Origin of the sequence: Qipengyuania sp. NPDC077563 (genome assembly GCF_044901345.1) — a bacterium.
GTDB classification, from domain to species: Bacteria; Pseudomonadota; Alphaproteobacteria; order Sphingomonadales; family Sphingomonadaceae; genus Qipengyuania; species Qipengyuania aestuarii.
The window spans coordinates 951,792-1,008,007 of the sequence record NZ_JBJDPC010000002.1; the positions used below are offsets into that span (position 1 = coordinate 951,792).

The following is a 56,216-nucleotide window of genomic DNA, read 5'->3' on the forward strand; positions in this document are numbered from 1 at the left end:
CGGGCAAGGAAGCGGTCGCCGCGCTTGAGCGCCGCGACCTTCTTGCTTTCCTTGACCACCAGCCGCGGGGGCTTGCCGGGCGCATCGGAGTCCCAGCTTTCCGGGACTGCGATCGGATCGCCATCTTCGATCTCGACCACCTTGAGCACGGTGACCTTGGGCAGACCGCCCATCTTGTGGAAGGCGGTTTTCTTGCCGTCGATCAGGCCTTCTTCGGCCATGTCCTTGAGGCGCTTCTTAAGCGCGATCTTTTCCTGCCCCTTGATGCCGAATGCCTTGGCGATTTCGCGCTTGCCGGCGGGCTTGTCGGAGGCCTGGATGAATTCGAGTATTTCCGTTTTGGACGGAAGCCCCTGCTTCCGTCCGGTTCTGTTCTGTCTTGTCATGCGCGCCATATGGGGACGCAGCTACTCGCTGTCATCCTCTTCGGCGGCGATAGGTTCGAATTGGCCTGCCGGGACCGCGCTGGACACCGGGCTCATCACACCATCGGCACCGGTGGCGCTGACGCCGAAAATCCAGTCATCGCCCCGCACGCCTTCGAGCCGCGCATTGTTGGCCACCACGTTTTCTATCACCGGCTCATCGCGCCAGTAGGGTTCATCGGTGCGGCGCTGCCAGACCGTGTAGCTCACCGCGCCGGGCACTTCTGCCCAGGTCACGTCGGTAAAGGTCTGGACTGCGGCCTTGGCGGCCGATGCCGGCGGCGCGGGAGACCGGGCAAGCTTGTCGAGCGCGCGGATATTGAACTGGGTGACCTTGGCGAGATAGGCAAAATCCATCTCGTCGACCGTATCACCGTAGGTCACACCGTCTTCGGTGCGCAGGTCCTGATGCTGGTGTTCGTAATCTTCCACGGCAACGGCGATCCGGATTGCCGGGAAACCCTTTTCCATGAAGGGAATCTGATCGCCGCCGCGGCCCATACGGTCGACCCGCCAGATCTGGCGCACATCGAGCCCGCCTGAGGTTTCATCCGCAACATCGTCGAGCCAGCGCGAAAGATTGCGGCTCGGGCTGTCGTTTTCCCCGCCTTCGCGGCGCTGCGAAGCGCGGATCGCATCGGTCAGGTCGGCCCGCGGTCCTTCGGAGAAGACCCGGACATGTTCGGCATCGCAGTACCCGTCGCTGCCGCAGCTGTTGCCGACGACATCGTTGTTGAGCACCGCCTTCACGTCCCAGCCCTGTTCTTCGGCATAGTCGGCCAGCAGACGCCCGCCATAGAGCCCCTGCTCTTCGCCCGAGAGCAGCGCGTAGACGATCGTCACGGGATAGCGATTGCGGCTGAGGTTGCGCGCGGCCTCCAGCACCAGGACGGTGCCCGAGCCATCGTCATTCGCGCCGGGAGCATCGCTTTGCCAGTCCATCACGTCGCTGCCGCGGCTGTCGATATGGCCTTGGACGATGACGACCTCGTTCGGCCGCTCCGTCCCGCGCTGGATGGCGACGGCATTGCGAATGCGCGTCGGGCGCGGCAGGCGGCCGCCCTCGGGCTCGATACGCTCAGGTGCAACGACAGTGAGGCAGCCGCCGCAAGTGCCTGATATGCGGCCGAATTCAGCCAACCCCCAATCGACCGCCGCGCCGATGCCGCGTTCGGGATTGTCCTGCTCCGACAGCGTGTGCCGCGTGCCGAACCCGACCAGCGTATCGATATCGGCGCGCAGCCGCTCCTGCGAGACATCGGCAGCGGGATCGGCAGGCGCGGTTTCCTGCGCTGCAAGCGGGGCGGAGACGAGGGCGACGAGCGGAAGGAGTGTTCTCATGCCGCGCAGGTTTGCCCGACTCGGTCTTAATTACAACCGTCTTGTCGATCCCTGCCCGGCCCGCACCGGAGCCAGGCAGGACTCAGTAGCCGCCCACCGTCCTATCAGTATGCCTTGGCCAGCAGAATACGCTCGACCGCCGGTTCGCCGGAGAAGATGCAGGCACCATCGACCGGCACGTTGTTCATCGGCACGTTGCGGATGGTGAGCTTGTGTTCCTTCAGCCGCTCGACGACCTTTTCCAGCGCCGGGCCGGTGGGCTTGGACCACTGGACTTCGACCCATCCGGGATAGCGCGAGGCGGAGAAATGCTCTTCGACCTCGGCAAAATCGGTGATGCCGCGCGTGAGATTGGCGTCGCGCCGTTCCTGCGCCTCGGTCAGCAGGGCGCCCTGCATGTCGGCCAGAATGTCGGGAATGGTCTGGCCGGCCACTTCGCGGGTCGGGGTCTGGAAGGCGGTCTTGCCGGTTTCCTGATCCCACAGACGATCGCGACGCAGCAGCGAAACGGCGCCGTTCTCCATGTCGCGCCCGCCGACTTCCACGATAATCGGAGCGCCCTTGCGGACATAATCCCAGCGCTTCTGGGCCGCCTTGCCGGGCCGGATGTCGAGCAGGACGCGCAGCGGCTCGCCCAGCACATGCTGGCCGGCGAGAGTGGCGCGCAGCGCCTCGCAATAGTCGATCAGCGCCTGGTCTTCGGGCTTGTCGCGCAGCATGGGCAGGATCACGACCTGCTGCGGCGCGATCTTGGGCGGCAGGCGCAGACCGTCGTCATCGCCATGCGTCATGATGACCCCGCCGACCATGCGCGTGGACACGCCCCAGCTGGTGGTATGGGCCAGGCTCTCCCCGCCGTCGCGGTTCTGATATTTGATGCCCGACGCCTGAGCGAAATTGGTACCGAGATAGTGGCTGGTGCCGGCTTGCAGCGCCTTGCCATCCTGCATCATCGCCTCGATCGACCAGGTCTCCACCGCGCCCGGGAAGCGCTCGTTCTCGGGCTTCTCGCCGGGGACGACGGCTAGCGCGAGGTCTTCATCGGCAAAAGCGCGATAGACTTCGAGCATGCGGAGGGTGTGCTCCTTGGCCTCGGCTTCCTCGGCGTGGGCGGTGTGGCCTTCCTGCCAGAGGAATTCACTGGTGCGCAGGAACATGCGGGTGCGCATTTCCCAGCGCACGACATTGGCCCACTGATTGAGCTTCAGCGGCAGATCGCGCCAGCTCTGCACCCACCGCGCCATGGCATCACCAATGATGGTTTCCGACGTCGGTCGCACCACCAGCGGCTCTTCCAGCTTGGCCTCGGGATCCGGCACCAGCCCGCCATCCTTGCCCGCGATCAGGCGGTGGTGCGTGACGACGGCCATTTCCTTGGCGAAACCTTCGACATGCTCGGCCTCGCGCTCGAAATTGGAGAGCGGGATGAAGAGCGGGAAATAGGCGTTTTCATGCCCCGTCGCCTTGATCCGGTCGTCGAGCAGGCGCTGCATGCGCTCCCAGATGCCGAATCCCCAGGGGCGGATGACCATGCAGCCCCGCACGCCCGATTCCTCGGCCATTTCGGCCGCCGAGATGACTTCCTGATACCAGGCGGCGAAATCGTCTTCGCGGCGGGAATTGAGGGCGTGACGGATCTTGGACATCGAATTTCGGACCTTATGCTCGGAGCGGCTGGCGCGCCCGAGATGCACTCGCGCCCGGCCTTGCGAAGCTCCGTCCTGACTGGTGGGGCCGCCCATAAAGAACTGGATGGCGGTTGGGCAATGCCCTGCTTTGCTTCCACCACGCCAAAGCCTGGCGAAAGAGAAACTTTTTAAACGCGAGCTTTACTTGCTCAGTTCGTCCAGCTTCTTCTGCATCGCGGCCATCTGCTCGCGCATCTGGGCGAGATCGTCGTCATCGGCCTTTTGCGGCGCATCTTCGGTCTTGCGAGTGGCGGGGATGAAGGCTTCGGCGGCGTTCTGCATCATCTTGATGTTCGCTTCGGCCATCTTGGCGAAGGGATTGGTTTCCAGCCCCTTGGCGAAGGCCGACTGCAGCTCTGCCCGGTTCTTGCGGAAATGGGCCATACTGGCTTCGAGATAGCTCGGCATCATCGACTGCATCGAATTGCCGTACATCGAGATGAGATCGCGCAGGAAGCTGACAGGCAGCATGTGCTGCGACCCGTGGCTTTCTTCCTCGACGATGATCTGCGTGAGGATCGTATGGGTGATGTCGTCACCCGTCTTGGCGTCGAGGACCTGGAAATCGACGTTTTCGCGCACCATCAGGGCCAGATCGTCAAGCGTGATATAGCTCGACGTGTCGGTATTGTAGAGACGCCGGTTGGCGTATTTCTTGATAATGATCGGTTCGCCCTCGGCGGTCCGCTTGGCCATGATCTGCTCTCTCCCCAGGCTGACAGGTCTTGTGCAGCGCAAAGAGCTTAGCACTTGCACAATGTGCAACGCAACACGCGTGTTAGCGCGCGAACCTGTTGCCGAGCACGGTCAGCAACTCATATTGCGACAATGAAGACTGCCGGTGCGCGTCGGGCAGGTGATAGGGCAGCTCGAGCAAGGCCCCTTCCTTGAGCTCCGGTGCCCCGGACAGATCGACCACGATCATGTCCATCGACACTTTGCCGAGGATCGGGATCGGTTTGTCGCCGCTCAGGAAGGCACCGCCGGCCCAGCTTCGCAAGATGCCGTCGGCATAGCCGAGAGAGACGACGCCCACCCGCATGTCGGTGCTCGCAGTGAAGGTGGCGTTATAGCCTACCTTGTCCCCGGCAGACAGGCTGCGCGTCTGCATGATCGCAGCCATGGGCCGGGCGACCTGGCGGATATGTTCGGCCAGCTCCTCGCGCGGCACACCGCCGTACAGAGCGAGCCCGGGCCGCGTCAGATCAAAGTGATAATCGCCGCCCAGAGCGATCCCGGCGCTGTTGGCGAGGCTGGCTTCCTTGTGCTCGATCCGCTGGATGGCATCGCGGAAAATTTCGAGCTGGCGCGCGTTCATCGGGCTGTCCTCGTCCGCGCAGGCCAGATGGCTGAGGAGAACCTGGATATCGAGACCCTCGACCAGCGGATCGGAGATTTCCTGCGGCGAAATTCCGAGCCGGTTGATGCCGCTGTCCACCATCAGGTGGCACGGCCCACCGCCGCCGTCGAGCCAGAGCCTTGCCTGCCGAAGGGAATCGATCACCGGGAGGGCGCCGGTTTCGCGGGCGAAGGCGACATCGCTTTCATCCAGCGGACCATGCAGGACGGCGATCTGCTCAGCGGGTACATGCTCCAGCACCGGCAGGACTTCGGTCCAGTGTGCTACGAAGAAATTGCGGCAGCCCGCGTCTCTCAACACCGGAACGCAAATGTCCACGCCCAGGCCATAGCAATCGGCCTTGACCGCCGCCCCGGCTCTCGCCTCGCCGGAAAGACGATCAAGGGCGCGCCAATTATGCGCCAGAGCCTCGCAATCGATGGCGAGGCGCAGAGTAGGAGAAGGAATTTTCATCAGGGTATGACAGGCGAAACCGGAGGTGCATTGTTGGCATCTTCGAAATCGCGCGGCGGCCCGTCTGGCAGGCCCCACCACGCGACAATCAGGCCGAAGCCGACAACTGCCATCGTATACCACAGGCCGGCGTAGACGTCACCGCTGCGCGCCACGATAATTCCTGCGATCAACGGCAGGAAGCCGCCCAGATAGCCGGCACCGATGTGGTAAGGAATGGACATGGAACTGTAGCGGATCCGGGCCGGGAACATCTCGCACAGCAGCGCGGCAACCGAACCATAGGTCAGCGCGGACAGCATGCCGCAAACAAGTAGCAGGGCGCCGATGCCGAGAAGGTTGAGCAATGGCGGTGTCTGGCGGGCGAAATCGAAGCCCCGCGCGCTCAGGGCATCCTGCAATCCGTCACGCCGTGCGGCGGCGTCTCCCGCCCAGTTCGCACCCAGTGCGATTTCTTCGTCTCCGACAGTGAGACTTAATTCGTCAGCGTCTTCGACATCGTAGGCGACGCCGCTTGCGGTGAGAGTTTCCAGTAGTTTGCCGCACCCGCTCTGGTCACGGTCGAACAGTTCGGCAAAGGGATCGGTGGTGCAATTCTGCCCGCTGACGACGACGGGATTGTCCCGTGCGGCCTGAGCTAGCCCAGGATTGGCGAGGCTGCCCATGCCCCAGAAGATCGGGAAGAGCAGTAGCAGTGCGGCAATGGCACCGATGATGATCGGCTTCTTGCGCCCTACCCGGTCGGACCATTTGCCGATCACGACGTAAAAGCTCATCGAGATCAGTCCCGCGATCAGCAGGATCCATTCTACCGTTGTTTCGTCCACCCGCATGTCGCGGCGCAGGAAACTCAGCGACGAGAAGAAGGCCGTATACCAGATGGTGGTGAGCACTCCGGTGATGCCGAACAGGGCCACGAATATGCGCTTGGGATTGCCGGGATAGGTCAGGCTCTCCTTGAAGGGATTGGCGCTGGTCTCCCCGGCCTCTTTCATCGCCTGGAAAACCGGACTTTCGGACAGCTTGAGGCGCATCCACAGCGATATGCCGAGCAGCACGATGGAGAGCAGGAACGGCACGCGCCAACCCCAGGCGGCAAAATCGTCGGCCGGGATCACGGCACGGCAGGCGAGCACCACGACGATGGAGAGCACGAACCCGCCGACCACGCTGGCCTGAATGAAGCTGGTATAGAAGCCCCTCTTTTCCGGCGGTGCATGCTCGGCCACGTAAATGGCCGCGCCACCATATTCACCGCCAAGCGCCAGACCCTGGAGGATACGCAGACAAATCACGATGATCGGCGCGGCGATACCGATACTGGCGGCGCCGGGAATGAGGCCGACGCCTGCAGTTGCAATTCCCATCAATGTGACGGTGACGAGGAACGTATATTTGCGCCCGAGGCGGTCACCAAGAAAACCGAACAGGATTGCGCCGAGCGGGCGAAACCCGAAACCGACGGCGAAGCCTGCCCAAACTAGCAGGATCTGCAACGTTTCGTTACCGCTGGGAAAGAAGGCCGCTCCGATCAGGCCAGCGAGCGTGCCGTAGATGAAGAAATCGTACCATTCGAAGATCGTACCCGCGCTGCTGGCGGCGATGACAAGGCGAATTTCCTTCTCGGTCGGTTCCCGCAATGCAGCAACGTCGCCTGCCATTCCTCAACCTCTCCGTAACACTATGAGATTCGATCTAGCGTTCGTCGCCCGAATTGGAAAGCGCGTCCAGCGCTGCCTGCCACGGCAGAAGGATCGCGCCATGGCGACCGGGAAAATTTCTGGCCATCTCGATTTTTTCGAGATCCGGCCAGTCCGGCAGAGTGCCTTCGCCGGCAAGCCATGTCTCCAAAGCGGCAAGTGTGTCCGCGATATCCTGCCGGGACCGCCCTTGTGCGTGACGGAGAAAAATCGCCGCCGCGCCCTGCCCCACAGCGCAGGCCTGTGCCTGCAATCCCAGCCCGGCCAAATCACGATGGCTCGAAATGCGGATAATGCTCCCGCAACTGCGCGAACGAGCTTCTCCAAGTAGCGGCGCTGCAGCGTCATAAGGGGAACCGGCAAGTTCTACCGCGAGTGATAGCAATTCCGGCGAATAGAGCGCTCCCTTGGGCGTATCGCTCACTATGCTTCCGCCTCGGACGCCGTGTCATCGCTCTCTTCCTCACGCAATTTGGCGCGGCGCTGGGCGAGCACTTCCACCATCGACCGGGATCCGGAATCGATGAGTTCATAGCTGCGAGCCGTGGTCATCCAGGTCGGGCGGCCGCGGTAATCCCAAACGGAATCGTAACCAAGGACCAGCACCGAGAAAGCGATGATCACGATGATCAGCCCCTTTAGCGCACCGAAGCCGAAGCCGAGAACACGGTCGATCGGCCCTAGAAACGATTGCCGGGATGCCTGCCCCACATTGTTGGCGATGACCTTCATGGCTGCGTAGGGGATTAGCAGGAGGAAAGTGAAGGCAAGGACCGAAGTCGTCACATTGGCCCCGATGTATTCCTGCATCTGCAGCGTGAGCGGAGTATGCAAATATCGAATGGCCACGGCTGCGAGTATCCACGCACCCAGCGACAGGACCTCCTGTAAAAAGCCGCGCAGGAACCCACCCACCGCAGCTACGCCGACAATCAAAAGAACAATGAGATCGAAACCCGTCATACGCGCCCTTTAGCCCCGAGAGCTGAGCGGTCTATTAATTGCTCATCACCCGGTCAACGAGGTTTGCCAATTGTGCCAGACCCTCATAGCGCAGCTTTGACGTATTGTTCTTCGGATCGGCCGGGCCATAACCACGCTCGAAACCGAGCTTGGCGGCTTCGCGCATGCGCACGTTTCCGTGAGCCACCGGCCGCACTTCGCCGGCAAGGCTGACTTCTCCCAGCCAGACGCTTCGATCCGGCAGCGGTTTGTCGGCCAGGGCACTGACGAGGGCCGCAGCCACTGCAAGATCGGCAGCCGGGTCGGACAGGCGGTAACCGCCAGCGACGTTGAGATAGACTTCCGCGGAACTGAACGACAGCCCGCAACGCGACTCCAGCACCGCCAGCAGCATCGCCAAGCGGCCACTATCCCACCCGACCACGGCCCGGCGCGGGGTCGCCCCGGATTGAAGTCTGACGATCAGCGCCTGTATCTCGATCAGGACAGGACGTGTTCCTTCCATGGCCGGGAAGACAGCGCTCCCGGCCATCGGCTGTTCGCGCCCGGAAAGGAAGAGCATCGAAGGGTTTTCGACCTCTTCCAGCCCTTCCCCTTCCATCGAAAATACGCCGATTTCGTCTACCGCGCCGAACCGGTTCTTGAGCGCCCGCAGGATGCGGTACTGATGGCTGCGCTCCCCTTCGAAGCTCATGACCACATCGACCATATGCTCCAGCACGCGCGGCCCGGCGATGTTGCCATCCTTGGTCACATGACCGACCAGCACCAGCGCGACACCGTTTTCCTTCGCGTAGCGGATCAGTTCGAACGCGCATCCGCGGACCTGGCTGACCGTCCCCGGCGCACCCTCGATCGTGTCGGAATGCATGGTCTGGATGGAATCGATGACGAGGAATTTGGGCGTTTCCATCTGGCCTAGGGTGGTCAGGATGTCCCGAACGCCAGTCGCCGCAGCGAGTTTTACAGGAGCGTCCGACAAACCGAGCCGTGCCGCGCGCATCCGGACCTGACCAGACGCTTCCTCGCCGCTGACGTATGCAACGCTGTGTCCGTCGCGCGCGACCTTCGCTGCCGCCTGGAGCAGCAGGGTCGATTTGCCGATGCCAGGATCACCGCCCATCAGGATCGCGCTACCCGGAACAAGCCCTCCGCCCAGGGCCCGGTCGAATTCGGCGAGGCCGGTCTTCTGGCGAATGGGCATTTCGCCCGGCTTGTCCAGATCGACGAATTCCACTGCCCTGCCCCCGCTCGACAGATCATGCTTGAGCGAGAACACCGTCGCGGGCGCATCTTCGACCAGCGTGTTCCATTCGGCGCAATCGGCACACTGGCCCTGCCACCGGTGGGAAACCGACCCGCAAGCCTGACAGATATAGCGTTTTTTGGGCTTGGCCATGGCGCTTCAACTAACAGAACATTACCGGAACGCAATTGCTTTCCGGCGTGGTCCTGTGCACAAGCGACTGCGATGCGGCAAAAGGAACTCAGGATCGCGCTCGTCTGTTATGGCGGCGTCAGTCTGGCAGTCTACATGCATGGCGTTACGCGTGAGCTGTGGCAGCTTGCCCGCGCCAGTCGGGATTTTCATGCCTCCACAGGTCAGCGCGGCGGAGTGCATGAGGTTTATCAGGATCTGCTGCGTCATATCGAGGCTGAAGACGCGCTGCGGCTGCGCATCATCCCCGATATCATGAGCGGCGCGAGTGCCGGCGGTATCAATGCTATCTTCCTCGCCCAAGCGATCTATTCCGGCCAAAGTCTCGAGCCGCTGACCGATCTCTGGCTGGAGATGGCCGATGTCGACCGCCTTACCGATCCGGATGCGAAACTGCGCTGGAGAGGCGGGAAATTCTGGGCGCAGCCGCTTGCGTCCTGGCTTCTGAACCGGCCGGGCAATGAAATTTCCACTGAGGTCGCACCCGAAACCCGCGATGAGGTGAGGCGTAAGGTTTCTCATCTGATCAGGGGCCGCTGGTTCGAGCCTCCCTTTTCGGGGATCGGGTTCTCCCGACTGCTGGAGCAGGCGTTTTCGGCCATGGCCAACTCGGAGATAGAGGCTCCGCTACTTCCGCCGAACCATCCGCTCGATCTCTTCGTCACTGCAACCGACTTTTATGGCTATCTCGAACTGCTGCGGCTCCATAGCCCCGAAGTGGTCGAGGACACAGAGCACAGGTTGCCGATCTCGATTCGGCGCAAGACGCCCTCTGCCGGCGGGCAGGATCTCGCCGATCCACTCGAACTCGTAATGTCGGCGCGCGCTACTGCCAGCTTTCCGGGTGCTTTTCCTCCGCTGCGTCTGGAAGAGATCGATCGCCTTGCCGATGAGACGGGCCGATCCTGGCCGGGACGGGACGCATTTCTCGAACGGATAATGCCTGTTCACGTGATGCACGGCGATACGGACAAGGTCTCGCTGATCGACGGATCGGTGCTGGTAAACAAGCCGTTCGGCGGAGCTATGGCGGCTCTTCGTGGCCGCCCTGCCCAGCACGAGGTGGATCGGCGCTTCGTCTATGTCGATCCGCGCCCCGACCGTTATTCGCATCGCAAGGATATGGAAGCGGGCGAGGTCGGGTTCTTCTCGGCAATTTTCGGCTCGCTCTCGACCATTCCGCGCGAACAGCCGATCCGGGACAATCTGGAGCAACTCGAAGAACAAAGCCGCGAGGCGGAGCGATTGTCCCGCATCGTAGCGGCCCTGCGGCCAGACGTCGAAGGCGCGGTAGACCGCTTGTTCGGCCGCACGCTGTTCCTCGACCGCCCAACGGTGAAGCGGTTGAAGAACTGGCGGCAGAAGGCGCAGGATGCGGCCGCCAATCAGGCCGGCTACGCCTTCCACGCCTATGCCCAGGCGAAACTCAGCGGGATCGTATCGCGCATTGCTCGGCTGGTGTGGGAAGCGGCCCCAGCGCTCCACCTGCCTGACGCTGCGCCCATCGAAGCTGCGATCCGCAGGGAATTGGCCCAGCGCGGTTTGTCGAGTCTTTCGGCGCCTTCCGGCGGCGCCACTGCCGAAGCTATCACATTCCTGCGAGAACACGATATCGGCTTTCGTATCCGGCGGCTGCGGCTACTGGCGCGGCGACTTGCTCGTGACTGGGAGGCCGATCCGGAGATATCCGACGAGGCTCTGGAGGTGGGCCGGGACGCCATCTTCAAGATCATGGCGCTCTATTTCGAAAAAGAAGGGGCAGCCTCCCTCGGCGCCGATTTTGGCGAGGTAGCGCAGGACGTGCTGACCGATCCCGGCGCCGTGCTGGACTTTATCGAACAGCGACGCCTTCTTATCGAAACTGACAGTCTGGCCGAAGGAATGCTGGCGGAAACACTCGAACCCATGCCCGCCAATCTCAAGCGCCGGATGTTGTTCGCCTATCTCGGCTTTCCCTTTTACGATGTCGCGACTCTACCCTTGTTGCGAAACGAGGGGCTGACGGAATTCGATCCGGTCAAGGTCGACCGGATCAGTCCCGACGATGCGAAAAGCATTCGCGATGGCGGAACACGCGCGACATTGCGCGGCGTCGAATTTTACAATTTCGGTGCCTTTTTCAGCCGTGCCTACCGCGAGAACGACTATCTGTGGGGCCGCCTGCACGGAGCGGAAAGGATGATCGATCTCGTCCTTTCGACTTCCGGAAAACACCAGGACGATGACCACGCCCGGACATTCAAACGCCGCGCCTTCCTAGCCATATTGGACGAAGAAGACGCGGCGAAGCGTTGCGGTGCCAGACTGCTCGATCAGATCAGGAACGAGGTCAAGGAGCGCTTGGCCGGCTGATCAGGCGCCGAAGGCAGTCTTGATCTTGTCGAAGAAGCCCTGGCTCTGCGGGCATTCATCGCCGGTTTCCAGCTCCTGGAATTGTTCAAGCAGAGAGCGTTGTTCCCGGGACAGCCTGGTTGGCGTTTCGACGGCAATCTCCACCACCATATCGCCGCGGCCCCGCCCTTGCAGGACCGGCATTCCTGCGCCTCGCTGGCGCAATTGCTTGCCCGACTGGATCCCTGCCGGGATTTCCAGTGTCAGTTCTTCACCGTCCAGACCGGGAATTTCGATCGATCCACCGAGCGCCGCCTTGGTAAAGCTGATCGGGACGCGGGTAGCGAGCGTCGTACCCTCGCGCTGGAAAATCTCGTGCGGTTTCACATGGACGAAAATATAGAGGTCACCAGCAGGAGCGCCTCGCGGTCCCGCTTCGCCCTTGCCGGACAAGCGAATACGCGTGCCGGTGTCCACCCCGGGCGGAATATCGACTTCGAGCTTTTGCGGAACGTCGATCCGTCCTTCGCCGCGACAGTCGCGGCATGGTGAAGTTATGACTTCACCGGCACCGTGGCAATTGGGGCATGGCCGCTCGACGACGAAAAAGCCCTGCTTTGCGCGGACATTGCCCTGCCCGCCGCAAAGATTGCAGGTCCTGGCATGGGTTCCGGGCTGCGCGCCCGACCCGTGGCAGGTGTCGCAGGACTTGCTCACCTCGATCTCGATCTCGGTAGATTTGCCGTGGAAGGCTTCTTCCAGCCCGATCTGCATGTCGTAACGCAAATCGGCTCCGCGCCGCGGACGCGCGCGGCCGCCAGCCCCGCCGCCGAATGCAGACCCGAAAATCGTTTCGAATATATCGCCAATATCGCCGAAATCGGCGTTCGCGTGACCCCCGCCGGGTCCGCCATTCTGGAACGCGGCATGGCCATACTGATCGTAGGCAGCGCGCTTTTGCGGATCTTTGAGGCAATCGTAGGCGACACTGATCGCCTTGAACTTGTTTTCGCTTTCGGTGCAGCCCGGATTCCGGTCCGGATGGTGCTTCATCGCGAGCTTGCGATAGGCGCTCTTGATGGTCGCGCCATCGGCATCACGGCTGACGCCGAGCACTTCGTAAAAATCGATTTCGGTAGCTGACATAACTTTCCCCGCCCTAAAACTTGCCCCCACCGGAGCTTGGCACCGGTGGGGGCATGGTTTTCATGAGGCGTCTCAGTTCTTCGCGTCTTCGTCGACTTCCGAGAATTCGGCATCGACGACTTCTTCTTCCGAGCCACCTTCGCTTCCGGCAGCTGCGCCATCGGTCGGAGCATCGGAAGCGGCACTTGCCTGTTCCTGCTCGTAGATCGACTGGCCCATCTTCATCGCACTCTGCGAAAGGTCCTGTGCCTTGGCGTTGATGTCATCGGCATCGTCGCCTTCCAGAGCGGTCTTCAAAGCCGCAACCTTTTCTTCGACTTCGCTTTTCAGCGAAGCGTCGATCTTGTCGCCATGCTCTTCCAGCTGCTTTTCGGTTGCATGGACGAGGCTGTCGGCCTGATTGCGGGCTTCGGCGCTTTCGCGGCGCTTCTTGTCCTCGTCGGCAAACTTCTCCGCGTCCTGCACCATCTGGTCGATATCGCTATCGGACAGACCGCCAGATGCCTGGATACGGATCTGCTGTTCCTTGCCCGTGCCCTTGTCCTTGGCCGACACATTCACGATGCCGTTGGCGTCGATGTCGAAGGTGACTTCGATCTGCGGCACACCGCGCGGTGCGGGCGGAATGCCAACCAGGTCGAACTGGCCGAGCATCTTGTTGTCCGCCGCCATTTCGCGTTCGCCCTGGAACACGCGGATGGTCACCGCCTGCTGATTATCCTCGGCAGTCGAATAGGTCTGGCTCTTCTTGGTTGGAATCGTCGTGTTGCGATCGATCATCTTGGTCATGATGCCGCCAAGTGTTTCAATACCCAGCGAAAGCGGAGTCACGTCGAGCAGCAGCACGTCCTTGACGTCGCCCTGAAGAACACCGGCCTGAATGGCGGCGCCCATGGCCACGACTTCATCGGGGTTCACGCCGGTGTGCGGCTTCTTGCCGAAGAATTCTTCCACGACTTCGCGCACCTTGGGCATGCGGGTCATACCGCCGACGAGGATGACCTCGTCGACACCGCCCTTGTCGATGCCAGCGTCTGCCAGAGCTTTCTTGCAGGGCTCCAACGTGCGCTTGATCAGGTCGCCGACCATCTTTTCGAGGTCCGAACGACTGATGGTTTCAACGAGGTGGAGAGGAGTGGACGAGCCACCTTCCATGCGGGCGGTGATGAAGGGCAGGTTCACCTCGGTGGTCTGCGCCGAGCTCAGCTCGATCTTCGCCTTTTCCGCGGCTTCCTTGAGGCGCTGCAGAGCGAGTTTATCGCTCTTCAGGTCCATGTTTTCCTTCTTCTTGAACTGCTCGGCGAGATATTCGACGATTGCGCTGTCGAAGTCTTCACCGCCCAGGAAGGTATCGCCGTTGGTCGACTTCACTTCGAACACGCCGTCACCGATCTCGAGGATCGAGACGTCGAAGGTGCCGCCGCCAAGGTCGTAGACGGCGATGGTCTTGCCGTCGTCCTTGTCGAGGCCGTATGCCAGCGCAGCAGCGGTCGGCTCGTTGATGATACGCTCGACCTCGAGGCCCGCGATCTTGCCGGCATCCTTGGTCGCCTGACGCTGAGCATCGTTGAAGTAGGCGGGGACGGTAATGACCGCCTTTTCGACCTTCTCGCCGAGATATTCCTCGGCGGTTTCCTTCATCTTCTGAAGGATGAAAGCGGAAATCTGTGACGGGCTGTAATTGTCGCCGCCAGCTTCGACCCAGGCATCGCCGTTCGAACCCTTGACGATGTCATAGGGGACCAGCTCCATGTCCTTCTTGGTCATGGGATCATCGAACCGCCGACCAATCAGGCGCTTGATCGCGAACAACGTATTGTCGGGATTGGTCACTGCCTGACGCTTGGCAGGCTGGCCGATCAGTCGTTCACCATCTTTGGTGAAAGCGACGATCGAAGGCGTCGTGCGTGCGCCTTCGGAATTCTCGATGACCTTGGGCTTGCCGCCGTCCATCACGGCGATGCAGCTGTTGGTGGTGCCAAGGTCGATACCGATAACTTTACTCATGGTTTCCCCATCTGTTTCAAATCGTTGGACGCCGCACAGCTGGATTCCCAATTCTGGCGAAACCGGTCGGCGGCTCGAATAAAGACGTGTATTACCGGGGCGATATAGGAGCGCTTTTCCTTGGCACAAGGGATGCGCTCAGCTAGTTTTTCAGCGCAAATCACCGAAGGATTATCCATGAAAACGAGCCGCCCCTTCCTCGCCTTCCTGCTTCTGGCAGCCGTGCCGCTGGCCGCTTGTTCGAGCGGTGAAGAGCTCGCGCAGGAAGCGGAGAGCGACGCCTTGCCGCTTGAAGTCACCAATGCCCGACTGGTGCTGCCCCCCGTGTCGGGCAACCCTGCTGCCGTGTATTTCGACGTCGCCAATCCGGGTGAAAGAAACATCGCAATCCGCGCCGTATCGGTGGAAGGGGCGCAAAATGCCGAGCTGCATGGCTCGATGGAAATGGATGGCAAGATGATGATGGACAGTGTGGGGCAGGTACTCGTTGAGGCCGGCTCCATGACCAGCCTGGAATCCGGTGGCTATCACGTAATGGCTTTCGATCTCGACCCCTCGCTCGCGGCCGGGGCCTCCACCATGATGACACTGACCATCGTCGGCGGAGACACTATGACCGTTCCGGTTGAGATCCACGCAGCCGGAGAAGATCGCTGAGCGAAAGGCGCGACAGCCTTGGCGTCCAAAGCCATGACAACCCCGTCTCGCCGCAATGTGTCGCCGGCGGGGAGCGCCCTCTCACAGCAGGAGAAATCGCGCTGGCGCGAAGTGTGTTCGGCAATGTTATCGATTATTCGAGAGTGACGATCAGGCGCCGTAAGTGGTTTCCCTTTCAGCCTCGCCGCGTCACGATGGCCCCCCGCGGACACCTGCATTTTCACCCAATGTCAGAGAATTACTGCGACGATTTTTCAACGGTCGGCATCATCCGGCAGGGATTGCTGATTCACGAATTGACCCATGTGTGGCAGACCCAGACGAAGGGTGAATGGTACCTGGTCACGCACCGTATGCCGTGGGCACGCTATGACTACTCGCTCAAGCCTGGCTGGTCGCTGGACCGCTATGGGATCGAGCAACAGGCGGAAATCGTGAAGCACGCCTTCTGGCTTCGGAACGGCGTCAGATTGGCTGGCGCCGGCCCGGTCGAGGCTTATGACCTTTTGGTCAATTTCACCGCCACCTGACCACAGCCGAGAAAAGGCCGCCGGATCAACGGCGGCCTTTTCGATCCAATCAGTTCCAGTAACGCGCGTACCGATCATCATACCGGCAGTCATCGTCGACATAGCGGCCGTCGCCATAATAGCCGTCGCAGCTATCATTCTTGTCGGTCGCGTAACCGACCACACCGCCGATTGCCGCCCCTGCGAGCGCGTAGGTCTCGATATCGCCATCGGTCAGGGCGGCAAGTCCCGCGCCCAGAGCTGCACCGGCGCCAGCCCCTTCAACCGCGTAATTCTGCGCGCATGCGCCAAGGCTGAGTGTGGAAAGAGCGAGCGCGGGAGCGATCAAGATTTTGCTTTTCATGGCATTCCTCCGTCGTGAGCATTGTCGCGAAAATACGGAGCAACCAGCCAAGCGTTCCCGATCAGTCGTAAGTAACGCCGGGCAATCCCTGCCCGCCATCGGCAATGAAGGTGTCAATCCGATCCTCGAGAGCGGGCAAGGGAACGGAGCCGAGCGATAGGACCACATCGTGAAATTTGCGAATATCGAACTGTTCTCCCAAGGCCTCTTCCGCCTTGGCGCGCACCCGTCGAATGGTCATCTCGCCGAGCTTGTAGGCGAGTGCTTGTCCCGGCCAGCTTATATAACGATCGATCTCGGTCCCGACTTCGCGATCCGACAGCGCGGTGTGGCTTGAAAGATAATTGATCGCCTGCTCTCGCGACCACCCATAATGGTGAATGCCGGTGTCGATCACCAGCCGTGCAGCGCGCCACATCTCGTAGGATAGCTGCCCGAAGCGTTCATAGGGTGTGCGGTATACGCCCATCTCGTTGCCGAGATATTCGGTGTAGAGGCCCCATCCCTCCCCGAAGCCCGAAAAATAAGTCTGACGGCGAAAACGCGGCGCGTCCTCCCGCTCCAGAGCGATTGCAGCCTGGAAGGAATGGCCAGGGGCGCATTCATGCATCGTAAGAGCCGGGATATTGTAGGTTGGCCGCGAAGGCAGGTCGTGCGTGTTGATCTGGCAATATTCCAGCCCGCCGCGCCCGGCGGTGTAGAAAGGCGCTATGGCCGGGTCCACCGGGCGAATCCCGAAGCGGTAGCGCGGAAGAAAGCCGAAATAATCGCCTAGCTTATCGTCGACGCGCTTTGCCGTGTAGGCGGAGACGCCCATCAGTTCATCAGGCGTGCGGGCGACGAATTGAGGGTCGGTTCGCAGAAAGGTGATGAACTCGGTAAGCGTGCCATCGAAGCCCGCGTCCTGCTTGGCTTTCTCCATCTCGGCGGTAATCCGCGCGACTTCTTCCAGCCCGATCTTGTGGATCTGTTCGGCAGTAAGGTCGAGCGTGGTGTACTGCCGTATCTGCTGCGCGTAATAGGCCTCTCCATTGGGAAACTCACTGGCGCCCAACGTCGTGCGCGTTTGCGGCAGGTACGTCTGCCGGAAGAATGCCAGCAGTTCGCTATAGGCCGGTGTCACCTGGCTCGAAATCGCGTCCCTCCCGGCGTCACGCAGGCGCGCCTTGTCTTCTTCCGAAAAGCGATCCGGGATTTGCGCGAAGGGCGCCCAGAAGGGACTGTCTTCTGGGTCTTCAGTGACGAACGCCTCGATGGACACGTCACGCCCCTCCAGGGTTACTCTTGGCACGCTGAAACCCCGCTCAAGGCCCGCTGCGGCGTTGGCGATATGCTCGTCGAACAGGCGGGGAAGATCGCGCAGCCGCCCGATATAATTCTCGTAATCCTCGACAGTAGCCAGACCGCCGCGAGGCGCCAGATAGGACCAGAAATTGCTATCGCTGTCGAAGGGCATTTCCCATTCTGCGAAACGCGCGTCGCCTATCTCGTTCTCAAGCAGCGTGCGAAGTACTAGCGCATTGGTCCGGGCTTCCGGCGACAACGCCTTGGCATCCACCGCCTGAAGCCGGTTCAGGATCTCCGCATAACGCTCAGCCTTCGCGCGCTGACTTTCCGGTGTCACCGACCAGAACCTATCGCCAAGCTCGGTTTGCCCGCTCTTCGTTTCGGTCAGGCCATTGGCGGCCAAACCGTAATCGTAATACTCATCGGCGAGGCTCATCACCTGCTCATCGGCGGTTTCCTGCGCAGCAAGCGGGGTAGTAAAAGCAGACGCGGCGAGGGCCGCACTCACAAGAACGGCGACCCTCATCGGTTTTTCTCCAGAAGTATCAGGGGAGGTCGAATAATCAGTCGGGCTTCTTCGCCACACCGACCATGGCGGGGCGCAGCAGGCGATCCTTGATCATGTAGCCAGGCTGCATTTCCTGAACGATGGTACCTGCCTCGACTTCATCGGTCGGGATTTCCATCATCGCCTGGTGCTGATTGGGATCGAGGGGCATGCCCTTGGCGGCGATCCGCGTGATGCCGTTCTGGGTGAAAACCTTGTCCAGTTCGCGCTGGGTCGCCTCGATGCCGGCGACGAAGCCCTTGATCTTGTCATCCTCCCGCAGTTCCGTGGGAACAGCATCCAGCGCGCGGGCAAGATTGTCCGCCACGCTGAGCACATCACGGGCGAAGCCCGTCGCCGCATAGTTGCGGGCGTCCTGGACGTCTTTCTCCATCCGCCTGCGCACGTTTTGCGTTTCCGCACGCGCGTAAAGCACTTCCTGCTTGGCATTTTCAAGATCGCCGCGAAGACTCGCGAGAGCGTCGTCCAGCGCCTCATCAGCCGCTTCGGCTCCATCGGCCTCGTCGACTTCGCGCAGATGCTCGGGCACACCTTCCATCTCGCGCGCCACTTCCTCGTCGACCGCTTCGTTCTGCGGTTCGTTATTCGTATTGTCAGTCACTTGAAAAACCCTGTCAGCCTATGCGTTTGCCCAAGGAACGGGCCGTGAAATCCACCATGGGGACGACCCGCGCGTAATTCAACCGAGTCGGTCCGATGACGCCCAATACGCCGACTACTTTGCCTTCCCGATCCCGGTAAGGCGAAGCGATGACGGAAGAACCGGACAATGAGAACAGGCGGTTCTCGCTTCCGATGAATATCCGCATGGCTTCGGCTTCTCTGGCGCTTTCGAGCAGCGAAGAGACCGACTGCTTGTTTTCCAAATCTTCGAGCAGCGAGCGTACCCGCTCGATGTCGGACAAGGCATTATCATCGAGCAGGTTCGCTTGCCCGCGAACGATCAATACCGGGCGGTTAGAGGCATCCTCGGTCCAGACGGCAATACCGCTTTCCACAAGGCTTCTGCTAGCTTCGTCCAAAGCGCTTCGGCCACTGGCGACCTCACGCTCGATAAGCTGAGCTGCTTCGGCCAGAGTCCTGCCGGCGACCTTCGCGGTCAGAAAATTGCTCGCCTGTTCAAGTGAAGTACCAAGTGCTTCGCCGGGAACGGTGAGGATACGGTTTTCGATATGTCCATCTTCGCCTACGAGCACTGCGAGTACCCGGTTCGCATCCAGCGCCGTCAGGGACACCTGGCTCAGTCGGGGCTCCCTGCGAGGCACCATGACCATCCCGGCGGCTCCCGACAGATCGGACAACAGAGCACTCGTCCGCTCAAGCGCGCGCTCGATCGGACCGGGCTCGGAGATGCGCTGCTCGATCGCTACACGTTCCTCAGCGGTTGGCTCGGCCACCTGCATCATCGCATCGACGAAGAGGCGTAGCCCGCTATCGGTAGGCATCCGACCCGCGCTCGTATGCGGCGCTGCGAGGAGACCGCGCTGCTCAAGTTCCGCGAGAACCGACCGGATCGAAGCGGGCGAAAGATTGACCCCACCCTCACCCGCCAGTGCCTTGGAACCGACCGGCGAGCCGCTTTCCAGATAGCCTTCGACCACGAGCCTGAAGATGGCACGGGCGCGATCGGACAAGTCGGTAAGCGGGGGAGCGTTCATGGAGGCAGGGTAGCCGCAGCCGTCGACAATCTCAATTTCCTATCGCGCCACGCTTGTCGAAGTGCGGTACTTTCTTCTAGCGGGAAGCCAGATACATCACACCAACCCTCCCCCACCCGGACTCGCGGCGGCGGAAGGTTACAGGAGAATACGATGCGACCTTCAGGACGTGCGCCCGACGAAATGCGCGCCATCACGATCGAAACCGGATATACAAAACATGCTGAAGGAAGCTGCCTGATCGGCTTCGGCGAAACCAAGGTGCTGTGCACCGCGAGCGTTGAGGAACGCATTCCGCCGTGGCTTCGCGGCAAAGGCGAAGGCTGGGTCACCGGCGAATATTCGATGCTTCCCCGCGCCACTCACACACGCGGTCAGCGCGAAGCTGCGAAAGGCAAGCAGAGTGGCCGAACTCAGGAAATCCAGCGGCTTATCGGACGTTCCTTGCGTGCGGTGGTAGACCTGAAAAAGCTCGGTGAGCGCCAGATCACACTGGATTGCGATGTTATCCAGGCCGATGGCGGCACGCGCACGGCGTCGATCTCCGGGGCATGGATCGCTCTGCGCCTGGCCATCGACGGATTGATGAAGTCGGGAGATATCGTCGAGGACCCGATCACTGCGAAGGTGGCGGCCGTTTCCTGCGGGATCTACAAGGGCACTCCCGTGCTCGACCTCGACTATCCCGAAGACAGTTCGGCGGATGCCGATGCCAACTTCGTTCTCATCGAAGGCGGCAAGATCGCAGAGGCGCAGGCCACTGCCGAGGGTGCGCCATATGACGAGGAAGCGTTCCTCCGCCTGCTGCGGCTTGCGCAGATGGGATGCGCGGATGTCTTCAAGGCGCAGGACGAGGCCACCCGTAAATGACACGCCGGATCGGTTCGGGCAGCCTGGTGATCGCCACACATAACGCTGGCAAGCTGAAGGAAATCTCCGCCCTTCTTGCTCCTCATGGAGTGAAGTGCATTTCCGCCGGCTCTCTTGGCCTGCCCGAACCGCCGGAAACAGGCACTACCTTCATCCAGAATGCCCTGATCAAGGCGCGCGCCGCTGCAGAAGCATCCGGCTTACCGGCGCTTGCTGACGACAGCGGCCTTTCGGTGAATGCGCTCGACGGGCGTCCCGGCGTCTACACCGCCGATTGGGCGGAGCGCCAGCATTTCGAGGGCGCCCCTGGCCGAGACTGGTACATGGCTATGGGCAAGGTCGAAGGCATGTTGCAGGAAAGAGGTCCGGATACCGACCGTTCCTGCGCCTTTCACTGCGTGCTCGCCATCGCCTGGCCCGATGGGGAAACGGCAGTGTACGAAGGAAGCGCGCCGGGCACGCTAACCTGGCCGCCGCAGGGCGAACTGGGCTTCGGTTATGATCCGGTCTTCATCCCGGAGGGACGCGATCAGACCTTCGCGGAAATAGCGCCAGAGGAAAAGCATGCCATAAGCCACCGGGCCGATGCCTTTGCGAAGCTAGTGTCGGAGCAGTTTGGCGATTGATCGCTAAAAGGCGCGCTTGCCGATGACATTTCCTGGCGGAGCGTAACGGCAGACGAGCCAATCACGTCCCAGGCCCGTGGCAATACCGCAGCCGAAGCGCGTCGTGTCGCGCCAGACGATCTGGGTGTAATGCCCGACGTCCTGCCAGTTTCCTGTGGTGCTCACGTTGGGAAATGCGTCATCGCGGAAATATCGTTTTTCCGAAATCCAGGCGTTTGCCATCTGGTCGTAAGAGAAAGCCGAAGCGGTCCCCGCCCATAAGTTTTCCCCCTGACCTGGCCTGTCACCGCCGGGGCTGTGCTGAAACATGCCAGTTCGCGCAAGCTCTTCCGCGTAAGCCAGCGCCGCACGATTGAGATCTTCGTCGAGTTCCAGTGCATTAACCTTCACTTCCGCCCTTGCCGCATTATGCGTGGCCAACATCCTGGTCAGCATCTCTTCCTGCCGCGCATCGAGACCGCCTCCGGATGAGGGAGGCGGCGTCGGCGTAGGAGAGGGGGTCGGCGAAGGGGCTGGCGTGGGCGACGGAGCGGGAGAAGGAGCAGGCACCGCCCCGCCCCCGCCAGAAGCCACGGGAGGTATTGCCTCACCCCCTCCGCAACTGGCGAGTATAGAGGTCGTAGCAAGCAGCATGATGGTGGTGAATCGCATGGATGTGCTCTGGCCAATCTGTGCTAAGGAAAACTGAAGATTCAAATGATGGGGTGTTGCTCATTGTTTTTCACGGACTGCGTGATCTTGCACTGACATGATCACTATTCCGTGGCAGATGTCACCGTCAGTGCGGTAATTGTCAGCACCATGAACTCAACCCCGTCCATCGCAGCGCTTCATGCCAAGCGCTGCTTAATTCTAGATGAAGGCAAGGCTTGGCTCGTTCGCTTTATATTCATTGGCCCTTCTGCCTAGCCAAATGTCCTTATTGCGACTTCAATAGCCATGTGCGCGAGCGAACCGATACCGGCGCGTGGAAAGCGGCTCTGCTGGCAGACATGCGGGCCGAACATGCTGCCAGCAAATCGCGGCCGCCTCTCGAAAGCATATTTTTCGGAGGCGGAACGCCCTCGCTGATGCCCCCGGCTTTGGTCTCTGACCTGCTCGGAGAGGCCGAACGCCTCTGGGGTTTTGCAACCGGAATCGAGATTACCCTCGAAGGCAATCCGTCCTCGGTAGAAGCCGATAATTTCGCCGATCTGTCGCGCGCTGGGATCAATCGCGTATCTCTCGGCGTGCAGAGCCTGCGGCCGGACGTGCTGCAATTCCTCGGCCGGTTGCATGGCGTCGAGGAAGCGCTGGCGGCGGTCGAGACTGCACAAAAGCATTTCGGCCGAGTATCGATCGACCTCATCTATGCCCGCCCTGATCAGAGCGCAGAGGAGTGGCAGCAGGAATTGACCGAAGCGTTGGCGCTCGGGACCTCTCACATGTCGCTGTACCAGCTCACCATCGAACCGGCGACGCGGTTCGCCACCGATGTGCGCCTTGGGCGTTTCAATCCTTTGCAAGACGATCCTGCCGCCGATCTGCTCGGCCTGACGAGGGAAATGACGGAAGCTGCCGGTATTCCCGCCTATGAAATAAGCAATCACGCCCAACCCGGTGAAGAAAGCCGTCACAACCTGACCTATTGGCGATATCGGGACTATCACGGCATCGGTCCGGGCGCTCATGGCCGACGAGGCGGCGTTGCGACGATGCGGCACAAGAAACCCGAGAATTTTCTCGCTGCGGTAACCGCGCAAGGCGACGGGATTTCCGAGCACCGCGTACTTAACAAGCGTGAGGCGGCATCGGAGGCATTGCTGATGGGTCTGCGCCTGAGAGAGGGAATCGGGCTTGCGGAAATGAGCAACCGTTTCGGCATCGCGCCAGACCAGATGATCGACCGCAAGAAATTCGAGTTCTATCGCGACATTGGGATGATCTGGGAACACGGGGAGAGGATCGGCGTGACAGGTGCGGGCATGCCGTTGCTCGACGCGTTGCTTGCCGAACTTGTCCGAGATGAATTGGTCGAGACTTGAGCCAGCAGGACATCCTTGGTGCTTGGCACAATCATCTCGCGCTTGGGCTGAGGCGATCGCCTCATACCGTCCGCGCCTACCACAAGGCTGCCCAAAGGCTGCTCATCGCTTTCGATCTTTCTCATTTCGACCAGATATCCTCGGTGTCTTCCGGCCAGTTGCGGCAGCATTTGGCGGCGCGGCGAGCGGACGGTCTTTCCAATGCGTCTGCAGCCAGAGAGTTGTCGGCGCTCAAGGCTTTCCTTTCCTTTTCCCGAGCGCAGGTGGGGCATGAAAATGCGGAGCCTCCGCGGATGCGAGGACCGCGAATAAAGAAGGGCCTGCCCCGCCCGGTTTCCCCTGATGATGCCGTCGGCCTTGCTGAAACAGTCGAAGAACTCGCCGCACAAGACTGGGTCGGATGCCGTGACCGCGCCGTGCTCCTTCTTCTGTATGGAGCAGGTCTGCGCATTTCGGAGGCTTTGGGGCTGAAGGGGGGCGACCTCCCGCTGGGGCAAACGCTGACGCTGATGGGCAAGGGCGGGAAGCAGCGCGTGGTGCCGCTCCTTCCCGCAGTTCGCGCGGCAGTTGATGATTACGTCGATCAATGCCCCTGGCCCATCGGGAAGGATGCCCCCCTGTTCCGCGGCGTCAAAGGCGGCGCCCTCACTCAGGGCATCGTCCAGAAAGCGACCGCCAAGGCTCGCCGCGTGATGGGCCTGCCGGACACGGCAACACCGCATGCCTTGCGGCACAGCTTCGCCACGCACCTCCTTGGTGCGGGCACGGATTTGCGTAGCCTTCAGGAATTGCTCGGCCACGCCAGCCTGGGCTCTACGCAGATTTACACTAAGGTGGATGCCGCGTCGCTGCTGGATACTTATCGCAGCGCGCACCCGCGTGAGCGCGACTAGGCTTTCTCGTCCGATGGTTTCCATTTGATCACGCGATAGACATACCACGCGATACCGAGCGCTATGAAAGCGCCCACTGCCCAGCTGGCATAAGTTTCGTATTGGGAAATCACGCCGGACAACGCGCTGCCGCCCCATATCAGCGCGCCGTTCCAGATCAGCGAGCCGAGAAAGGTGAAGAGAAGAAAGCGCCACAGCTTCATTTTCGCGAGGCCGGCCGGCAACGAGATGATGGTGCGCAAGAAGGGCGAGAAGCGCAGGAAGAAGACGATCCAATCCCCGTTCCGGCGAAATAGCTGGCGCGCCTGTTCGAATTCGCTCCATTCGAAGGTCAGCCACCTCCCGTGCTTTCCGATGAAGCGCCTGAGGTCCGGCTCCTTCCATCTGCGGCCCAGCCAGTACCAAAAGTAATTGCCCGCGACTGTGCCCAGCGTGCCGATCAGAAGCAGAGGGACAAACGCCATCTGTTCGCGGGCGACGAGAACTCCACCGTAACCCATGATGATTTCGGACGGCATGGGAGGAAAGATGTTCTCAAGCGCCATCAGCAGGAAGATGCCGATGTAGCCACCCTTGGCGATCGCGTTGATGATCAGACTGTTCACGCCGACATGAACGCCCAGGCCGCGCTATTGGTCCGCATGGCGGCGCTCTATCGCATCCCAGATCCGCGCTGCTGTATCGGTGCCGTTGAACTTGTCGATAGCGACGATGCCGGTGGGAGAGGTGACGTTGATCTCGGTAAGCCACTTTCCGCCGATCACGTCGATGCCCACGAAAACCAGGCCCCGCCGCTTGAGTTCAGGCCCCATCGCGGCGCAGATTTCCTCCTCGCGCGCGGTCAGTGTAGCCGCCTCCGCGTGGCCGCCCTGCGCCAGATTGGAACGGAACTCCCCTTCGCCCGGGAAGCGATTGATTGCACCGGCAAATTCACCGTCGACGAGGACGATCCGCTTGTCCCCTTCGGAGACTTCGGGAAGAAATGGCTGCAGCATATGCGGTTCCGGCCAGGTCTTGTCGAACACCTCGCTCAGCGCCGACAGATTCGTGCCATCAGCATCGAGCCGGAAAATCGCCTTGCCGCCATTCCCGTGGAGCGGCTTCACCACGATTGAGCCATGCTGGCGCTGAAATGCCTTCAGATCGTCGAGATGCCGCGCGATCATCGTGGGAGGCATGAAGCGCGCGAAATCCAGCACGAACATCTTCTCCGGGGCATTCACCACTTCGCGCGGGTCGTTCATCACCAGCGTCGTGCCCTTGAGGCGATCGAGCAGAAAAGCGGCACTGATATAGCCCAGATGAAACGGGGGATCCTGCCGCATCAGAACGACATCGATGTCTTTCGCAAGGTCGATCCGGCGTCTTTCGCCAGCGGTGTAGTGATCGCCCTCCACCGGCTTCACGGTGACCGGCGCCGCATGGGCCGTGATCTTGCCCGCGGGCGTACCATCGCTTTCCCACGCCAGGCTGGGAACATCGTAATGCCAGACCTCATGTCCGCGATCCTGCGCGGACAGCATCAGCGCAAAGCTGCTGTCTCCTGCGATCTTGATGGATTCGAGCGGGTCCATCTGGACGGCGACACGTAGGGTCATTCTATACTCCGATCGGCTGCGGCACTGGCGCGGCTAAGGCTGCCATGCGTTGGCGATGTGGCGAGGGAAGGTCCCCGGTGCAAGCAGGATCACATCGATACGGATATCCTCGCCATCTTGCGCGTAGCGATGGGCCACGGCATCGCAGGCGGCAGCCACGCGCGATAGCCTACGTTCGTCGATGGCGTGATCGAGCTCCTCCTTGCGTTTCCGCCACTTGACCTCGACAAATGCCACGATCCGGCCACGGCGGGCGACAAGGTCGATCTCCCCGGCAGACGTCTTCACTCGGCGGTCGAGTATCTGCCAGCCTTTGGCCCGCAGCCATAACGCCGCCTTCGCTTCTCCGGCCCTGCCACTGAACTCGGCCTGCTGCCGCTTCATTCAGACTTCATGGCCATCGCGCGCGCATAGAGCGTCTTGCGATCCAGACCCGTCGCCTTCGAAACATGGGCTGCTGCCTGACTTGTCTTCATCGTCTCCAGCGCGGTTCGAAGCATTGCATCGGCGTCGGCATCGCTCGGCACCTGCTCCTGCGGCGGCCCGACGAGCAGAACGATCTCGCCCTTGGGAGGGTTGGCACCGTAATAGGCCATCAGACCGTCGGACATGCCGCGGCGGCATTCTTCGTGCAACTTGGTCAATTCCCGCGCCACGGCCAGCTCGCGCTCGGGCATGACTTCGCCCAAAGCCTTGAGCGATTTGAGAAGGCGCGGCCCGGTCTCGTAAAAAACCAGCGTGGCATCGGTGGCAGCCAGTTCTTCCAGCGTTTCGCGCCGCGCCTTTTCCTTTGCGGGCAGGAAACCGGCGAACAGGAAGCGGTCGTTGGGAAGGCCCGAAAGTGTCAGCCCCACCACGGCCGCGCAGGCGCCGGGAATGCTGGTGACCGGTATTCCCTCCAACCGACAGTCGTTGACGAGGCGAAATCCGGGATCCGAAATCATCGGAGTTCCGGCATCGCTCACGAGGGCGACCGCGCGGTTCCGCATGGATTCGACCAGCCGCCGCCGGTCCCTTTGCTCGCTGTGATCGTCATAGCGCCACATCGGCTTCGACAGGCCGAGGTGTTTGAGAAGCTTGCCGGTAATCCGCGTGTCCTCGCATGCGACACCGTCGCACCGTGACAGAATGTCAACGGCGCGCATGGTGATATCGCCCAGATTGCCGATAGGGGTGGCAACGAGATAAAGACCGGGTGTAAGGCAGTCGGGAAGAGGCTGGGCATCGTCGCTCACCCTCCCCCCATGAACCAATTTCGAGGGACGCGGCAAGAATGAAGCGCGCATTTGTCACCCGGCGTAATGTAACAATGGCGGCCAGCGTCGTCCTGTTGTCGGCCTGTTCGATCATCCCGAAAGGCCCGGAAACGCCATCGGCAGGTGTGCCCAGCCCCTCGCCCAGCAGTTCCAGCCTGCCGCAGGATGATCTTCACCGCGTGGCGTTGCTGGTGCCCCTGTCGGGGCAGAATGGCGATGTGGGTCAATCGATCGCGAATGCCACGACCATGGCGATTCTCGACACGGCGGCTGATAATCTGCGCATCACGACTTATGATACTGCCAAGGGACCGCAGGCTGCTGCCAGCCAGGCAATCGCCGATGGGAACAAGCTTATTCTGGGCCCGCTTCTTGGCAGTAATGTGGTTTCAGTCCGCGCCGAAGCGGCGCCTGCCAACGTGCCGATCATCAGCTTTTCCAATGATGCGACGGTTGCCGGCCCCGGCGTGTTCGTCATGGGACACATCCCCGAACAATCCATAAGTCGCAGCGTGGAATACGCCCGAGATGCGGGAGCGCGGGATTTTGCCCTGCTCGCCCCCGATGGAGATTACGGAAACCGCGCCGAGGCCGCGCTTCGGTCCGCATTGGGCGAACATGGCGGGCAATTCGTAAACAGCGAACGCTATGCCAGCAGCAACACCTCGGTCGTCAGTGCGGGTGCGCGTCTCAAGCAACGCGGCGGCTTCGATACCGTTCTGATCGCCGATGGCGCCGAAGGGTCTATTCGCGGGGCACAGGCCGTCAAATCGGACGGCCTGCGCATTCTCGGCACGGAACGTTGGAGCGGTGACCGCGATCTGATGCGCTCGGCACCTTTGCGCGGCGCATTTTATTCGGCGGTGAGCGACGGTCGCTATGCCGGTTTCGTGCGCAGCTACCAGGAACGCTTCGGCGGCCAGCCTTATCGCATCGCCACTCTGGGTTACGATGCGGTGCTGCTCACTCTTCGTGCGGCCCGTGACTGGAAGACGGGGCGTCCCTTCCCCACCGATGTCCTGTTCCAGTCGGGTGGTTTCGACGGGATGGATGGCCCGTTCCGCTTCCAGCGCAACGGCGTGATCGAACGCGCTTTCGAAGTCCGCCGGGTGACGAATGGCGGCGTGGAAACGGTGTCGGCTGCTCCGAAAGGCTTCTGACAGGCGGATAACCTTGCCTGCCCGCTTGCCGGGAGCCTGTGGCGCGATATAGCCTGAAACCATGTCCGACGATCTGTTCGAAAACACCCCGACGTCCTCAGGCGATTACGACGCTTCCTCGATCGAAGTGCTCGAAGGGCTGGAACCGGTCAGGCGTCGCCCGGGCATGTATATCGGCGGCACTGACGACCGCGCCCTGCATCATCTGGTTGCCGAAGTGCTCGACAACTCGATGGACGAGGCCGTGGCCGGTCATGCCAGTAGGATCGAGGTCAGGCTCGATGAAGGCAACCGTGTCACCATCGCGGATAACGGGCGCGGCATGCCCGTGGCCGAACATCCGAAATATCCCGGCAAGTCGACGCTGGAGGTGATCCTCACCACGCTCCACTCGGGCGGCAAGTTCTCCGGCAAGGCCTATGCCACGAGCGGCGGCCTGCACGGCGTGGGTGTCAGCGTGGTCAATGCGCTGTCCGATCATACGCGGGTCGAAGTGGCGCGCGATAAGACGCTCTATGCGCAGGAATTTTCCAAGGGGGCACCCAAGGGACCGATTGAGGAACTGGGCCCGACACCCAATCGGCGCGGCACGACTGTCACTTTCGTCCCTGATACCGAGATATTCGGCGATCGGAAATTCAGCGCCAAACGCCTGTTCAAGCTCGCCCGGTCGAAAGCCTATCTCTTCGCGGGCGTGGAAATCCGCTGGAAATGTGCCGAAAGCCTGGCGTCCGAAGATGTGCCGGCCGAAGCGGTCTTCAAGTTTCCCGGCGGCCTGGCTGATCATCTGGCCGAACAGCTCGGCGGGCGCGAATGCGTCACGGCGCAACCCTTTGCCGGTGATCAGGAGTTCCCGGAGACGGACGGGCTGGAACAGGGCCGCGTGGAATGGGCCATTGCCTGGCCGCTCTATTCCGATGGGTCCACCAGCTGGTACTGCAACACGGTGCCCACCCCCGATGGCGGGACGCATGAACAGGGCCTTCGGGCAGCGCTCACCAAGGGACTGCGCGCATTCGGCGATCTGACCGGCACGAAAAAAGCCAAGGATCTCACGGCAGACGATATCATGGTCGGCGCGGAGGTGATGCTGAGCGTCTTCATCCGCGACCCCCAGTTCCAGAGCCAGACCAAGGATCGCCTCACTTCTCCCGAAGCCGCGCGGCTCGTGGAAAATGCCGTGCGCGACCATTTCGACCATTTCCTGTCCGACAATATGGATCGCGGCAAGGCGCTGCTGGGCCAAGTGATGGAGCGGATGGACGAGCGTCTGCGCCGCAAGCAGGAACGCGAGATCAAGCGCAAGACTGCTACCAATGCCAAAAAGCTGCGGCTGCCCGGCAAATTGACGGACTGCTCTGGGGAAGGCGACGGCGAGACCGAACTCTTCATCGTCGAAGGCGATTCAGCAGGCGGCAGCGCCAAGCAGGCACGCAATCGCAAGACGCAGGCGATCCTGCCGATCCGCGGCAAGATCCTCAATGTCGCGAGCGCTACCGCCGACAAGATCCGGGCCAATAGCGAAATCGCCGATCTCACGCTGGCAATGGGATGCGGAACGCGCAAGGATTGCGATGCGGAAAACCTGCGCTACGACCGCATCATCATCATGACCGATGCCGATGTCGACGGCGCGCACATCGCGACGCTGCTGATGACGTTCTTTTTCCAGGAGATGCCCGACATCGTCCGCAAGGGTCATCTGTATCTCGCGCAGCCTCCGCTGTACCGCCTGACCGCCGGCAAGGAGAGCCGCTACGCTCGCGATGACGAACATCGCAAGGAACTGGAAGAAACCGTCTTCAAGGGAAAGAAGGTCGATGTTGGCCGGTTCAAAGGTCTGGGCGAAATGAACCCTGCCCAGCTCCGGGAAACCACCATGGATCCCGATACGCGGAGCCTCATCCGCATCACGCTGCCGCAGGAATTCGAACAGCGCGCCGTGGTGAAAGAGCTGGTCGATCAGCTCATGGGCCGCAACCCCGAACATCGCTTCAACTTTATTCAGAACAATGCCGGTGAATTCGATCGCGACATGATCGATGCCTGATCGAGGCCGGCCGGACCCCAAGGAAGAAGACATCGTCTACGAAGATCGCAGGATTTCCCGCCCCGATGCTTCGTTGCCAGATTGGGAAAGTCCCGACACTGCGTATCGGCCAATCCCTATCGTCTGGTTTGCCGGCGCGCTCATTACGCAGGTCGTCGGTCAGGCTGCCATATTCCTCCTTTTCAGGCATTTGTGGGGATTTTCGGAGCTCGCAGTAATCGCCATCGCTTTCGCGGCGAGTATTCTGGTCTGGGAGGTCGGAATGAAACGCGGTCTTTCCACAGCTTCGCTCGCTTGGCGGGTGGCGACCTTTGCAATACTCGCTTTCTTCTTCGCGCTGACCGCATTATCGGTCCTCGCCTGATTCATCATTGGGCCTTCAATGCCAGACAAAGTCCGACAGCGTTACGAAAAGATCGGTCGCCGCAGAGTTCTTGCCCTGTTGGGCGTCGGCCTCGCCCTTCTCTTTATCGCGATTACCGCGGCCATCCTCACCATGGGATCGATCAGCAGGGATACTGACGCTGTAGAACGCACCCTGCAGCGCCAGGCGAGTATCGACAGTCTGGCGACTTCGAACGAACAGATATCGGCGGGGCGCCGCGGTTTTCTTCTTCAGCCCGACCCGGCATTCACGCGCGTGGTCAGGGAAGCCAGCAGCGATTTCGAAGGCGAACAGAAGCGTCTGTCGGATCTACTGGACTCCCGAGCTCAGCAGGACAGGCTTGAGGAAATCCGCAATCTGAATTCGGACAGGACCGTCATCATCGACAGAATGTTCGCGAACCCGACCAAAGCATTCCTCGATGCGCGCGGATCGGATTTCAATATCGATAACGGGGTCCTGATCACGCAGGATATCCGCGAGATCGCCAAGGAAATGTCTGCATTCGAAGAGGCTGAGCTGGCACGGCGCAACCGGGCCCAGCTGCAGTCGCTCGTCCAGTTCTACGTGGTCGGCGGGATCGCGTTTCTTCTGCTTATCGCCGTTCTGGTATCGGCGGTGATCGTAGTGCTGCGCTACAATCGCGATCTGGCCAAAGCGCAGGTCAGCCTGCGGGATGCCAATTTGGGTCTTGAGGAAGCGGTTCAGTCTCGCACTTCTGAATTGATGCGGGCCAATGAAGAGATCCAGCGGTTCGCCTATATCGTCAGCCACGATCTGCGCTCACCGCTGGTCAACGTACTCGGCTTCACTTCCGAACTGGATGAGGCTCGCAAGACCATCCACAGCCATCTGGCCGCTCTCTATGCGGAGAACCCTGACCTGCGGGACGAAGAGACTTGGCTCGCGGTGGATGAGGATCTGCCCGAGGCTCTGGGCTTCATCCGCACCTCGACCGAAAAGATGGACCGCCTGATCAATTCGATCCTCGAACTCTCGCGCCAGGGCCGCCGCAAACTGCAGCCCGAGGTGCTCGATATGGAAGAACTTACAGAAAATATCGTCGCCTCGCTGCATCAGCGTGCGGAAGATGCAGGCGCGGATATCCAGGTCCATTCCATACCCGATGTCGAAAGCGACCGGATCGCGGTAGAGCAGATTGTTCAGAACCTGATCGAAAACGCGATTAAGTATCTCAGTCCGCAGCGTCCCGGGGAAATCCGTGTTGAAGGCAGCTCAGCGGTTGGGACTGTGCGCGTCGATGTCATCGACAACGGACGCGGCATCGCGCCAGAGGATCATGAACGGATTTTCGAGCTTTTCCGGAGAGCTGGCACGCAGGATCAGGAAGGCGAAGGTCTGGGCCTCGCTAACGTACGCGCGCTGGCCTATCGCCTTGGTGGCACGATCGAAGTCGAATCCGAGCTTGACCAAGGCGCAAGGTTCAGGCTTTCACTTCCCGCAAAATTCGTTGCTCAAGAGGCAGTTACATGAATTCTCATCAATCTGTTGGCATCGTCATGATCGAAGACGATGCGGGCCATGCGCGGCTCATCGAAAAGAACATTCGCCGCGCCGGTATTTCCAATGACATCAAGCATTTTCTCGACGGTACCAGCGCGCTCGATTATCTCTTCAACGATGCAAGCGGGCCCTCGCACAATGGGCCAGCACTCGTCTTGCTCGATCTCAATCTGCCGGACATGAGCGGCACCTCGATTCTCGAAAAGATAAAACAGGATGAAAAGTTGCATCGCACTCCGGTGGTGGTTTTGACCACGACCGACGATAAGGTGGAGATCCAACGCTGCTATGATCTAGGTTGTAATGTCTACATCACGAAGCCGGTCAATTACGAAAGCTTCGCCGACGCAATCCGGCAATTGGGATTGTTCCTGTCGGTTATCCAAGTTCCCTCGGTAGAAGAGCAATAGAACCGAAACAGATCCTTTACGTTGACGATGACGCCGGCTTACGTCGGCTCATTCAGCGCGCGCTCGGCAAACGCGGGTTTGTGGTCGATACCGCAGAAAGCGCCGATCAGGGCTTGGAATTGATCGAGGCCAAGCGCTACGATCTGATCGCGATCGACAATCATATGCCTGGCAAGAGCGGTCGGCAGATGCTCGACGATATCGTTGCGCAGGAAGGCCATCCAGCGGTAGTCTTCGTGACAGGCGACAGTGACACTGCGGTCGCGGTCGACGCCATTCACGCGGGCGCCTCGGACTTCGTCGTCAAGACCGTCGGCGACAGCTTTTTCGACCTCTTGGATAGCCGTTTTCGGCAAGCATTTTTAAGGGACAGGCTCGAGCGGGAAAAACGCGAGGCCGAAGCCAATCTGCGCGAAGCGAACGAACGCCTCGAAATGCTGGTGCGCGAGGTGCATCACCGCGTCTCCAACTCGCTTCAGATGGTCCAGAGCTTCGTAGCGATGCAGGCGCACCAGACCGAAGAAGCCGCCGCAAAGGACGCACTTGCGGCGACACAGAACCGTATCAAGGCTATCGGCAAGGTCCACCAGAACCTCTACACTCGGGGCGATCTCACCACGATTGATCTCGACGAATATCTCGAAACACTCGTCGACGAATTCCGCGCTAACATGTCCGAGGGCGACACTACCGTAGATCTGGTTTTCACTTCCCAGCACGTGGAAGTATCACCCGATGACGCGGTGAATGTGGGTGTGGTCGTCAACGAACTGGTCAGCAATGCAGCGAAATACGCCTTCACCCATAGTAAGGAAGGTACGGTCTCCGTCGATCTCAGCAAGCTGGAAGAAGGATATTGCATCACCGTAAGCGATGACGGTGCAGGCATTACCGAGGGTCAGTCACCTGAAGGAACCGGCTTGGGAATGAGGATCGTCGCCGCCATCACGAAGAGTCTAGGTACTCAGCTCGAACGAATGGAGAGTAACCGAGGGACTACGCACAGGTTCGTCGTTTCTCCCAAATAACCACTAATCTACAAGTTTGGTCTCCACGCTGATCCGGCTTTCCAGTGTCCGATGGACCGGGCACTTGTCAGCAATTTCCAGTAACCTGTCTCGCTGCTCCTCAGTTAATCCGGGCCCATTAATCGAAATGGCGCGCGTTATGAGCTGATGCGGCATTCCATCCTCCTCGGCGACACATTGTTCGCAATCTTTCGCATGATCTCGCGAATGGGTGAGATGAATTTTCACTCCGTCCAGCGGCCAATTCTTACGCTGTGCGTACATTCCCATGGTCATCGAGGTGCAAGTACCCAAGGCGCCAAGAAGCAGGTCGTAAGGCGTGGGTCCGCTGTCGTCCCCACCATAAGAGGTAGGTTCATCGGCAACGAAGCGATGGCTGGTGGTATGAATTTCTGTGCCGAATTTTCCGTGGCCCATGCAGGTGACCACTCCCTCTTCGGGTAGCGGCCAATCATGGCTTAGAGGAAGATAACGGCTCGCCCAAGCCGCGATGACATTGGCCGCAAAATTGGCATCTTCAGGCTGCAAAAGAAGGTGGCCTGCCCCTTCGAGACTGACGAAGCTTTTGGGATGTTTTGCCGCATGGAAGAGGCTGCTGGCGTTACCGATACCGACTACATCGTCCGTGGGCGAATGCAGGAACATCAGAGGCTTTCGCAGGCGCGCGACTTCCGCAAGCAGATCGGCGCTCTCGACCCTTTCAATAAACTCACGGCTCAGATTGAATTCGCGCCCCGCGATGCGCACAGGTCCCTCGCCTGCCAGGCGGATTGCTTCCAAGTCACCGTTAATGTTCTTCAATACATGCGGAACGTCAGCCGGGGCCCCGATGGTCGCTATTGCAGCTATGCGTTCGAAACCGATCTCGTCGGCAGCAGCCAGCACCGCTGCACCGCCAAGGCTGTGGCCCACTAGAAGGATCGGTTGGGCGAACCTTTCAAATAGAACTTCGGCGGCCATCACGAGGTCCGACACGTCGGTGGCAAAGCCAGCGCGACCGAAATCGCCCTCGCTCCCGCCCAATCCCGTAAAATCGAATCGCAGCGTAGCAATGCCTTCTCTCGCCAAAGCTCGGGCAATGCTGACTGCCGCCTTACTATCCTTCGTACAAGTGAAGCAGTGTGCGAATAGCGCTGCGCCGCGGACCAGACCGGTCGGCAGTTCCAGCGATCCGCTGAGTTCATGACCCGCAGCAGCACGGATCGCGAGTGTTTCTGTCGGCATGGTCCCCTAATGCACGCGGCAGTAGCGATTGCAACGCCCCTTGCCCTCACCGTACCCTCACCCTAACCTTTAGGTAAAGTTGCAAGGAAAGACTTATGGCCGACACGACCACCGACCAGACCCGTTTCGAGGGCACGCAATCCTACATCGCTACCGAAGATCTCAAGGTGGCGGTAAATGCTGCCGTGCTGTTGAGAAGGCCGCTGCTGGTAAAAGGCGAGCCGGGGACCGGAAAAACGGTTCTGGCCCACGAAATCGCTAAAGCACTCGATGCTCCGCTGATCGAGTGGAACGTGAAGTCGACCACGAAGGCGCAGCAGGGCCTGTATGAATATGATGCTGTGGCGCGGCTACGTGATGGGCAACTCGGCGATGAACGCGTTCATGATATTTCGAATTACATCAAGAAGGGCAAACTGTGGGAGGCTTTCACCTCCCCGGAATTACCCGTGCTACTGATCGACGAAATCGACAAAGCAGATATCGAGTTTCCCAACGATTTGCTGCAGGAACTCGACCGCATGAGCTTCGATGTCTACGAAACGCACGAGCGGATCGAAGCGAAAGAACGCCCGATCGTCGTCATCACCTCGAATAACGAGAAAGAACTTCCCGACGCATTTCTGCGCAGGTGCTTCTTTCACTACATCAAATTCCCCGACCATGAGACGATGCGTGAGATCATCGAGGTCCATTTCCCGAACATCCAGAAGAACCTCGTCACCAAGGCGATGGAGATGTTCTACGAATTACGGGAAGTGCCAGGGTTGAAAAAGAAGCCGAGTACCAGCGAATTGCTGGACTGGCTCAAATTGCTTCTCAATGAGGACATGCCGCTTGAAGTCCTCCAGGACAGCAATCCCAACAGCGCTATTCCGCCGCTGCACGGCGCGCTGCTCAAGAACGAGCAGGACATCATGATGTTTGAGCGCTTGGCGTTTATGGCTCGCCGGCAAAGCTAGATTCAGGCCTGATTGCAGCAACGCATCCCCCTTACCGGGGTGCGTTGCTGCTGGCCCAGAAGTCAGTTGAAACTGTAGGCCAATTCGAAATCACCCCATCGGCGGCCGTTCACAACGATGGGCACGTAGACATTCCGGACGACCATGTAGTTCTTGCCATCGCCCTCCTGGCGATAGACGGCCATGGTGTAAGGCCCTGAGCTGGCACGTGCCAACAAATCGGTATTCGCGACCATGATACGGCCGTTGCGGCAATATTTTGTATCATGCGCAAGATCACCGGTCGGCTTGCGCGAACGATCGCTGAGGTGAGTGGGCAGGAAGCCGTTTAGGTCGGCCTGTGAGCACATCATGATGCTTCCGCCTTGCGCAACGACCTTGTCATTGATCGGACGCCAGTTCGCGTCTGCCCAATCGGAAAGGCTCGTTCGGTAGAGTTCCGGGTTGGTACCCGGTACCAAACGGTAATCCTGATCGAACAATTGCTCCATCCTGAGAGAACCGCTCGCAACCGCATCTTCGGCTTGCTGCGTGATTTGCTGGGCGAATTCCTGCGCCTGCTGGACCATTTCGCTGTCCTGCGGCGAAAGGCCGGCCTTGACGATCCGGTCGAACATTTCGCTGGCAGTTAGTTCGAGTTCCTCGATACGCTCGTGAGCGGTTTCCAGGCGCTGCTCATTCTCATTTGCTGCGCGATCATAGCTTTCAAGCACGCTCGAAACACGGTCTACATGTTCGGTCATCATGCCTGTCGCGCGCGTGATCTGATCGTTTTGCTGATCGACTTCCTCGACGAGTTGGCTGACGCCCGAGATCGTCGCATCGATACTCGCAACGGAAGTCTTGGCTTCGTTCGAAGCTTTCGCGCCAGCCTCGATGCGCTCGATAACTGTCGATGCTTCGCTGCCGAGCGTCTCGATCACCTCTGAGATTTCATCGGTCGCCTTGCGCGTTTCGCCCGCAAGCGTCTTCACTTCGTTCGCCACGACCGCGAAGGTTCTTCCAGCTTCTCCGGCCCTCATGGCTTCGATCGTCGCATTGAGTGCCAAAATGTTCGTAGTTTCGGCTATCTGCTCGATATCCTGCGAGCACCGCTTGACCTGGTCCATCGCAGCGGCAAATCCGGTCACATGAGTGGCCAAGGTTTCGACAAGGTCGAGAAGGTTGGTAATCTGCTGCAACGATGACTGAATCTGGGTCGTCCCCATGTTCAATCGCTCGATCGCGCGAGCAGAAAGAATTCGCGCTTCGTCGCTGGCTTCGGCCACCTTGCGCTGGTCGGCTTCCAGTTCGCGAACGGTGCCCTGTAGTTCGACGTGTTCCGCTCGCAGAACTCCTGAACTGTCGAGCACGGCCTGGACGATACCCGCGACGTCACTGCAACCGACAGTGACCTTGCCACACGCCTCTGGTATGCTGTTGAGCGCAGAAGCAGTTGCAGTATCGATTGGACTGATTTCCATCTGGTCGGGACCCCTCATTGTCCTGTTCAGGATTCCGAGTAATGATAATTGGTTAGCGGACCGTTAAACGAATGGGCCCCATGGCCTTGATATCGCCAAAAAGTCAGGTTGAATTCGCTTATGTTTTTAAATTTCGTCGACGAATTGCGGGCGGCGGGAATTCCCGCAAGTTTCAAAGAACACCTGACTCTGCTGGAAGCACTAGATTGTGAGGTAATCGGTCAATCGCCGGAAAGTTTCTACTATCTCAGCCGCGCTACGTTTGTGAAAGACGAAGGTCTACTCGACCGCTTCGACCAGGTTTTTTCCAAAGTCTTCAAAGGCATCATGTCTGACTACGGCCAAAACCCCGTCGATATTCCCGAAGACTGGCTGAAATCGGTCGCCGAGAAATTCCTTTCCGAGGAGGAAATGGAAAAGATCAAGAGCCTCGGCGACTGGGATGAAATCATGGAAACCCTGAAGAAGCGCCTCGAGGAGCAGGAGAAGCGCCATCAGGGCGGCAATAAATGGATAGGAACGGGCGGGACCAGCCCCTTTGGAAATTCTGGTTACAATCCTGAAGGCGTGCGGATCGGCGGTGAAAGCCGGCATAAACGGGCAATCAAGGTCTGGGACAAGCGAGAGTTCAAGAATCTCGATAACACCAAGGAACTCGGCACGCGGAATATGAAGATGGCGCTTCGTCGCCTCCGCCGCTTCGCCAGAGAAGGGGCGGCCGATCAGCTTGACATCGATGCGACCATCGAGGGCACGGCAAAGCAAGGGTGGCTAGACATTCGCATGCGCCCTGAAAGGCGAAATGCTGTCAAATTACTGCTATTCCTCGATGTAGGCGGCTCGATGGACCCCTTTATCAAGGTAACTGAAGAGCTTTTCAGTGCCGCAACCAGCGAATTCAAGAACCTGGAGTTCTTTTACTTTCACAATTGCCTTTATGAGGGGGTCTGGAAGGACAACCGCCGCCGGTGGCAGGAGCGAACAAAAACGTGGGATGTTCTTCATAAATATGGACACGACTACAAGATAGTATTCGTCGGGGATGCAGCCATGAGTCCGTACGAAATCACGCACCCGGGCGGTAGCGTAGAGCATATGAACGAAGAAGCCGGGGCCACCTGGATGCAAAGAGTGGTTAGCACCTATCCCGCGACTGTCTGGCTCAATCCGGTACCCGAAAAGCAATGGGGATATTCGCAATCGACCAAGATTATGAAACACCTGGTAAATGATCGCATGTACCCTCTTACGTTGGACGGGCTGGATGACGCCATGCGCGAGCTGAGCCGGAAGCAGGGCTGAACACGGCCCTTTTAGCCGTAGAGTAGATGCGGAGCGATGGTCTGCCGCCAGCTTTCCTCGTCATGCCTTGCCAGCGTGTCGAGATCATCTGGTGCCGCCTCACTGTCGTCGACCCACTCGCGCAAAGCGGGACCACCGTTTATGACATCGATTGCAAGGCGATCGAATTCATACTCGTAGGGAAAATCACGCCAGATATCATAGCCGGAATAGATGCTGCGGATCGCTTTGAAAGCGAGAGCCTGCAGTCTCCACGGCTTGAATTCGTGATGATCATAGAAGGGCCCTTCCGCATGGATCATCAAGCCATTGCAAAGCTTGCCGGCGTGCTTGTGAAAAGTAGGTTCGAACCAGCATTCGCGCAGTTTGCAACCACGTAACCAGGCCGGAGCCAGACGTTCCATTTCATCCAGAACAGCAAGGGCATCTATGTCCGGGGCTCCGAAAAGGATTTCGAGCGGACGAGTGGTCCCCCTCCCCTCGCTCAGATTTGTTCCCTCCAGCATCACCGTTCCCGCATATGCGCGGGCCATGTTGACACCTGCTGCATTGGGGCTGGGATTGATCCAGACCCTGCTTTCTGGCCAGCCGAACCCAGGCGTCTGCCCAGGTTTCCATCCCTCCATCTCGATCACCCGGTAATCGACATCGAGCCCGAAATGATGAACAAACCAGTGACCCATCTCGCCCATGGTCATACCATGACGCATAACCATTGGCGCCGCGCCAACGAAACTTTCCTGGCCCGGGACCAGTAACGTACCTTCTACTGGGCCGCCGGCGGGATTTGGTCTATCAAGTACCCAAACCGACTTTCCCGTTTTTGCTGCCTCCTCGAGAATGTAGAGGAGCGTGGTGACGAACGTATAAATTCGGCACCCCAAATCCTGGAGGTCGAACAGAAATACGTCGGCTGTCGACATCGCCTGGCCAGTGGGGCGGCGGACCTCTCCATAGAGGCTGAAAATCGGAATATCGTAATGCGGATCATTTTCATCCGCAGTTTCGACCATATTGTCCTGCTTATCGCCTTTGAGCCCGTGTTGAGGGCCGAACGCACTGACTACGTTAATGCCGCGGTCGATCAACGCGTCGAGCGAATGATCCAGTTGCGCTGTCACGGAGGCAGGATGCGCGACGAGAGACACGCGCTTGCCGCTCAACTGTCTCTGCAAATCGCTATCGGTGAGAAGGCGGTCGATCCCGAATTTCATATCCCTGCTGGTGCATGAAGGCGGGCGGCGAAGCAAGTCGGATCATGAAAATCCGGTTGATCCTTATTGTGGCTCAAAGCCCAGAAACTCTTGATCCCGCCCAGCTCTTCCAAAACGCATGACAGGCCAACGGCACAAGCCGTGGCAGGTAACGCACTGTCAGGAATTGCCGCATCGAAAATAGCGAAGCTGCTGCCCTGCCGGATTGTGCATGCCGGCTCAATGGCAACTGGCCGATCTGTCATTGCCTCTCGGGGTGCTGAGAAATCGTAGGCAGCCCAGCGTTCGGACGGGGATAGGTTGAACTCGCAGTAGGAACTGCCCCCATGGGGCTTTAGAAAGATCTCAAAACACGTCGTGCGCCAGAGCTCATCCGCCCTGCCCTTGCCTGCAAGACGCGGTATCAAAAGTTTGCTGGCACCTTCAATCCGCCAGCGAAGCTGCAACCAATTCGTATCACGCGACACGATCCGGGCAGTGACAGAGGTGACCTCCGCTGGCGGATAGGCCTCGTGGGCGACGAGTTCATGCGTTTCCAATTCGAAATCCCCATGCTAGCGGACGCTCCATCATGAGCACTTACCAATCCGAACTTCTGTGTCTGCTCGAAGAGCGCGGTTATATCCACCAGATTACCGACCCCGAAGGGCTGGACGCACTTGCCAAGCAGCAAGTCATACCCGGCTATATCGGCTTCGACCCCACTGCGCCGTCGTTACATATCGGTAGCTTGGTCCAGATAATGATGCTTCGCCGCCTTCAGGAGGCAGGCCATAAACCGATCGTGGTTATGGGAGGCGGAACCGGAAAAATCGGTGATCCAAGTGGTCGGGATGAAAGTCGCCGAATGATGACCGACGAGATTATAGCAGATAATGTCGCCGGGATCTTCACGGTATTCGAACGCCTGCTGACCTTCGGTGACGGGCCCACCGACGCTGTGATGGTGAACAATGACGAGTGGCTGAGCAAACTTGGCTACATCGAACTGCTGCGCGACGTCGGCCCACACTTTACGGTCAACCGAATGCTCACCTTCGACTCGGTCAAACTCCGCCTCGACCGGGAACAACCGCTGACTTTCCTCGAATTCAATTACATGATCTTGCAAGCCTACGATTACCGGGAACTGGCGCAGCGATATGGTTGCCGACTGCAGATGGGCGGGAGTGATCAATGGGGAAATATCGTCAACGGTATGGAACTTGCGCGCCGAATGGATGGGCGGGAGCTTTTCGGCCTCACCACCCCGCTGCTGACGACTGCAGATGGGGCCAAGATGGGCAAAACGGCCGCAGGAGCAGTCTGGCTTAACGAGGCGCAGCTGCCGAATTACGATTTCTGGCAGTATTGGCGCAATGTCGACGATCGCGACGTTGGCCGATTCCTTCGCCTGTTCACCGATCTGCCACTCGACGAAATTGCCAACCTCGAATCTCTCGAAGGGGCGGAAATCAACCACGCGAAGACTGTACTCGCCAATGAGGTCACTGCACTTGTGCGCGGGCGTGACGCTGCAGATAGCGCTGAAAAGACTGCGGCAAAAACCTTTGCCGGCGGCGGCGCCGGAGAGGACCTTCCCTCGATCGATGTTGGCGGAGAAGGAATGAGGATAGGCGCAGTGCTTACAGGCCTCGGCTTCACTGCATCCGGCGGGGAAGCAAAACGCAAGCTGGCGGAGAACGCGGTCAAGCTCGACGGGATGACGGTTAACGATCCGAGTTACCTGGTCGAGGTCGCACCGAGTACCGAGCGCAAGCTTTCGTTAGGCAAGAAAAAGCACGCGATTATCCGGCGATAGGGCTTGGCGCTCAGATTCTATCGGCAAATATTTCCGATCGGTTTACCAAATATTCGCCTTTTTTGACGAATGCGTTCTGGGGTAAATATTTTAAGGTTCAAGCGGATGAGCGCAGGAGCACAACTGAGCGTAACCGACCAGCGGCGCATGGCGCGGCATCCTGTTGATCATCCAGTGATCGCTGAATATTTCGGCCGCGGCGATGTCAGCATGCATATTGCGAACATCTCAGCCAATGGATTCATGATCGACGATGCCGATAATGTAGGCCGGGGCGAACGTCTTGTCGTTCGCCTGCCCGTGATCGGGCGCATCGAGGCCTATTGTATATGGTGCCGGGACAACCGCGCCGGTTTTCAGTTCGAACGGATCATTCGCGTCGACGATTTTCTGTCACTGATCGATACTTTGCAGCCAAATCCGCGACTGCGTAAGATGCGGTAAAGAGTTAAAAGTTACTTCTAGAAATAAAAGCAGGCTCGTCTTCACAATGGTTGGCGGGCCTGCCATGCGTCTGGCGTGAAAACAGACACCGCGCCCAAGCCCGAAGCATCGCCGCTAAGAATCGCAAACTTCCGCGCCTACTGGCTCGCGCGATTGACCATGACTCTCGGGCAATATGCGATGATGCTGATCATTGGCTGGCAGACGTACAATATTGCCCGAGACAGCGGGATGGATGTGGCCGAAGCTTCCGGTCAGCTGGCATTGATCGGCCTCCTTCAATTTGTGCCATTGTTTTTGCTCACCCCCTTTTCGGGATGGGCCGCTGACCATTTCGACCGCCGCAACGTGGGACGCGCGACTATCGCACTGCAGCTACTGTGCGCCGGTGCCCTCGCTTGGCTGACGTGGAGTGACAGCATTGCTCTTTGGTCCATCTATGCTGTGGCGATCGTGCTCGGAATAGTGCGAGCATTCAACGGCCCGGCGATGTCCGCCCTTGCCCCCAATCTCGTGCCAAAGGCGATCCTGCCAAATGCCATCGCGCTGTCGAGTATAAGCTGGCAGACCGGCATGATCGTGGGCCCTGCCGTCGGCGGCTATACCTATGCGATCTTCCCTTCGCTTCCCTATCTGGTTGCAGCTGGATTGTTCGTCTTCGCGATGACAGCTCTTTCCTTCATCGGCAAAGTCCCGCAACCACCTCGTCCGCAGAACCAGCAGCCGATACACGCGATGGTCGAAGGCGTGCGCTATGTTGTGCGAAACAAAATGGTGCTTGGCGCGATCACGCTCGATCTCTTCGCCGTTTTTCTTGCTGGAGCGACCGCGCTTTTTCCGGTCTATGCCCGCGACATCCTCAAAGTCGGCGAGACGGGTCTTGCGCAGCTCGCCATGGCGCCCGCCATTGGCGCGGCTCTTACCGCGCTGATATTCAGTTTCCGGCCCCTGAAAACCAATGTCGGCCCACGAATGCTCTGGGCGGTCGCTGTCTTCGGTCTCGCCACAATCATCTTCGGTCTCTCGACCTCCATGCCGTTGAGTCTTGCCATGCTTTTCATTGTCGGGGCGGCGGATATGTTCAGCGTCTATATCCGGCAGTCGCTCATCCAGTTGCATACGCCCGACGAGAAACGCGGGCGTGTATCGTCGGTTAGCTTGCTGACGATTAGCGCATCAAACGAGTTCGGTGACTTCTTCTCCGGCAGCCTTGCGTATGCGCTCGGCCCGGTTGCGGCGGTCGTAACCGGAGGCGCTGGCGCAATCATCACTGTCGCTGCTTGGACGAAAATCTTTCCCGTTCTGCGCACAACGCGGACCTTCGACCCGCCTGATGAATTGGTAGGGCAACAGCCCAATCGGGAATTACCAGAAGAAAAGCTGCAGGAGCAGATTCCATGAAAGCCCAATCCATCCTCGAAACCATTGGAAACACCCCGCACATTCGCCTGTCGCGCCTGTTCCCTGATCATGAAGTCTGGGTGAAGAGCGAGCGTGCCAATCCTGGCGGTTCGATCAAGGATCGCATCGGTCTCGCGATGGTAGAAGATGCGGAAAAATCGGGGAAGCTTAAGCCTGGCGGCACCATTATCGAGCCGACCAGCGGCAACACCGGCATCGGCCTCGCGATGGCTGCGGCCGTTAAGGGCTATAAACTTGTCCTGGTCATGCCCGAAAGCATGAGCCTCGAGCGGCGGCGTCTGATGCTGGCCTATGGCGCTACGTTCGATCTCACACCCAAGGAAGGTGGCATGAAGGGAGCGATCTCCCGTGCAGCTGAACTGGTTGAACAGACGGATGGCGCATGGATGCCCAGCCAGTTTGACAACCCAAGCAACTTTGAAGTGCATAAACGCACCACGGCGCAGGAAATTTTTGCCGACTTCGAGGATGAGCCGATCGACGTGATGATTACCGGCGTTGGCACTGGCGGCCACCTTACTGGTTGCGCCGAAGTGCTGAAAGAGAAATGGCCCGATATGAAGGCTTATGCGGTAGAGCCTGCCGGCTCCCCCGTGATAAGCGGGGGCCAGCCCGGTCCACATCCGATTCAGGGAATCGGTGCCGGTTTCGTGCCGGAAAACCTGCATACGCAATCCATCGACGGCGCGATTCAGGTTGACCCGGAAGACGCCAAGGAGTGGGCAAGAAAATCTGCGGCAATCGAGGGCTTGCTGGTAGGTATCTCAAGCGGCGCGACATTGGCTGCAATTGCGAAGAAACTACCGGAGCTGGCTACCGGTAGTCGCGTGCTTGGGTTCAACTACGATACCGGCGAACGGTATCTGTCAGTGCCAGAGTTCCTTCCCAACAGTTAAGAGTACTTTCGAGGCCAGCTCATGAGTTGGCCTCGACTTCAACCATAATTGGCGAAAAAAGCGGCTCTCGTGAGCGGCTTGGCGAAGAGATAGCCCTGCGCCTTGTAGCAGCCCATCTCCTGTAACCGGGCGCGCTGTTCTTCTGTCTCAACACCTTCCCCAACCACTTCGATTTCCATGCACTCGGCGACGGCGATCATACCTGCGATAATCGCTTCGCTTGGCGTGTCGGTTAGGAAGTCTGCTACGAATCTCTTGTCGATCTTGATCCCTGTCAGGGGGAGTGACTGCAAGGTCGTGAGAGATGCGTAACCGGTGCCGAAATCGTCGAGCGTAATGGCCAGCATCATAGAGCGTCATGAGATGCGACAGACTTTCCTTATCGCTTCGGAGCGTCGTCTGCTCGGTGACCTCGAATTCTACGTCGCTGGGCTGTAAACCGTATTTTTCAAGTAATTGGGGTACTGAAGAGGACAGCCTATGTGACTGCGCTTGTATGGGGAAAAGGTTACACGCGACGCTCGGCAGATTTAGTCCTGCTTTGCGGCATTCCGCTATGAACCTGCATGCATCTTCGATTATCCAATCTCCGAGTTCTTGAGCAATGACATGCGTGTCCAGAAAGCCCATGAAGCTTGAGGGGCGCAGCATACCCAGGCTAGGATGGTTCCAGCGGAGGAGCGCTTCCGCGCCAATCAGTTCGGCATTCCTGATGTCGATTTGCGGTTGGAAGAGTAGCTCCCATTGGCCTTTCTCGACTGACCCCACCAAGTCAGCTTGTAATATCCTTTGCTGCGCGTGTTCGGCACGCATTTCGGCATCGAAAATCCGACGAGACTTCCCTTGCTTTTTGGCGGCAAACATCGCCAGATCGGCATGGAGCAAGAGCGTCTCGGCATCTTCATTGACTTCATCGACAACCGCACCGCCTACGCTGCCACCCACAGAGAACTGATGCTCGAATATTCGAAACTGATCAGACAAGGTTTCGAGGACTCGATCTGCCGCACTTCCGACCACTTCCTCGGTACAGGGACCAGGGATAAGAATTGCAAATTCGTCTCCCCCCATTCGCGCGATACGCCATGCAGGATCTGCATTCAGTCTCAATCTCACTGCAATGGATTGAAGGAGCGCATCGCCGGCCGGGTGGCCGAGAGAGTCATTGATGGCCTTGAAATTGTCGAGATCAATTATCAGCAGCCCCGGTGTCTCACCGTCAGCCAAAAATTCCCGGGTGGTGTTCAGGAATGCTCTAGGCGTCAGAAGCCCAGTCAATTCGTCGTGCTTCGCAAGATGTTCAAGATTCGCTTCGCGCGCGTGCCTCTCGGAAATATCCTGAATATGCGCGCCGACGATGGTTTCCCCCCGGTCCCGATGAAGGGATAGCGTCAGCTCCGCCGGAAATTCCACCCCGGACGCATGCTGAGCTATAATTTCGACCGTGTTTCCAACAAGCCTTGTTTCCCCCCCGTCGCGCATCCGCCGCATCCCCTCCTCATGCGCTCTTTGAAAGCGCTCCGGAATGATGATCGTCACGGATGATCCGACAGCCTCGTCCTTCAGATGCCCAAAAATCTTCTCGGCGGCAGAATTCCAACTGAGAATTATGCCCTCGTCATTCGTGGACAGGATAGCGAGCGGGGCGGATGCAACGAGACGCGAGAAAATGGTCACGCAGGGTATGCTTTCGGAAATGTTCCGCTCATCCGCGAGTTCCCCTACTTCATTGCCCTGAACCTAAAGCAACGAATATCTCCCAACCAGACCCTGACGCCATTACGTACTTAAGGCCGTGATCGTTCCTGTTGGAACTTCTCAAAAACCAAGGGGCGACGCTGTATAGCTACAGCGTCGCCCCTCAAAAACAATATGAAAGTGGGCCTCTAGGCTCAGGCAGCCGTCTGAAAAGCATCCTCACCCAGAGCCATCAGACTTTCGCTGCCCGCTTCAAGTTTACGGCGCAAAGCGCCAGCGTCGGGTAGATAGCGATCCATGTAATAGCGCGCTGTTGCGAGCTTCTGTTCATAGAACGCCTTGTCATCGCCTGCGCTGCCAATCTTCGTCGCAGCGACCCTGGCCATTTTCAGCCACATCAGGCCCAGCGTCACGATGCCCATGACGTGCATGTAATGATGGGCGCCTGCACCAAGATGATTGGGGTTCTGCATAGCATTCTGCATGAACCACATGGTGGCGGCCTGTTGCTGTCCGAGCGCCTTTTCGAGCTGCTCTGCCATATCCTTCAGTTCTTCGACTTCCTTGGCCGCAGCGATTTCCTCGCCGACATGCTTGAAGAAGGCCTGCACCGCAGCACCGCCCTTCTGCGCAAGCTTGCGACCGCACAGGTCCATCGCCTGAACGCCATTGGTACCTTCGTAGATTTGGGCGATCCGGGCATCGCGGACGAACTGGCTCATGCCCCATTCCTCGATGTACCCATGGCCGCCGAAGACCTGCTGCATGTTGGTAGCGACTTCATAGCCCTTGTCGGTGCCGTAGCCCTTGATAACCGGCGTCATCAGGCCGAGCAGCATGTCGGCTTCCTCGCGCTCTTCCTCGGTTTGCGCCTTGTGTGTCAGATCGACCAAAAGGCCGCCCCACAGGGCAAGCGCGCGCATTCCTTCGGTGAAGGCCTTGGCATCCATAAGCATCCGGCGAACGTCGGGATGGACGAAAATCGGATCAGCTTGCGCCTCAGGCTCTGCGGCGCCGGTGAGCGCACGGCCCTGACGACGGTCGAGCGCATAGGCTACCGCGTTCTGATAAGCGACTTCGGCCTGGCTCAGGCCCTGAATACCGACGCCGAGACGCGCTGCGTTCATCATGATGAACATGGCTGCGAGACCCTTGTTCTCTTCGCCGACCATCCAGCCTTTGGCGCCATCGTAATTGAGCACGCAGGTGGCATTGCCGTGAATGCCCATCTTCTCTTCGATCGAACCGCAGCTGACGCCATTGCGATCACCGAGCGAGCCATCGTCATTCACGAGGAATTTCGGCACGACGAAGAGCGTGATACCCTTGCTGCTGTCAGGCGCTCCAGGGGTCTTGGCAAGCACCAGATGGATGATGTTCTCGGCCATGTCGTGTTCGCCGGCGGAGATGAATATCTTCGTCCCGGTTATGGAGTAGCTGCCATCCTGCTGAGGCTCCGCCTTGGTACGGATCATGCCCAGATCGGTGCCGCACTGCGGTTCGGTCAGGTTCATCGTGCCCGTCCACTGGTTGGAGATCATCTTGGGCAGATACTTCGCCTTCTGCTCATCCGAACCCTTGGCGATAAGCGCGGAAATCGCGCCGTTGGTGAGACCCGGGTACATGCCGAAGGACTGGTTGGCGCTCGAGATGAATTCTTCCAGCACGAAGCCGAGCACGTGAGGCATGCCCTGGCCGCCAAACTCTTCGGGCGCCGCAAGTGTGCCCCACCCGGCTTCCTTGAACTGCTCGAACGCCTCTTTAAACCCCGGAGGTGTCGTGACCGAACCATCCTCATTGCGCACGCAGCCATGTTCGTCACCGATGCGGTTCAACGGGGCCAGAACTTCCGAACAGAACTTGCCACCTTCGTTGATGACAGCTTCCACGACATCTTCGGACGCCATTTCGAAGCCGGGCAGATTGCCATAGCTGCCCAGATCGAGCAGTTCGTTAATGATAAAGCGGGCGTCGCGAGCGGGGGCGTTGTAGATGGGCATTGGGTGTCCTTGGGAAAGATTGACTTTAGTCGGGCTTTAACCGGGAGGGGTCCCTAATCGAGTTGGTCTTCGACCAGATTGATGAATTCTGAAAGTTCCTTGATCGAACTGTCGATATCGGCACGCTGCGCTTTCAGCTTGGCAACATGCTTTTTGCATTTTTCGAGCGTGACCCGGCGCTGCTCCGCGCGACCGTCGTCGAGATCGTAGAGATCGATCATCTCGCGAATTTCGGTCAGCGAGAAACCGACATTCTTGGCACGCATGATCCAAGCAAGCCGCGCGCGATCCCGCTTGGAATAGATCCTTGTCAGACCAACGCGCGAAGGCGCTATAAGCCCCTCGTCCTCGTAAAAGCGCAGGGCCCGCGCAGTGCATTCAAACTCGCTGGTGAGATCCGAAATAGAAAATTGTTCACGCTCAAGCTTATCGGGGCGTTCGAGATGCGCTCCGGCATGACGACGATCGGTATCGGCATTGGTAAGCGACTGGGTCATACCCTTTTCATAGCCAAACGTTTACGTAAGCGTCAAGCCTTTACGGATTGGAGAATGCCATCATCCAGCTTACGATAGAAACAGCTTGGCGCTCCGGTATGACAGGTCGGGCCGGCCGGTTCGCAGCGAAGGACCAGCGCATCTTGGTCGCAATCGACGAGAATCTCTGCCACGTTCAGGACATTTCCGGATGTCTCGCCTTTCTTCCACAGCTTGCCTCGTGAGCGCGAATGGAAATGAGCGATGCCGGTGCGCAAAGTCGCATCGATCGCTTCCTGGTCCATGAAAGCCACCATGAGTATTTCGCCAGTGCGCACATCCTGCACGACGGCGCTGAGCAAACCTTTCTCGTCGAATTTTGGTAGGAATTCCGGACCTTTTTCCCGGTCGATCTGGGTTTTGGACACGTGCGCTCCGAAAATTGTATAGTTACGACAGTCTGTTGCACGACCGCCACAAGGTAGGGTCAAAATCAGACTTAGGCCAAGAAGGCTATTTGAGTAATGGGCTTTCTGATGAATGTAATGGCGCAGCAGGTAATGTGAAGCCTGCTAACCGGAGCATCGGTGCCAGAAGAGCGCCAGGTTCAGGGGTCCCGGATCCGCAGCCGCGAGGGGTTGTACGCGGCGCATCCGGTAACGATGAGGGATAGGACCTGATGCATGCTGGGGGGCTGCATCGCCAGGGTCCGGTTTATTTCGTCACGTGGCGCCCGGGGTCTTCGGACTCCGGGCGTTTCGTTTGTCTGGCCTGATCGAGCGCTTCGTCGAGCACGCGGGCAAAGCAGGCTACCAGCACTGTCTTCGCCCCTGCTTTCTTGAGCGCCTTCACACAGGCCGTGGTAGTGGCGCCGCTGGTCAGCACATCATCGACGAGCAGGACGTTGCGGCCAGCGATGCTCTGTTTCCGGGTAACGGCAATGGCGCCGGTGAGGACCTTTGTTCGCGCCCTCGCCCCCATGCCCCCGAGACTTGGCGTTGCCCGTGTCCGCGTCAGGCCATCGACCAGAAGCCTGCCATGCCCGGCCCTCGCCAGTTCCCTGCCCAGCAAGGCTGCCTGGTTGAACCCGCGCTGCCACAGGCGCCAGCGATGCAGCGGGACCGGGATGATCAACCGATCGTTATCGGCGGCCGGAATGCGCGCAGCGATGAGGCGCGCCAGCATCGGCGCGAGAGCGATGCGCCTGCCGTGCTTTAGCGCGAGAACGAGTTTGCGCGACACGTCGGTGTAGAGCGTACCCGCTGCAATGCCGTCATGCAGTGGCGGGTGGGCGAGGCATGGGCCGCACAGCGCACCGTGAGGTGGGCCATGATCGCCGAAGGGGCGCTGACACGCAGCGCAGGAGGGATCGCCCGGGATTACGAGCTGAAACCAGCAGGCTGCGCACAGTCCGCCCTGAGCGCCAATGGCATCGCCGCAGGCAGGACAGCGTGGCGGATACAGAAGGTCCGCGAGCGGCGATGCCCCTTCTGTCAGAGCGCGGCGGATCGTGGTTATTCTCCCCATACCGATGTGCTGCACCGCTTGCATGGTTGTGGCAAGCGCGGCAGGGGGGCCGGCATGGATATTAGCCATGGCAGATAAGGCGCCGCCCCGCATCTTCAGCCGCCAGCGCAGAATGGCCGGCTTTCGCCGCGCGATGGTCCGCCAGTCGCAGCGCGATGCGGCGCGGTACGTGCTGGACGACATGGTCGAGGATATTCTCGACCGGCTCGAATTCATGCGCTTCGAACCGGCCCGCGTGCTGGTCATGGGCGACTGGACGGGGACGCTTGCGCTGTCCTTGCGCGGCCACGGGTCCCAGGTGGACGAGGCGAATGTGCGCACGATCGACGAAGAAAAGCCGATCGAAGGTGCGCCCTACGATCTGATCGTCAGCCTGGCCTCGCTCGGCCGGGTCAACGATCTGCCAGGTGCCCTGCTCCATCTGCGCACCGCGCTGGCGGAAGGCGGGATCGTGATCGCTTCGCTGATCGGGGCCGGAAGTCTGAGCAATTTGCGCCGTGCCGTCATTGCGGCCGAGCCTGATCGCCCGGCTGCGCGCATGCATCCGCTGGTCGACAATGCCGCGGCATCGGCGCTTATGCAGCGGGCGCTGTTCAAGCGGCAGGTGGTCGACAGCCGCTCGCTCGAAGTGGCCTATCGGTCGCTCGACAGGCTGGTGTCGGACCTGCGCGACCAGGGCCTGACGTCGAGCCTGGCCAGCGCGGCGCCGCCGCTGGGGAAAGCGGCCCTGGAGCGTGCCAGGACCTCGTTCCTCACGGCCAGCAACGATCAGGACCGCGTCCTCGAAACTTTCGAGATACTGACCCTAACCGGCTGGAAAGACTAACGAAGGCTTGCCTGAGCAGCCGCAAGCCGCGCGATCGGCACACGGTAGGGCGACGCGCTGACATAATCGAGCCCGGTCTTCTCGCAGAAAGCGATGCTGGCCGGATCGCCGCCGTGTTCCCCGCAAATACCCAGCTTGATATCGCCGCGCGTCTTGCGCCCGCGTTCCGCAGCCAATTCGACCAGTTGGCCGACACCGTCGATGTCGAGGCTGACGAAGGGATCGCGCGCGAATATCCCCTTGTCGACATATTCGGTCAGGAAGCGGCCCGCATCGTCGCGGCTGACGCCCAGCGTCGTCTGCGTGAGGTCATTGGTGCCGAAGCTGAAGAATTCGCCGACTTCGGCGATTTCGCCCGCCATCAGCGCAGCGCGCGGCAGTTCGATCATCGTGCCGACCAGATAGTCGAGCGTGCGACCGGTGGCTTCGAATACTTCCGCGGCCACGCGGTCTACCACGCTCTTGAGCAGGTCGAGTTCCTTGCGAGTCGCGACCAGCGGAATCATCACTTCGGGAACCGGTGCCTCGCCGCTCGTCTTCGCAACTTCACACGCCGCTTCGAAAATGGCGCGCGCCTGCATCTCGTATATTTCGGGATAGGTGATGCCGAGACGGCAGCCGCGATGGCCGAGCATGGGATTGAATTCATGCAGTTCCGAGGCGCGCCGCTTCAGCTGATCGACGCTCTTGCCGGTGGCGGATGCCAGCTCTTCGAACTCGGCATCGCCATGCGGCAGAAATTCGTGCAGCGGCGGATCGAGCAGGCGGATGGTGCACGGCAGGCCCGTCATCACCTCGAAGATCTTCACGAAATCGGCCCGCTGTTCGGGCAGCAGTTTATCCAGCGCAGCCCGGCGACCGGCTTCCTTGTCCGCCAGGATCATCTGGCGCACGGCGCTGATGCGGTCGGCATCGAAGAACATATGCTCGGTACGGCACAGGCCGATACCTTCCGCGCCGAATTGGCGCGCCATGCGGCAATCGTTTTCGGTTTCGGCATTGGTACGAACACGCATGCGGCGATGCTTGTCAGCCCACTCCATCAGCGTGCCGAAATCTCCGGCGAGCTCGGGTTCGATGGTCGCCACCTCGCCAGCCATGATTTGCCCGTTGCCGCCATCGAGCGTGATGACGTCGCCTTCCTTAAGTTCGCGATTTCCGATGGTTAAGGTGCGGCCTTCCCGCGCAATCGAAACTTGCGAAGCGCCCGAGACGCAGGGCCGCCCCATGCCGCGTGCCACCACGGCGGCGTGGCTGGTCATCCCGCCGCGCGCCGTCAGAATGCCAGTGGCGGCGTGCATGCCGTGAATGTCTTCCGGGCTGGTCTCGACGCGGACGAGAATGACTTTCTCGCCCCGCCCTGCCCAAAGCTCCGCCGTATCGGCATCGAGCACGATCTTTCCGCTCGCCGCGCCCGGCGATGCCGGGAGCCCGGTGGTCAGCACATCGCGCGGTGCATCGGGATCGAGCGTGGGGTGCAGCAGCTGATCCAATGCCATCGGATCGACGCGGCAGATCGCGGTCTTCTCGTCGATCAGCCCCTCGCCCACCATGTCCACCGCCAGCTTGAGCGCGGCCTTGGCCGTGCGCTTCCCGTTTCGGGTTTGCAGCAGCCACAGCTTGCCCTGCTGCACGGTGAACTCGATGTCCTGCATGTCCTTGTAATGCTTTTCGAGCAGGTCGAAGAGATGCGCCAATTCGGCAAAGGCTTCGGGCATGGCTTCTTCCATGCTCGACTTGTCCGCCCCTGACGCCTCGCGCGCCGCTTTCGTCAGATACTGTGGTGTGCGGATGCCCGCCACCACGTCCTCGCCCTGCGCATTGACCAGCCATTCGCCGTAATAGGCTTTCTCGCCGGTCGAAGGATCGCGGGTGAAGGCAACGCCCGTGGCGCTGGTGTCGCCCATGTTGCCGAAAACCATCGCCTGCACATTGACGGCCGTGCCCATGTCATGAGGGATGTCGTTCAGCCGGCGGTAGATCTTGGCCCGCTCGGTATCCCAGCTGTCGAACACGGCGCTGATGGCGCCCCATAGCTGTTCGGCCGGGTCCTGCGGGAAAGGCTTGCCCAGTTCCTGCTCGACGATGGATTTGTATTCGGCAACCAGCGTCTTCCACTCTTCGGCGCTGAGTTCCGTATCGGCGTAATAGCCATTGTCTTCCTTGGCTATTTCGAGCGCTTCCTCAAACAGGCCGTGATCGACGCCGAGCACCACATCCCCATACATCTGGATGAAACGGCGATAGCTGTCCCAGGCGAAGCGTTCGTCGCCGCTGGTCCGGGCAAGGCCCTGCACCGTCTCGTCATTCAGGCCGAGGTTGAGAACGGTGTCCATCATGCCGGGCATTGACACGGCCGCGCCCGAACGGACCGAGACCAGAAGCGGATCGGCGGCGTTGCCGAAGCCCTTGCCCACCGTCTTCTCGACATGGGTCAGTGCGGCCATCACGTCGCTGCGCAGTTTCTCGGAGAAATCGCTGCCGCCCGCGAGATATTTCAGGCATTCTTCGGTCGCGATGGTGAAGCCGGGAGGAACCGGGAGGCCGATGCTGGCCATCTCTGCAAGATTGGCCCCCTTGCCGCCCGTGACGGTCTTGTCCTTCTGCCTTGCATTCGTATGCGGAGCATTTCCGCCGAAGGTGAAGACTGTATCGTTCATATTCATCCCGGTCTATCTGAAGCAAGTTGACACAGTTGACAGTGTCTTAAGGTAGAAATCGGCTATCCCTCGATGCGAGAGAAGTCCGCAACTTTGTGCACTGCAGTACGGAAAGCTGCAAGCAGGTCCAAACGATGTGCCCGCTTGTTTTCTTCCTCCGCATTTACCGTCACTTCATCGAAGAAGCGATCAATAGGCGCGCGCAGAATGGCGAGCGCGGCCATGGCCGCGGAAAAATCTTCCGCTGCGATAGCCTTGGCCGCGGCGGGTTCTGCAGTGGCGAGAGCATCCATCAGCGCCTTTTCCGCCGGTTCGGGCGTGTAGGAAAGTTCTTTCGCATGCCGCTCCGACATTTTGGCGTCGATCACGGCTTTCATGTCGGGATCGTCGACGAGCGCGAGCGGATCTTCTTCGCCGGTGCGGGCGATTTCGCTTTCCGCACCGTGCCAGTCTTCCTTCTTGAGGATATTGGCGGCGCGCTTGTAACCCGCGAGGAGGTTAGCGCCGTCTTCGGTGCCGAGGAAGTTGGTGAGCGCCCTCGCCCGGCTTTCGACGCGGTCCACCCTCATGTCGGGCCGACCCTGCCAGCTGCGGGACGCCTGAATATAGTCATGCCGCACACCTTCATCGCGCATCTGCACCGCAAGTCGGTCTAACAGAAACTCGCCCAGTTTCTCTGGCAGGCCTGCTACCCGCTGGCTGGCCCAGGCGTGGACCACTTGATCCAGCTCCAGCTTCAGCTCGTTCGCCTGAACAAGCCTAAGATAGCCGAGCGCGGCCCGGCGCAATGCGAAGGGATCCTTCGATCCGGTCGGAAGGATGCCGATGCGAAAGAAGCTGAGAAGATTGTCGAGCTTGTCCGCAAGACTGACTGCGACCGTTGTCGGCGCAGTCGGCACCTCGTCGCTTGCCCCGACGGGTTTGTAATGGTCGCGAATGGCCTCGGACACTTCCACCGGGAGACCCTCGGCCTTGGCGTAATAACCGCCCATCAGACCCTGCAGTTCGGGGAACTCGCCAACCATTTCGGTCACGAGATCGGCCTTGCTCAGTTCAGCGGCCTGCCGTGCGAGCTTATGATCGCCGTTCGGTGCTTTGGCATCGAATACCAGCCAATCAGCCAGCTTCGCCACGCGGTCGACCTTCTCGGCGACCGTGCCCAGCTTCTCGTGGAAGGTGATGCGCTCGAGCCCCTTGGCGTGCTGGGCGAGCGTTTTCTTGCGGTCGACGTCCCAGAAGAAGCGCGCGTCGGAAAGGCGGGCTGCGAGGACCTTGCGGTTGCCGTCGACCACCCGTGCGCCGCCGTCTTCCGCCTCGATATTGGCGGTGCAGATGAAGGCATTGGCGAGCTTGCCTGCCTCGTCTTCGCAGACGAAATACTTTTGGTTCACGCGGGCGGTGAGCTGGATCGTCTCGGGCGGAACTTCGAGGAAATCCTCCTCGAACCGGCCGAGCAGCGGAACGGGCCATTCGGTGAGTCCGGCGTTCTCGATCACCAGGCCTTCGTCCTCGACCAGCTTGAGACCGGCTTCGGTAGCGACCTTGGCCGCCCCCTGACGGATGAGGTCCTGCCGTTCCTCGTGGTCCACGATGACATGGGCTGCGCGCAGCTTCACCGCGTAATCGTCGGCATTGCCCACGGTAATGTCGCCCGAATGGTGGAAGCGATGGCCGAGCGTGACCGCTCCGCTGGTGACGCCGTGCACCTCGCATTCGACCACCCCGTCACCCAGCAGCGCGACGATGCCCGACAGCGGGCGCACCCAGCGAAGGCTCTCGGTGCTGATCGAGGCAGCTCCCCAGCGCATCGACTTGGGCCAGCTGAAGTCGCGGATGATCGCAGGGATCGCATCGGCCAGCAGGTCACGCGCCGCGCGGCCGGGCACGTTCTTGACGGCGAAATAGGTCTCGCGGCCTTTCACGTCGCGAATCTCTAGATCGGCCTTGTCCACGCCAGCCTTGCGGCAGAAACCATCGAGCGCCTGATCGGGCGCGCCGACGGGCGGGCCTTTCAGTTCCTCGCTGACCGCGTCGATGGCTTGCGGAAGATCGCGCGCGATCAGCGCGAGACGACGCGGGGTGGACCAGACGGTGATCGCGCCCGTGGTGACGCCTGCCGCGTCCATCTCGCGTCGGAAAAGCTTTTCGAGTTCGGCGCGCGCTCCTGCCTGCATACGGGCGGGGATTTCTTCGCTGCGCAGTTCGAGGAGGAAGTCGGACCCGCTCATTTCGACCACTCCGGATATTTCTCGGCCCATGCGGGCGCTTCCTTTTCCATATGCGCTTCGCACGACCCGCGCGCGAGGTCGCGGACGCGGCCCATGTAACTGGCGCGTTCCTGCACGCTGATCACGCCGCGGGCCTGAAGGAGGTTGAAGATGTGGCTCGCCTCGACCGCCTGTTCATACGCAGCGATGGGGACGTTATGCGCCAGCGCGTTCTTGCATTCGGCCTCGGCCTTGTTGAACAGATCGAACAGGGCGTCGGTCTCGGCGACCTCGAAATTCCATTTCGACATCTGTTTCTCGTTTTCGAGGAACACCTCGCCATAGGAAACGCCGCGGTCGTTGAAGGCGAGATCG

Annotated in this window: 53 protein-coding genes and 1 pseudogene (2 of these 54 cut by a window edge); 20 read left to right on the top strand and 34 right to left on the bottom strand. The window is 59.8% G+C overall.

Annotated features, from left to right (window positions below):
* The 9 genes from rnr to radA all read right to left on the bottom strand — a co-directional run.
* Positions 1-386, bottom strand: partial view of a ribonuclease R gene (gene rnr, locus ACI2I1_RS10625; RefSeq protein ID WP_404679069.1) — the 5' portion only. The gene continues 1,909 nt to the left of window position 1, outside the view; the window shows 386 of its 2,295 coding nt (coding positions 1-386); it begins with the start codon at positions 384-386; the stop codon falls past the left edge of the window.
* Between the two features lie 21 nt (positions 387-407).
* Positions 408-1,766 (bottom strand): M20/M25/M40 family metallo-hydrolase, encoded by a 1,359-nt coding sequence (locus tag ACI2I1_RS10630; protein WP_404679070.1) that lies wholly within the window; start codon positions 1,764-1,766, stop codon positions 408-410.
* A 104-nt stretch (positions 1,767-1,870) separates the two neighbouring features.
* Positions 1,871-3,412 carry a proline--tRNA ligase gene (gene proS, locus ACI2I1_RS10635; RefSeq protein ID WP_404679071.1) on the bottom strand — a complete coding sequence of 514 codons (1,542 nt, stop codon included), beginning with the start codon at positions 3,410-3,412 and terminating at the stop codon, positions 1,871-1,873.
* 183 nt (positions 3,413-3,595) lie between these two features.
* Positions 3,596-4,150 (bottom strand): polyhydroxyalkanoate synthesis repressor PhaR, encoded by a 555-nt coding sequence (phaR, locus tag ACI2I1_RS10640; RefSeq protein WP_404679072.1) that lies wholly within the window; start codon positions 4,148-4,150, stop codon positions 3,596-3,598.
* Between the two features lie 82 nt (positions 4,151-4,232).
* A complete protein-coding gene (gene alr / locus ACI2I1_RS10645; protein ID WP_404679073.1) occupies positions 4,233-5,267 on the bottom strand; it encodes an alanine racemase in 1,035 nt (344 codons plus the stop codon).
* A complete protein-coding gene (locus tag ACI2I1_RS10650) occupies positions 5,267-6,928 on the bottom strand; it encodes an MFS transporter (RefSeq protein ID WP_404679074.1) in 1,662 nt (553 codons plus the stop codon). The genes alr and ACI2I1_RS10650 overlap by 1 nt, the downstream gene beginning before the upstream one ends.
* Positions 6,929-6,962: 34 nt before the next feature.
* Positions 6,963-7,391, bottom strand: a complete 429-nt coding sequence (locus ACI2I1_RS10655) for an iron-sulfur cluster assembly scaffold protein (protein WP_404679075.1) — start codon at positions 7,389-7,391, stop codon at positions 6,963-6,965.
* The gene (locus tag ACI2I1_RS10660; protein ID WP_221541559.1) at positions 7,391-7,930 is read right to left on the bottom strand and encodes a CvpA family protein; all 540 of its coding nucleotides are present in this window, start codon (positions 7,928-7,930) and stop codon (positions 7,391-7,393) included. Before ACI2I1_RS10660 ends, ACI2I1_RS10655 begins: the two co-directional genes overlap by 1 nt.
* A gap of 34 nt (positions 7,931-7,964) precedes the next feature.
* The gene (gene radA / locus ACI2I1_RS10665) at positions 7,965-9,329 is read right to left on the bottom strand and encodes a DNA repair protein RadA (protein WP_221541558.1); all 1,365 of its coding nucleotides are present in this window, start codon (positions 9,327-9,329) and stop codon (positions 7,965-7,967) included.
* Positions 9,330-9,401: 72 nt separating this feature from the next.
* Here radA and ACI2I1_RS10670 point away from each other — a divergent pair, with 72 nt between their 5' ends.
* The gene (locus ACI2I1_RS10670; RefSeq protein ID WP_404679076.1) at positions 9,402-11,720 is read left to right on the top strand and encodes a patatin-like protein; all 2,319 of its coding nucleotides are present in this window, start codon (positions 9,402-9,404) and stop codon (positions 11,718-11,720) included.
* On the opposite strand, the gene dnaJ is transcribed toward ACI2I1_RS10670, so the two are convergent.
* From dnaJ to ACI2I1_RS10685, 3 genes are all read right to left on the bottom strand, one after another.
* Positions 11,721-12,845 (bottom strand): molecular chaperone DnaJ, encoded by a 1,125-nt coding sequence (gene dnaJ / locus ACI2I1_RS10675; protein ID WP_404679077.1) that lies wholly within the window; start codon positions 12,843-12,845, stop codon positions 11,721-11,723.
* A gap of 72 nt (positions 12,846-12,917) precedes the next feature.
* The gene (gene dnaK / locus ACI2I1_RS10680; RefSeq protein WP_404679078.1) at positions 12,918-14,852 is read right to left on the bottom strand and encodes a molecular chaperone DnaK; all 1,935 of its coding nucleotides are present in this window, start codon (positions 14,850-14,852) and stop codon (positions 12,918-12,920) included.
* Complete coding sequence (locus tag ACI2I1_RS10685) at positions 14,849-15,031, bottom strand: hypothetical protein (RefSeq protein ID WP_404679079.1); 183 nt, start codon at positions 15,029-15,031, stop codon at positions 14,849-14,851. Before ACI2I1_RS10685 ends, dnaK begins: the two co-directional genes overlap by 4 nt.
* On the opposite strand from ACI2I1_RS10685, the gene ACI2I1_RS10690 reads away from it, so the two are divergent.
* Together ACI2I1_RS10690 and ACI2I1_RS10695 are read left to right on the top strand one after the other, a co-directional pair.
* Positions 15,030-15,509 (top strand): copper chaperone PCu(A)C, encoded by a 480-nt coding sequence (locus tag ACI2I1_RS10690; RefSeq protein WP_404679080.1) that lies wholly within the window; start codon positions 15,030-15,032, stop codon positions 15,507-15,509. The two genes, ACI2I1_RS10685 and ACI2I1_RS10690, sit on opposite strands and share 2 nt — an antisense overlap.
* 95 nt (positions 15,510-15,604) lie before the next feature.
* The gene (locus ACI2I1_RS10695; RefSeq protein WP_404679170.1) at positions 15,605-16,039 is read left to right on the top strand and encodes a vgr related protein; all 435 of its coding nucleotides are present in this window, start codon (positions 15,605-15,607) and stop codon (positions 16,037-16,039) included.
* Between the two features lie 49 nt (positions 16,040-16,088).
* Here ACI2I1_RS10695 and ACI2I1_RS10700 read toward each other — a convergent pair whose 3' ends face one another.
* From ACI2I1_RS10700 to hrcA, 4 genes are all read right to left on the bottom strand, one after another.
* Positions 16,089-16,382, bottom strand: a complete 294-nt coding sequence (locus ACI2I1_RS10700; RefSeq protein ID WP_221541554.1) for a glycine zipper domain-containing protein — start codon at positions 16,380-16,382, stop codon at positions 16,089-16,091.
* Between the two features lie 61 nt (positions 16,383-16,443).
* A complete protein-coding gene (locus ACI2I1_RS10705; RefSeq protein ID WP_404679081.1) occupies positions 16,444-18,195 on the bottom strand; it encodes a DUF885 domain-containing protein in 1,752 nt (583 codons plus the stop codon).
* A gap of 37 nt (positions 18,196-18,232) precedes the next feature.
* A complete protein-coding gene (gene grpE, locus ACI2I1_RS10710; protein WP_404679082.1) occupies positions 18,233-18,838 on the bottom strand; it encodes a nucleotide exchange factor GrpE in 606 nt (201 codons plus the stop codon).
* Between the two features lie 13 nt (positions 18,839-18,851).
* Complete coding sequence (gene hrcA / locus ACI2I1_RS10715; RefSeq protein ID WP_224811603.1) at positions 18,852-19,895, bottom strand: heat-inducible transcriptional repressor HrcA; 1,044 nt, start codon at positions 19,893-19,895, stop codon at positions 18,852-18,854.
* 153 nt (positions 19,896-20,048) lie between these two features.
* Between hrcA and rph the strand changes: the two genes are divergently transcribed.
* The gene (rph, locus tag ACI2I1_RS10720; protein ID WP_404679083.1) at positions 20,049-20,765 is read left to right on the top strand and encodes a ribonuclease PH; all 717 of its coding nucleotides are present in this window, start codon (positions 20,049-20,051) and stop codon (positions 20,763-20,765) included.
* Positions 20,762-21,391 carry an RdgB/HAM1 family non-canonical purine NTP pyrophosphatase gene (gene rdgB / locus ACI2I1_RS10725; RefSeq protein WP_404679084.1) on the top strand — a complete coding sequence of 210 codons (630 nt, stop codon included), beginning with the start codon at positions 20,762-20,764 and terminating at the stop codon, positions 21,389-21,391. Before rph ends, rdgB begins: the two co-directional genes overlap by 4 nt.
* A 3-nt stretch (positions 21,392-21,394) precedes the next feature.
* On the opposite strand, the gene ACI2I1_RS10730 is transcribed toward rdgB, so the two are convergent.
* Complete coding sequence (locus ACI2I1_RS10730; RefSeq protein ID WP_404679085.1) at positions 21,395-21,964, bottom strand: CAP domain-containing protein; 570 nt, start codon at positions 21,962-21,964, stop codon at positions 21,395-21,397.
* Positions 21,965-22,260: 296 nt separating this feature from the next.
* On the opposite strand from ACI2I1_RS10730, the gene hemW reads away from it, so the two are divergent.
* Both hemW and ACI2I1_RS10740 read left to right on the top strand, forming a co-directional pair.
* Complete coding sequence (gene hemW, locus ACI2I1_RS10735) at positions 22,261-23,415, top strand: radical SAM family heme chaperone HemW (RefSeq protein ID WP_404679086.1); 1,155 nt, start codon at positions 22,261-22,263, stop codon at positions 23,413-23,415.
* The gene (locus tag ACI2I1_RS10740; protein WP_404679087.1) at positions 23,412-24,308 is read left to right on the top strand and encodes a tyrosine recombinase XerC; all 897 of its coding nucleotides are present in this window, start codon (positions 23,412-23,414) and stop codon (positions 24,306-24,308) included. Before hemW ends, ACI2I1_RS10740 begins: the two co-directional genes overlap by 4 nt.
* Here the strand turns inward: ACI2I1_RS10740 and ACI2I1_RS10745 are convergent.
* Genes ACI2I1_RS10745 through rsmI form a run of 4 tightly spaced genes read right to left on the bottom strand, consistent with a single transcriptional unit; the run spans position 24,305 to position 27,141 of the window.
* Positions 24,305-24,913 (bottom strand): DedA family protein, encoded by a 609-nt coding sequence (locus ACI2I1_RS10745; RefSeq protein WP_404679088.1) that lies wholly within the window; start codon positions 24,911-24,913, stop codon positions 24,305-24,307. The genes ACI2I1_RS10740 and ACI2I1_RS10745 overlap by 4 nt on opposite strands.
* 24 nt (positions 24,914-24,937) lie before the next feature.
* On the bottom strand, positions 24,938-25,906 hold the full coding sequence (gshB, locus tag ACI2I1_RS10750; RefSeq protein ID WP_404679089.1) for a glutathione synthase: 969 nt from the start codon (positions 25,904-25,906) through the stop codon (positions 24,938-24,940).
* A gap of 33 nt (positions 25,907-25,939) precedes the next feature.
* On the bottom strand, positions 25,940-26,290 hold the full coding sequence (locus tag ACI2I1_RS10755; RefSeq protein ID WP_224811610.1) for a YraN family protein: 351 nt from the start codon (positions 26,288-26,290) through the stop codon (positions 25,940-25,942).
* Positions 26,287-27,141, bottom strand: coding sequence for a 16S rRNA (cytidine(1402)-2'-O)-methyltransferase (gene rsmI / locus ACI2I1_RS10760; protein WP_224811611.1), 855 nt, complete (start codon positions 27,139-27,141; stop codon positions 26,287-26,289). The genes ACI2I1_RS10755 and rsmI overlap by 4 nt, the downstream gene beginning before the upstream one ends.
* A 38-nt stretch (positions 27,142-27,179) precedes the next feature.
* On the opposite strand from rsmI, the gene ACI2I1_RS10765 reads away from it, so the two are divergent.
* The 6 genes from ACI2I1_RS10765 to ACI2I1_RS10790 all read left to right on the top strand — a co-directional run bounded on the left by ACI2I1_RS10765 (position 27,180) and on the right by ACI2I1_RS10790 (position 33,719).
* Complete coding sequence (locus ACI2I1_RS10765) at positions 27,180-28,322, top strand: penicillin-binding protein activator (protein ID WP_404679090.1); 1,143 nt, start codon at positions 27,180-27,182, stop codon at positions 28,320-28,322.
* 61 nt (positions 28,323-28,383) lie between these two features.
* The gene (gene parE, locus ACI2I1_RS10770) at positions 28,384-30,372 is read left to right on the top strand and encodes a DNA topoisomerase IV subunit B (protein WP_404679091.1); all 1,989 of its coding nucleotides are present in this window, start codon (positions 28,384-28,386) and stop codon (positions 30,370-30,372) included.
* Positions 30,365-30,736, top strand: a complete 372-nt coding sequence (locus tag ACI2I1_RS10775) for a hypothetical protein (RefSeq protein WP_404679092.1) — start codon at positions 30,365-30,367, stop codon at positions 30,734-30,736. Before parE ends, ACI2I1_RS10775 begins: the two co-directional genes overlap by 8 nt.
* An 18-nt stretch (positions 30,737-30,754) precedes the next feature.
* On the top strand, positions 30,755-32,251 hold the full coding sequence (locus ACI2I1_RS10780) for an ATP-binding protein (RefSeq protein WP_404679093.1): 1,497 nt from the start codon (positions 30,755-30,757) through the stop codon (positions 32,249-32,251).
* On the top strand, positions 32,248-32,691 hold the full coding sequence (locus ACI2I1_RS10785; RefSeq protein WP_404679094.1) for a response regulator: 444 nt from the start codon (positions 32,248-32,250) through the stop codon (positions 32,689-32,691). Before ACI2I1_RS10780 ends, ACI2I1_RS10785 begins: the two co-directional genes overlap by 4 nt.
* Before the next feature lie 11 nt (positions 32,692-32,702).
* On the top strand, positions 32,703-33,719 hold the full coding sequence (locus ACI2I1_RS10790; protein ID WP_404679171.1) for a sensor histidine kinase: 1,017 nt from the start codon (positions 32,703-32,705) through the stop codon (positions 33,717-33,719).
* A 3-nt stretch (positions 33,720-33,722) separates the two neighbouring features.
* Here ACI2I1_RS10790 and ACI2I1_RS10795 read toward each other — a convergent pair whose 3' ends face one another.
* A complete protein-coding gene (locus ACI2I1_RS10795; RefSeq protein ID WP_404679095.1) occupies positions 33,723-34,943 on the bottom strand; it encodes an alpha/beta fold hydrolase in 1,221 nt (406 codons plus the stop codon).
* Positions 34,944-35,038: 95 nt separating this feature from the next.
* Here ACI2I1_RS10795 and ACI2I1_RS10800 point away from each other — a divergent pair, with 95 nt between their 5' ends.
* Entirely contained in the window at positions 35,039-35,905 is an 867-nt protein-coding gene (locus tag ACI2I1_RS10800) for a MoxR family ATPase (RefSeq protein WP_224811618.1), read from the top strand.
* Positions 35,906-35,967: 62 nt separating this feature from the next.
* Here the strand turns inward: ACI2I1_RS10800 and ACI2I1_RS10805 are convergent, their stop codons facing one another.
* The gene (locus tag ACI2I1_RS10805) at positions 35,968-37,368 is read right to left on the bottom strand and encodes a methyl-accepting chemotaxis protein (protein ID WP_221541534.1); all 1,401 of its coding nucleotides are present in this window, start codon (positions 37,366-37,368) and stop codon (positions 35,968-35,970) included.
* Positions 37,369-37,488: 120 nt separating this feature from the next.
* Between ACI2I1_RS10805 and ACI2I1_RS10810 the strand changes: the two genes are divergently transcribed.
* Positions 37,489-38,670: a VWA domain-containing protein gene (locus ACI2I1_RS10810; RefSeq protein WP_404679172.1), complete on the top strand. Its 1,182-nt coding sequence runs from the start codon at positions 37,489-37,491 to the stop codon at positions 38,668-38,670.
* Between the two features lie 11 nt (positions 38,671-38,681).
* Here the strand turns inward: ACI2I1_RS10810 and ACI2I1_RS10815 are convergent, their stop codons facing one another.
* Both ACI2I1_RS10815 and ACI2I1_RS10820 read right to left on the bottom strand, forming a co-directional pair.
* Complete coding sequence (locus ACI2I1_RS10815) at positions 38,682-39,884, bottom strand: exo-beta-N-acetylmuramidase NamZ domain-containing protein (protein ID WP_404679096.1); 1,203 nt, start codon at positions 39,882-39,884, stop codon at positions 38,682-38,684.
* Positions 39,881-40,423 (bottom strand): DOMON-like domain-containing protein, encoded by a 543-nt coding sequence (locus ACI2I1_RS10820; RefSeq protein WP_404679097.1) that lies wholly within the window; start codon positions 40,421-40,423, stop codon positions 39,881-39,883. The genes ACI2I1_RS10815 and ACI2I1_RS10820 overlap by 4 nt, the downstream gene beginning before the upstream one ends.
* Before the next feature lie 32 nt (positions 40,424-40,455).
* Here ACI2I1_RS10820 and tyrS point away from each other — a divergent pair, with 32 nt between their 5' ends.
* The 4 genes from tyrS to cysK all read left to right on the top strand — a co-directional run bounded on the left by tyrS (position 40,456) and on the right by cysK (position 44,447).
* Positions 40,456-41,685 carry a tyrosine--tRNA ligase gene (tyrS, locus tag ACI2I1_RS10825; protein WP_404679098.1) on the top strand — a complete coding sequence of 410 codons (1,230 nt, stop codon included), beginning with the start codon at positions 40,456-40,458 and terminating at the stop codon, positions 41,683-41,685.
* Between the two features lie 105 nt (positions 41,686-41,790).
* The gene (locus ACI2I1_RS10830; protein WP_221541529.1) at positions 41,791-42,129 is read left to right on the top strand and encodes a PilZ domain-containing protein; all 339 of its coding nucleotides are present in this window, start codon (positions 41,791-41,793) and stop codon (positions 42,127-42,129) included.
* Between the two features lie 75 nt (positions 42,130-42,204).
* Positions 42,205-43,530, top strand: coding sequence for an MFS transporter (locus ACI2I1_RS10835; RefSeq protein WP_404679099.1), 1,326 nt, complete (start codon positions 42,205-42,207; stop codon positions 43,528-43,530).
* Positions 43,527-44,447 carry a cysteine synthase A gene (cysK, locus tag ACI2I1_RS10840; protein WP_404679100.1) on the top strand — a complete coding sequence of 307 codons (921 nt, stop codon included), beginning with the start codon at positions 43,527-43,529 and terminating at the stop codon, positions 44,445-44,447. The genes ACI2I1_RS10835 and cysK overlap by 4 nt, the downstream gene beginning before the upstream one ends.
* A gap of 38 nt (positions 44,448-44,485) precedes the next feature.
* Here the strand turns inward: cysK and ACI2I1_RS10845 are convergent, their stop codons facing one another.
* From ACI2I1_RS10845 to ACI2I1_RS10870, 6 genes and pseudogenes are all read right to left on the bottom strand, one after another.
* Positions 44,486-44,797, bottom strand: coding sequence for an EAL domain-containing protein (locus ACI2I1_RS10845; RefSeq protein ID WP_404679101.1), 312 nt, complete (start codon positions 44,795-44,797; stop codon positions 44,486-44,488).
* Between the two features lie 10 nt (positions 44,798-44,807).
* Positions 44,808-46,124: pseudogene (locus ACI2I1_RS10850) on the bottom strand (diguanylate cyclase domain-containing protein); the annotation flags it as partial.
* A gap of 215 nt (positions 46,125-46,339) precedes the next feature.
* Complete coding sequence (locus tag ACI2I1_RS10855) at positions 46,340-48,145, bottom strand: acyl-CoA dehydrogenase C-terminal domain-containing protein (RefSeq protein WP_404679102.1); 1,806 nt, start codon at positions 48,143-48,145, stop codon at positions 46,340-46,342.
* Between the two features lie 53 nt (positions 48,146-48,198).
* On the bottom strand, positions 48,199-48,642 hold the full coding sequence (locus tag ACI2I1_RS10860; RefSeq protein ID WP_404679103.1) for a MerR family DNA-binding transcriptional regulator: 444 nt from the start codon (positions 48,640-48,642) through the stop codon (positions 48,199-48,201).
* Positions 48,643-48,674: 32 nt separating this feature from the next.
* Complete coding sequence (hisI, locus tag ACI2I1_RS10865) at positions 48,675-49,049, bottom strand: phosphoribosyl-AMP cyclohydrolase (RefSeq protein ID WP_404679104.1); 375 nt, start codon at positions 49,047-49,049, stop codon at positions 48,675-48,677.
* 286 nt (positions 49,050-49,335) lie between these two features.
* Complete coding sequence (locus ACI2I1_RS10870) at positions 49,336-50,148, bottom strand: double zinc ribbon domain-containing protein (RefSeq protein WP_404679173.1); 813 nt, start codon at positions 50,146-50,148, stop codon at positions 49,336-49,338.
* Between the two features lie 67 nt (positions 50,149-50,215).
* On the opposite strand from ACI2I1_RS10870, the gene ACI2I1_RS10875 reads away from it, so the two are divergent.
* A complete protein-coding gene (locus tag ACI2I1_RS10875; protein WP_404679105.1) occupies positions 50,216-50,974 on the top strand; it encodes a class I SAM-dependent methyltransferase in 759 nt (252 codons plus the stop codon).
* Here ACI2I1_RS10875 and ppdK read toward each other — a convergent pair.
* The 3 genes from ppdK to ACI2I1_RS10890 form a co-directional block, all read right to left on the bottom strand.
* Positions 50,971-53,634 (bottom strand): pyruvate, phosphate dikinase, encoded by a 2,664-nt coding sequence (gene ppdK, locus ACI2I1_RS10880; protein WP_404679106.1) that lies wholly within the window; start codon positions 53,632-53,634, stop codon positions 50,971-50,973. The genes ACI2I1_RS10875 and ppdK overlap by 4 nt on opposite strands.
* A 62-nt stretch (positions 53,635-53,696) precedes the next feature.
* Complete coding sequence (glyS, locus tag ACI2I1_RS10885; protein ID WP_404679107.1) at positions 53,697-55,892, bottom strand: glycine--tRNA ligase subunit beta; 2,196 nt, start codon at positions 55,890-55,892, stop codon at positions 53,697-53,699.
* Positions 55,859-56,216, bottom strand: the final stretch of a protein-coding gene (locus tag ACI2I1_RS10890; RefSeq protein ID WP_221541520.1) for a glycine--tRNA ligase subunit alpha. It continues 542 nt past the right edge of the window; the window shows 358 of its 900 coding nt (coding positions 543-900); its start codon lies beyond the right edge, outside the window — the gene reads right to left on this strand; it ends in the stop codon at positions 55,859-55,861. The genes glyS and ACI2I1_RS10890 overlap by 34 nt, the downstream gene beginning before the upstream one ends.

Coding starts and splice junctions, on each gene's coding strand:
- ACI2I1_RS10630 (WP_404679070.1), bottom strand. CDS start 1,766: ATGAGAACACTCCTTCCGCTCGTCGCCCTCGTCTCCGCCCCGCTTGCA.
- proS (WP_404679071.1), bottom strand. CDS start 3,412: ATGTCCAAGATCCGTCACGCCCTCAATTCCCGCCGCGAAGACGATTTC.
- phaR (WP_404679072.1), bottom strand. CDS start 4,150: ATGGCCAAGCGGACCGCCGAGGGCGAACCGATCATTATCAAGAAATAC.
- alr (WP_404679073.1), bottom strand. CDS start 5,267: ATGAAAATTCCTTCTCCTACTCTGCGCCTCGCCATCGATTGCGAGGCT.
- ACI2I1_RS10650 (WP_404679074.1), bottom strand. CDS start 6,928: ATGGCAGGCGACGTTGCTGCATTGCGGGAACCGACCGAGAAGGAAATT.
- ACI2I1_RS10660 (WP_221541559.1), bottom strand. CDS start 7,930: ATGACGGGTTTCGATCTCATTGTTCTTTTGATTGTCGGCGTAGCTGCG.
- radA (WP_221541558.1), bottom strand. CDS start 9,329: ATGGCCAAGCCCAAAAAACGCTATATCTGTCAGGCTTGCGGGTCGGTT.
- ACI2I1_RS10670 (WP_404679076.1), top strand. CDS start 9,402: ATGCGGCAAAAGGAACTCAGGATCGCGCTCGTCTGTTATGGCGGCGTC.
- dnaJ (WP_404679077.1), bottom strand. CDS start 12,845: ATGTCAGCTACCGAAATCGATTTTTACGAAGTGCTCGGCGTCAGCCGT.
- dnaK (WP_404679078.1), bottom strand. CDS start 14,852: ATGAGTAAAGTTATCGGTATCGACCTTGGCACCACCAACAGCTGCATC.
- ACI2I1_RS10690 (WP_404679080.1), top strand. CDS start 15,030: ATGAAAACGAGCCGCCCCTTCCTCGCCTTCCTGCTTCTGGCAGCCGTG.
- ACI2I1_RS10685 (WP_404679079.1), bottom strand. CDS start 15,031: ATGGATAATCCTTCGGTGATTTGCGCTGAAAAACTAGCTGAGCGCATC.
- ACI2I1_RS10700 (WP_221541554.1), bottom strand. CDS start 16,382: ATGAAAAGCAAAATCTTGATCGCTCCCGCGCTCGCTCTTTCCACACTC.
- ACI2I1_RS10705 (WP_404679081.1), bottom strand. CDS start 18,195: ATGAGGGTCGCCGTTCTTGTGAGTGCGGCCCTCGCCGCGTCTGCTTTT.
- hrcA (WP_224811603.1), bottom strand. CDS start 19,895: ATGAACGCTCCCCCGCTTACCGACTTGTCCGATCGCGCCCGTGCCATC.
- rph (WP_404679083.1), top strand. CDS start 20,049: ATGCGACCTTCAGGACGTGCGCCCGACGAAATGCGCGCCATCACGATC.
- rdgB (WP_404679084.1), top strand. CDS start 20,762: ATGACACGCCGGATCGGTTCGGGCAGCCTGGTGATCGCCACACATAAC.
- gshB (WP_404679089.1), bottom strand. CDS start 25,906: ATGACCCTACGTGTCGCCGTCCAGATGGACCCGCTCGAATCCATCAAG.
- ACI2I1_RS10755 (WP_224811610.1), bottom strand. CDS start 26,290: ATGAAGCGGCAGCAGGCCGAGTTCAGTGGCAGGGCCGGAGAAGCGAAG.
- ACI2I1_RS10765 (WP_404679090.1), top strand. CDS start 27,180: ATGAAGCGCGCATTTGTCACCCGGCGTAATGTAACAATGGCGGCCAGC.
- parE (WP_404679091.1), top strand. CDS start 28,384: ATGTCCGACGATCTGTTCGAAAACACCCCGACGTCCTCAGGCGATTAC.
- ACI2I1_RS10775 (WP_404679092.1), top strand. CDS start 30,365: ATGCCTGATCGAGGCCGGCCGGACCCCAAGGAAGAAGACATCGTCTAC.
- ACI2I1_RS10780 (WP_404679093.1), top strand. CDS start 30,755: ATGCCAGACAAAGTCCGACAGCGTTACGAAAAGATCGGTCGCCGCAGA.
- ACI2I1_RS10785 (WP_404679094.1), top strand. CDS start 32,248: ATGAATTCTCATCAATCTGTTGGCATCGTCATGATCGAAGACGATGCG.
- ACI2I1_RS10795 (WP_404679095.1), bottom strand. CDS start 34,943: ATGCCGACAGAAACACTCGCGATCCGTGCTGCTGCGGGTCATGAACTC.
- ACI2I1_RS10800 (WP_224811618.1), top strand. CDS start 35,039: ATGGCCGACACGACCACCGACCAGACCCGTTTCGAGGGCACGCAATCC.
- ACI2I1_RS10805 (WP_221541534.1), bottom strand. CDS start 37,368: ATGGAAATCAGTCCAATCGATACTGCAACTGCTTCTGCGCTCAACAGC.
- ACI2I1_RS10810 (WP_404679172.1), top strand. CDS start 37,489: ATGTTTTTAAATTTCGTCGACGAATTGCGGGCGGCGGGAATTCCCGCA.
- ACI2I1_RS10815 (WP_404679096.1), bottom strand. CDS start 39,884: ATGAAATTCGGGATCGACCGCCTTCTCACCGATAGCGATTTGCAGAGA.
- tyrS (WP_404679098.1), top strand. CDS start 40,456: ATGAGCACTTACCAATCCGAACTTCTGTGTCTGCTCGAAGAGCGCGGT.
- ACI2I1_RS10830 (WP_221541529.1), top strand. CDS start 41,791: ATGAGCGCAGGAGCACAACTGAGCGTAACCGACCAGCGGCGCATGGCG.
- cysK (WP_404679100.1), top strand. CDS start 43,527: ATGAAAGCCCAATCCATCCTCGAAACCATTGGAAACACCCCGCACATT.
- ACI2I1_RS10845 (WP_404679101.1), bottom strand. CDS start 44,797: ATGATGCTGGCCATTACGCTCGACGATTTCGGCACCGGTTACGCATCT.
- ACI2I1_RS10855 (WP_404679102.1), bottom strand. CDS start 48,145: ATGCCCATCTACAACGCCCCCGCTCGCGACGCCCGCTTTATCATTAAC.
- ACI2I1_RS10860 (WP_404679103.1), bottom strand. CDS start 48,642: ATGACCCAGTCGCTTACCAATGCCGATACCGATCGTCGTCATGCCGGA.
- ACI2I1_RS10870 (WP_404679173.1), bottom strand. CDS start 50,148: ATGGGGAGAATAACCACGATCCGCCGCGCTCTGACAGAAGGGGCATCG.
- ACI2I1_RS10875 (WP_404679105.1), top strand. CDS start 50,216: ATGGCAGATAAGGCGCCGCCCCGCATCTTCAGCCGCCAGCGCAGAATG.
- ppdK (WP_404679106.1), bottom strand. CDS start 53,634: ATGAACGATACAGTCTTCACCTTCGGCGGAAATGCTCCGCATACGAAT.
- glyS (WP_404679107.1), bottom strand. CDS start 55,892: ATGGGCCGAGAAATATCCGGAGTGGTCGAAATGAGCGGGTCCGACTTC.